Source organism: Polaribacter sp. Z014 (assembly GCF_023555435.1).
In the GTDB taxonomy this organism is placed as follows: Bacteria; Bacteroidota; Bacteroidia; order Flavobacteriales; family Flavobacteriaceae; genus Polaribacter.
Genome location: NZ_JALCZP010000003.1, coordinates 57,672 through 115,342, shown reverse-complemented (window position 1 = coordinate 115,342; position 57,671 = coordinate 57,672). Strand labels below are relative to the sequence as shown.

At 30.0% G+C, this 57,671-nt stretch carries 50 protein-coding genes (2 of these 50 cut by a window edge); 30 read left to right on the top strand and 20 right to left on the bottom strand.

Annotated features, from left to right (window positions below; translation table 11 throughout):
* The 10 genes from MPF19_RS05890 to MPF19_RS05845 form a co-directional block, all read left to right on the top strand.
* Positions 1 to 291 carry the 3' portion of a hypothetical protein gene (locus MPF19_RS05890; RefSeq protein WP_249987182.1) on the top strand. It extends 837 nt beyond the left edge of the window, so only the last 291 of its 1,128 coding nucleotides appear in the window; its start codon lies off the left edge, out of view; the stop codon is at positions 289 to 291.
* Between the two features lie 392 nt (positions 292 to 683).
* Complete coding sequence (locus MPF19_RS05885) at positions 684 to 2,963, top strand: alpha-amylase family protein (protein WP_249987181.1); 2,280 nt, start codon at positions 684 to 686, stop codon at positions 2,961 to 2,963.
* A 36-nt stretch (positions 2,964 to 2,999) separates the two neighbouring features.
* Positions 3,000 to 4,439, top strand: a complete 1,440-nt coding sequence (locus MPF19_RS05880) for a hypothetical protein (RefSeq protein ID WP_249987179.1) — start codon at positions 3,000 to 3,002, stop codon at positions 4,437 to 4,439.
* Between the two features lie 237 nt (positions 4,440 to 4,676).
* Complete coding sequence (locus MPF19_RS05875; RefSeq protein WP_203393461.1) at positions 4,677 to 7,763, top strand: SusC/RagA family TonB-linked outer membrane protein; 3,087 nt, start codon at positions 4,677 to 4,679, stop codon at positions 7,761 to 7,763.
* A gap of 21 nt (positions 7,764 to 7,784) precedes the next feature.
* The gene (locus MPF19_RS05870; protein ID WP_203393460.1) at positions 7,785 to 9,569 is read left to right on the top strand and encodes a RagB/SusD family nutrient uptake outer membrane protein; all 1,785 of its coding nucleotides are present in this window, start codon (positions 7,785 to 7,787) and stop codon (positions 9,567 to 9,569) included.
* 10 nt (positions 9,570 to 9,579) lie between these two features.
* Entirely contained in the window at positions 9,580 to 11,361 is a 1,782-nt protein-coding gene (locus MPF19_RS05865) for a SwmB domain-containing protein (protein WP_203393459.1), read from the top strand.
* An 18-nt stretch (positions 11,362 to 11,379) separates the two neighbouring features.
* Positions 11,380 to 11,781 carry a hypothetical protein gene (locus tag MPF19_RS05860; protein ID WP_249987177.1) on the top strand — a complete coding sequence of 134 codons (402 nt, stop codon included), beginning with the start codon at positions 11,380 to 11,382 and terminating at the stop codon, positions 11,779 to 11,781.
* A 223-nt stretch (positions 11,782 to 12,004) separates the two neighbouring features.
* Entirely contained in the window at positions 12,005 to 13,159 is a 1,155-nt protein-coding gene (locus MPF19_RS05855) for a mandelate racemase/muconate lactonizing enzyme family protein (RefSeq protein WP_249987175.1), read from the top strand.
* Positions 13,160 to 13,185: 26 nt separating this feature from the next.
* A complete protein-coding gene (locus MPF19_RS05850; protein WP_203393456.1) occupies positions 13,186 to 14,640 on the top strand; it encodes an NAD-dependent succinate-semialdehyde dehydrogenase in 1,455 nt (484 codons plus the stop codon).
* 3 nt (positions 14,641 to 14,643) lie between these two features.
* Positions 14,644 to 15,408: an HpcH/HpaI aldolase family protein gene (locus MPF19_RS05845; RefSeq protein WP_203393455.1), complete on the top strand. Its 765-nt coding sequence runs from the start codon at positions 14,644 to 14,646 to the stop codon at positions 15,406 to 15,408.
* Between the two features lie 457 nt (positions 15,409 to 15,865).
* On the opposite strand, the gene dgoD is transcribed toward MPF19_RS05845, so the two are convergent.
* Complete coding sequence (gene dgoD / locus MPF19_RS05840) at positions 15,866 to 17,023, bottom strand: galactonate dehydratase (RefSeq protein WP_203394733.1); 1,158 nt, start codon at positions 17,021 to 17,023, stop codon at positions 15,866 to 15,868.
* A 368-nt stretch (positions 17,024 to 17,391) separates the two neighbouring features.
* Here dgoD and MPF19_RS05835 point away from each other — a divergent pair, with 368 nt between their 5' ends.
* Positions 17,392 to 18,141 (top strand): SDR family NAD(P)-dependent oxidoreductase, encoded by a 750-nt coding sequence (locus MPF19_RS05835; protein WP_203394732.1) that lies wholly within the window; start codon positions 17,392 to 17,394, stop codon positions 18,139 to 18,141.
* A gap of 23 nt (positions 18,142 to 18,164) precedes the next feature.
* Positions 18,165 to 18,983 (top strand): SMP-30/gluconolactonase/LRE family protein, encoded by an 819-nt coding sequence (locus tag MPF19_RS05830; RefSeq protein WP_203394731.1) that lies wholly within the window; start codon positions 18,165 to 18,167, stop codon positions 18,981 to 18,983.
* A gap of 87 nt (positions 18,984 to 19,070) precedes the next feature.
* Here MPF19_RS05830 and MPF19_RS05825 read toward each other — a convergent pair whose 3' ends face one another.
* Complete coding sequence (locus MPF19_RS05825) at positions 19,071 to 20,465, bottom strand: T9SS type A sorting domain-containing protein (RefSeq protein ID WP_249987173.1); 1,395 nt, start codon at positions 20,463 to 20,465, stop codon at positions 19,071 to 19,073.
* A 741-nt stretch (positions 20,466 to 21,206) separates the two neighbouring features.
* Here MPF19_RS05825 and MPF19_RS05820 point away from each other — a divergent pair.
* From MPF19_RS05820 to ettA, 5 genes are all read left to right on the top strand, one after another.
* Complete coding sequence (locus tag MPF19_RS05820) at positions 21,207 to 23,231, top strand: NADPH-dependent 2,4-dienoyl-CoA reductase (protein WP_249987171.1); 2,025 nt, start codon at positions 21,207 to 21,209, stop codon at positions 23,229 to 23,231.
* 88 nt (positions 23,232 to 23,319) lie between these two features.
* On the top strand, positions 23,320 to 23,811 hold the full coding sequence (locus MPF19_RS05815; RefSeq protein ID WP_249987169.1) for a hypothetical protein: 492 nt from the start codon (positions 23,320 to 23,322) through the stop codon (positions 23,809 to 23,811).
* A gap of 146 nt (positions 23,812 to 23,957) precedes the next feature.
* On the top strand, positions 23,958 to 24,950 hold the full coding sequence (gene lpxD / locus MPF19_RS05810; RefSeq protein WP_249987167.1) for a UDP-3-O-(3-hydroxymyristoyl)glucosamine N-acyltransferase: 993 nt from the start codon (positions 23,958 to 23,960) through the stop codon (positions 24,948 to 24,950).
* Between the two features lie 118 nt (positions 24,951 to 25,068).
* Complete coding sequence (locus tag MPF19_RS05805; RefSeq protein ID WP_158838407.1) at positions 25,069 to 25,251, top strand: CAL67264 family membrane protein; 183 nt, start codon at positions 25,069 to 25,071, stop codon at positions 25,249 to 25,251.
* 93 nt (positions 25,252 to 25,344) lie between these two features.
* On the top strand, positions 25,345 to 27,036 hold the full coding sequence (gene ettA / locus MPF19_RS05800) for an energy-dependent translational throttle protein EttA (protein WP_249987166.1): 1,692 nt from the start codon (positions 25,345 to 25,347) through the stop codon (positions 27,034 to 27,036).
* Positions 27,037 to 27,200: 164 nt separating this feature from the next.
* Here the strand turns inward: ettA and MPF19_RS05795 are convergent, their stop codons facing one another.
* On the bottom strand, positions 27,201 to 27,947 hold the full coding sequence (locus tag MPF19_RS05795) for a hypothetical protein (RefSeq protein WP_249987165.1): 747 nt from the start codon (positions 27,945 to 27,947) through the stop codon (positions 27,201 to 27,203).
* 369 nt (positions 27,948 to 28,316) lie between these two features.
* Here MPF19_RS05795 and MPF19_RS05790 point away from each other — a divergent pair, with 369 nt between their 5' ends.
* The 3 genes from MPF19_RS05790 to MPF19_RS05780 all read left to right on the top strand — a co-directional run bounded on the left by MPF19_RS05790 (position 28,317) and on the right by MPF19_RS05780 (position 31,012).
* Entirely contained in the window at positions 28,317 to 28,469 is a 153-nt protein-coding gene (locus MPF19_RS05790; protein ID WP_249987164.1) for a hypothetical protein, read from the top strand.
* A 126-nt stretch (positions 28,470 to 28,595) separates the two neighbouring features.
* Positions 28,596 to 30,341 (top strand): sensor histidine kinase, encoded by a 1,746-nt coding sequence (locus MPF19_RS05785; protein ID WP_249987163.1) that lies wholly within the window; start codon positions 28,596 to 28,598, stop codon positions 30,339 to 30,341.
* A 2-nt stretch (positions 30,342 to 30,343) separates the two neighbouring features.
* Positions 30,344 to 31,012: a response regulator gene (locus MPF19_RS05780; RefSeq protein ID WP_249987161.1), complete on the top strand. Its 669-nt coding sequence runs from the start codon at positions 30,344 to 30,346 to the stop codon at positions 31,010 to 31,012.
* A gap of 204 nt (positions 31,013 to 31,216) precedes the next feature.
* Here MPF19_RS05780 and MPF19_RS05775 read toward each other — a convergent pair whose 3' ends face one another.
* Positions 31,217 to 32,131, bottom strand: coding sequence for a hypothetical protein (locus MPF19_RS05775; protein WP_249987160.1), 915 nt, complete (start codon positions 32,129 to 32,131; stop codon positions 31,217 to 31,219).
* Positions 32,132 to 32,369: 238 nt separating this feature from the next.
* Here MPF19_RS05775 and MPF19_RS05770 point away from each other — a divergent pair, with 238 nt between their 5' ends.
* Positions 32,370 to 32,861 carry a DinB family protein gene (locus MPF19_RS05770; protein ID WP_249987159.1) on the top strand — a complete coding sequence of 164 codons (492 nt, stop codon included), beginning with the start codon at positions 32,370 to 32,372 and terminating at the stop codon, positions 32,859 to 32,861.
* A gap of 4 nt (positions 32,862 to 32,865) precedes the next feature.
* Here MPF19_RS05770 and MPF19_RS05765 read toward each other — a convergent pair whose 3' ends face one another.
* The 8 genes from MPF19_RS05765 to trmD all read right to left on the bottom strand — a co-directional run bounded on the left by MPF19_RS05765 (position 32,866) and on the right by trmD (position 42,958).
* Positions 32,866 to 33,867, bottom strand: a complete 1,002-nt coding sequence (locus MPF19_RS05765) for a DUF6695 family protein (protein ID WP_249987158.1) — start codon at positions 33,865 to 33,867, stop codon at positions 32,866 to 32,868.
* A complete protein-coding gene (locus MPF19_RS05760) occupies positions 33,867 to 34,109 on the bottom strand; it encodes a DUF6095 family protein (RefSeq protein WP_203394716.1) in 243 nt (80 codons plus the stop codon). The genes MPF19_RS05765 and MPF19_RS05760 overlap by 1 nt, the downstream gene beginning before the upstream one ends.
* A complete protein-coding gene (gene murQ, locus MPF19_RS05755; RefSeq protein WP_249987157.1) occupies positions 34,106 to 34,918 on the bottom strand; it encodes an N-acetylmuramic acid 6-phosphate etherase in 813 nt (270 codons plus the stop codon). The genes MPF19_RS05760 and murQ overlap by 4 nt, the downstream gene beginning before the upstream one ends.
* A 269-nt stretch (positions 34,919 to 35,187) precedes the next feature.
* Positions 35,188 to 36,018, bottom strand: coding sequence for a DUF4249 family protein (locus tag MPF19_RS05750; RefSeq protein ID WP_203394714.1), 831 nt, complete (start codon positions 36,016 to 36,018; stop codon positions 35,188 to 35,190).
* A 37-nt stretch (positions 36,019 to 36,055) separates the two neighbouring features.
* Entirely contained in the window at positions 36,056 to 38,437 is a 2,382-nt protein-coding gene (locus MPF19_RS05745; RefSeq protein WP_249987156.1) for a TonB-dependent receptor, read from the bottom strand.
* Positions 38,438 to 38,820: 383 nt separating this feature from the next.
* Positions 38,821 to 41,046: an NADP-dependent isocitrate dehydrogenase gene (locus MPF19_RS05740; RefSeq protein ID WP_249987155.1), complete on the bottom strand. Its 2,226-nt coding sequence runs from the start codon at positions 41,044 to 41,046 to the stop codon at positions 38,821 to 38,823.
* A 728-nt stretch (positions 41,047 to 41,774) separates the two neighbouring features.
* On the bottom strand, positions 41,775 to 42,125 hold the full coding sequence (gene rplS, locus MPF19_RS05735) for a 50S ribosomal protein L19 (RefSeq protein ID WP_203394740.1): 351 nt from the start codon (positions 42,123 to 42,125) through the stop codon (positions 41,775 to 41,777).
* Between the two features lie 158 nt (positions 42,126 to 42,283).
* Positions 42,284 to 42,958 (bottom strand): tRNA (guanosine(37)-N1)-methyltransferase TrmD, encoded by a 675-nt coding sequence (trmD, locus tag MPF19_RS05730; protein WP_249987154.1) that lies wholly within the window; start codon positions 42,956 to 42,958, stop codon positions 42,284 to 42,286.
* A gap of 120 nt (positions 42,959 to 43,078) precedes the next feature.
* Here trmD and MPF19_RS05725 point away from each other — a divergent pair, with 120 nt between their 5' ends.
* Positions 43,079 to 43,483 carry a DUF2721 domain-containing protein gene (locus MPF19_RS05725; protein ID WP_203394710.1) on the top strand — a complete coding sequence of 135 codons (405 nt, stop codon included), beginning with the start codon at positions 43,079 to 43,081 and terminating at the stop codon, positions 43,481 to 43,483.
* Between the two features lie 64 nt (positions 43,484 to 43,547).
* Here MPF19_RS05725 and MPF19_RS05720 read toward each other — a convergent pair whose 3' ends face one another.
* Positions 43,548 to 44,396, bottom strand: a complete 849-nt coding sequence (locus MPF19_RS05720) for a DUF2911 domain-containing protein (RefSeq protein ID WP_249987153.1) — start codon at positions 44,394 to 44,396, stop codon at positions 43,548 to 43,550.
* 116 nt (positions 44,397 to 44,512) lie between these two features.
* Between MPF19_RS05720 and MPF19_RS05715 the strand changes: the two genes are divergently transcribed.
* Positions 44,513 to 45,274, top strand: coding sequence for an NAD(P)-binding domain-containing protein (locus tag MPF19_RS05715; RefSeq protein ID WP_203394708.1), 762 nt, complete (start codon positions 44,513 to 44,515; stop codon positions 45,272 to 45,274).
* 436 nt (positions 45,275 to 45,710) lie between these two features.
* Here MPF19_RS05715 and gldG read toward each other — a convergent pair whose 3' ends face one another.
* From gldG to MPF19_RS05690, 5 genes are all read right to left on the bottom strand, one after another.
* A complete protein-coding gene (gene gldG / locus MPF19_RS05710; protein WP_249987152.1) occupies positions 45,711 to 47,351 on the bottom strand; it encodes a gliding motility-associated ABC transporter substrate-binding protein GldG in 1,641 nt (546 codons plus the stop codon).
* Positions 47,344 to 48,060, bottom strand: coding sequence for a gliding motility-associated ABC transporter permease subunit GldF (gldF, locus tag MPF19_RS05705; protein ID WP_203394706.1), 717 nt, complete (start codon positions 48,058 to 48,060; stop codon positions 47,344 to 47,346). Before gldF ends, gldG begins: the two co-directional genes overlap by 8 nt.
* 283 nt (positions 48,061 to 48,343) lie before the next feature.
* Entirely contained in the window at positions 48,344 to 48,871 is a 528-nt protein-coding gene (locus MPF19_RS05700) for a GNAT family N-acetyltransferase (protein ID WP_249987151.1), read from the bottom strand.
* A 26-nt stretch (positions 48,872 to 48,897) separates the two neighbouring features.
* Positions 48,898 to 49,194 (bottom strand): putative quinol monooxygenase, encoded by a 297-nt coding sequence (locus MPF19_RS05695; RefSeq protein WP_203394704.1) that lies wholly within the window; start codon positions 49,192 to 49,194, stop codon positions 48,898 to 48,900.
* A gap of 4 nt (positions 49,195 to 49,198) precedes the next feature.
* Entirely contained in the window at positions 49,199 to 50,059 is an 861-nt protein-coding gene (locus MPF19_RS05690; RefSeq protein WP_203394703.1) for an SAM hydrolase/SAM-dependent halogenase family protein, read from the bottom strand.
* Between the two features lie 128 nt (positions 50,060 to 50,187).
* On the opposite strand from MPF19_RS05690, the gene MPF19_RS05685 reads away from it, so the two are divergent.
* The 7 genes from MPF19_RS05685 (at position 50,188) to MPF19_RS05655 (ending at position 56,451) form a co-directional block, all read left to right on the top strand.
* Entirely contained in the window at positions 50,188 to 51,141 is a 954-nt protein-coding gene (locus MPF19_RS05685) for a PhoH family protein (protein WP_249987150.1), read from the top strand.
* A gap of 449 nt (positions 51,142 to 51,590) precedes the next feature.
* The gene (locus MPF19_RS05680; RefSeq protein ID WP_249987149.1) at positions 51,591 to 52,535 is read left to right on the top strand and encodes a phosphoribosylaminoimidazolesuccinocarboxamide synthase; all 945 of its coding nucleotides are present in this window, start codon (positions 51,591 to 51,593) and stop codon (positions 52,533 to 52,535) included.
* Positions 52,536 to 52,654: 119 nt separating this feature from the next.
* Positions 52,655 to 53,842: an enoyl-ACP reductase FabV gene (fabV, locus tag MPF19_RS05675; protein ID WP_249987148.1), complete on the top strand. Its 1,188-nt coding sequence runs from the start codon at positions 52,655 to 52,657 to the stop codon at positions 53,840 to 53,842.
* Positions 53,843 to 53,952: 110 nt separating this feature from the next.
* Complete coding sequence (locus MPF19_RS05670) at positions 53,953 to 54,432, top strand: hypothetical protein (RefSeq protein ID WP_249987147.1); 480 nt, start codon at positions 53,953 to 53,955, stop codon at positions 54,430 to 54,432.
* Complete coding sequence (locus tag MPF19_RS05665) at positions 54,425 to 54,796, top strand: glyoxalase (protein WP_249987146.1); 372 nt, start codon at positions 54,425 to 54,427, stop codon at positions 54,794 to 54,796. Before MPF19_RS05670 ends, MPF19_RS05665 begins: the two co-directional genes overlap by 8 nt.
* A gap of 63 nt (positions 54,797 to 54,859) precedes the next feature.
* Positions 54,860 to 55,555, top strand: a complete 696-nt coding sequence (locus MPF19_RS05660) for a hypothetical protein (RefSeq protein WP_249987145.1) — start codon at positions 54,860 to 54,862, stop codon at positions 55,553 to 55,555.
* A 305-nt stretch (positions 55,556 to 55,860) separates the two neighbouring features.
* Positions 55,861 to 56,451 carry an LURP-one-related family protein gene (locus MPF19_RS05655; protein WP_249987144.1) on the top strand — a complete coding sequence of 197 codons (591 nt, stop codon included), beginning with the start codon at positions 55,861 to 55,863 and terminating at the stop codon, positions 56,449 to 56,451.
* A gap of 77 nt (positions 56,452 to 56,528) precedes the next feature.
* Here MPF19_RS05655 and MPF19_RS05650 read toward each other — a convergent pair whose 3' ends face one another.
* Positions 56,529 to 57,326, bottom strand: a complete 798-nt coding sequence (locus MPF19_RS05650) for a TerC family protein (protein ID WP_203394695.1) — start codon at positions 57,324 to 57,326, stop codon at positions 56,529 to 56,531.
* A gap of 189 nt (positions 57,327 to 57,515) precedes the next feature.
* A protein-coding gene (locus MPF19_RS05645) for a sulfite exporter TauE/SafE family protein (RefSeq protein ID WP_249987143.1) crosses the window boundary here: on the bottom strand, positions 57,516 to 57,671 show its 3' portion. The gene runs 612 nt beyond the window's last position; only the last 156 of its 768 coding nucleotides appear in the window; its start codon lies off the right edge, out of view — the gene reads right to left on this strand; its stop codon occupies positions 57,516 to 57,518.

The following is a 57,671-nucleotide window of genomic DNA, read 5'->3' as shown; positions in this document are numbered from 1 at the left end:
GCAATTCGGTCTTTGAAATTAATAAATTACAAGGTGTCAAGTTCTTATTTAGATCGCTTAAGCAATCAAATCCCGAAGTTAAGTTCTTATCAAGAGGTTTCTTTTTTTCTAGATGTAATACAGGCTAAAAATCCCATTTCTAAAAAAGTGGTAGAAAATGTATTACCACTTTTAAAATCAGATTTTATAACGGCAAGAAGAGCGTATTGGTTTTTAAAAAATCAGCAATTATCAGCAACTCAAAAGGAGCTTCTACAAAATTTTGAAAAAGAAAACAAATCTTCATTATAATATCATTTTTGCTTTTAAATTGTATCACTCAAACTTCTTAAGTATGGTAATTTTGAGGGGGTAAAAGGTACTATTTAGCAATTTTTCGTATCAATATTATGATAAATTGCCGATATGTATTAATTGATGTATCAAAAATTGCAATTACACCAAATATTAATGCTTTAGTAAGGAAGGTATTTGTTGTTTAATAGTGCATCTTGTTTATAGGTGATTTAGAGTCCTTCTAGGTTAGATTTAATAAAAGAAACAAGATTAGAAACTAAAAAATATTTTTAAAAATAATCTTGAAATTGTAAAACAATTACTAGAACAATTTAATCAGTTTTGGTAAAGAAATAGTGTTAAACATTAAAAAATAAAAGACTTCATTTATAAAATAAAAATAGATTATGATTCAAAAAAGTATCTTGGTAATTTTTCTTTTTCTTGGTGTAAGCCTTTTTTCTCAATCTTTAGAAAAACAAATAAAATCTAAAGTATCAGTTTTAGAAAATCTAGTGGAAAAATTAGAATTAAAAAAAATTGATAATTATAAAGAAAAATTGGCTTTAAATACAGTAGATATATTTAGAAAATTTGCAAAATGGGATGAAAATAATATTGATGAGAACACAAAACTTTATAAAAAAGTAACTATTTATAAAAAGAAAGCGGCAGAAATGGCAACTAATTTGCCAGATTTTGAAAAAAAGGACATGTTACTTCTTTTAGATGAAAGTATACAAAATGCCAATGAATTATTGACAGGTGAAATTTTTAGAAAAAAATATATAAGACCAAATTGGCATAAAATAGCTATCAAAGAAAACACTTTAGTAAATGGAAATAGACCTGTTTTTCTGTCTGATTATACATGGAAACCAGGTACAAATCAATTAGATAAATATTTTGGAGAATTAGATGTTTTTTTAATAAGTCCTTCTCAAGTAAAGAATAAAAAAGGTGAAATTACTCCTCAAACAATTAAAAAAATTAAGGAAAGTTATAGCCAAAAAGCAGGTTTTGTGTTTGTTTCTCAAAAAAATATTCCAAAATGGACTTTAACAGAGTTTGGAGAAGAGTTTGGTGAAATTCAAGGAAAACCATTTACAAAGTATGACATAGATAATCCTGGAGCAAGAATTTTAATGTCAAATTTATTTAAAGGAACTGTGCCTTTTCTAAGGGATAAAAAATTTACGCAATTAGGTTATATGTTAACGAATGAACCACGTTGGGCAAATTACACAGATGGAAAAAAGAAAGTGTGGTTTAGACAGGATGTTTCTAATTATACAATTAAAAAATTTGAAATATGGCTTCAAAAAAGACACAAAACAATTGCGCAATTAAATTCTCTTTGGAAAACGAACCTTGTTAATTTTAGTGAAATAGAAAAATTATTGCCTGTAGATTTATCAGAAAGAGGTACTCCTAAATGGTATGATTGGACTACTTTTAATGAAGAAAGAGTGATAGATTGGTTTCAATTTTTAAAAGCAGAATTATTAAAGAATGATCCAAAGGCAAAAGTACATTTAAAAATAATGCCATCAATTTTTACCGATAATAATGCAGATGCAGGTATAGATTTAGAAGCTTTAACAGAATTATCTGATATTAATGGAAACGATATTGCCGCACATTATAATAATATAAAACCCAAAAAAATACATTCTGATTGGGATAAGAAATATGTGTTTGGTTGGAGAGAACTTTTTATGGGTTATGATTTCTTAAAATCGATAAAACCAAATCAAATTAATTTTAATTCAGAAAGTCATTTGTTAAGCGGAAGCCATACAAGAGACTTAAATATGAATCCTAAATATGTTAGAGCAACTTATTGGGTTGCTCATTTGTTAGGTTTAAATGCGTCTCAAACTTGGTATTGGCCAAGACAAAATGATGGCTCTTTGCGTAGAAATTTAACAGATGGTTATGCTGGTTCTAACAATCAGCAACCAAGAGTTACATTTGAATTAGAGAATACTTTAATCGATTTAAATACTTTTTCTGAAGAGGTTACAGCTTTTCAAAATCAAAGAAAACCAATTAGAATTTTTTATTCTAAGACCGCTGCAAAACAAAAAGGAGATTATATGGATGGTATTTTTGATGTATATGAACGTTTAAATTTTGAAGGAATTTCTTTAGGGTTTGCGACTAAAAATATCATTAAAAAACAGGATAAAGCCAATTGGGATGTTATTTTAATTTACAATACGGAACACGTAACGGAAACAGAGTTTGAGGCTGTACAGCAGTATTTAGATGAAGGAGGTAGTGTTATTATGGATAAGAATAGTTTTAAAAGTAATGAATATGGCGAGCCCTTAAAAAGCTTAGAATCAAAAAGTAATAATTTATTTATTTTAAATTCTTTGGAGGAAATGCAGTTAAAAGCATTGTCTTTTTTAAGAAGTAAAAAGGCGTTACCAGAAATAGTAGTTACAGAAAAAACAGATTCAGATTTTAAAACATGTACTTGGCGTTCTATAAAAACAGCTCATGGTAGAAACTTACTTTCAATTATTAATTTAGGTAAAAATAAAGTTCAATTAGAAGTTTCGTTTTCTAATAAAGAAAGTAAACCTGTTTGCAAAGATCTTATAAATGGAATTCCTGCTTCATCAACGCCGGTTCTTAAGCCTTATGAAGTCTATTTCGTAGAGGTTTCCGAGAAATAAAAACGATATACTTTTACTTTTATAAATAACTAAAAAATGAAAAATTACTTCTTAATTTTATTCAGTATTTGTGCTTTTTCTCAAGAAAAAACAATTTCAGTAGAAAAAAACTACAACAACTGGGGATGGAGTGACGTGTACGTTGCTAAAAATAAATACATCAGTTTGGCGGTGGTACCTGAAGCTGCTGGTAGAATTTTAGAATATAATTTAGGTGATGTTCCATCTTTATGGGTAAATCCAAAATTAAAGGGTAAGTCTTTTGGGGCTTCAGAGGAAGTAAAAATGAATGAATGGCGCAACTTTGGTGGTTATCGATTAGTGCCATTGCCAATTGAAAATTCATCCATAGATAAAAATGGAAACAAATCTAAACGTTGGCCGCCGCCAGTTGTAATTGGAGATTCACCTTATAAGGTATCTATTGGAGAAAATTCCGAAGGAAAGAAAACCATTGAAGTGCAATCTGGTGTGCAAGAATTACCGGTTCCTTTTTTCTTCGGAAAAGAAAAGAAATTTTTATATCCAGATAAAATTGATGAGAAAATTCAATATGGTAGAAGTTTGTATATAGAATCCAATTCTAGCTTGGTTTACATCTACCATACATTAAAAAATGTTGGAGACAAAACAATTAAAAAAGGATTGATGATTTCTAGCCAACATGTTTCTTGGAGTGATTCAAAATTACAAGACGGACATAATTTTAGTGCTTTTATTCCTTTTTCGGAAGAATTGAAATTACCAAGCGGAGCACAATTCGAAATTTCTGCAACGCCAAAACAACGTTGGAATTTTATCAATAGAAATCGTTTTAAGATTGATAAAAATAACACAGAAGATGTAAAAAAATATTTTAATAAAGGAACCAATTGGAAAGGCGAAGTTGCACCCGGAATTTATGAAGTTGAATATGATTACAATGCAATGGCTGGTTTACATATTATATCATCCAAATCTTGGATTTGTTATGTAAATAAAATTACAAACACTGCATTTGTAAAAATTATGGAACCTTATGATGCTTCTAAAGAATATGACCATGGCATAAATATGGCTATTTTTTGTAGTGGATTAGAAACCGGATATTTAGAAACGGAAGTAAAAACACCTTTATATACGTTACAGCCAAAAGAGAGTTTTACCTATAAAGAAATTCATGGAGCTGCAAAAATTGAAACTTCGCCAGTTTTAGATGTAAATCTAGCAGGTATTATTACAGGTAAATTACAGTTAAAAAAAGATACTCAAACTTTAAAGGGGTCTTATGGGGTTTTTATGGAAGGACAAGCTTTTCTATATTTAAAAAATAAGAGAGGTAAAATAATAAAAGAGATAAAATTAGAAAAAGTGAATCCATTAAAAGTATTTATACTTCAGACTAAAATATCGATAGATAAATCAATTACTTCCATAGATTTGATAGTAAGAGTTTTAAAATCAGAGGATCATGTTTTAGATTCTTTAAAAATATAGTTTTCCAACGTTTCTAAAGTTAGACTGATATTACCTTAAAGAAGTAAAATAACATATAATAAGGATAAAATACAGTAATAAAGAGATAAATGACATATATCTAAAATTGAGATTATGCTGTTACTTTGTAATCGTAATTTTATGTTAAAAAATGTAGACTATATAATTAATAGTTGGTTTTTTTATCATAAGAGTTTACAAAAGCAAACAAATTCAATCAAATTCAAAATTAAATACATGAAAATTTTAAATTTATTATTGAGTAAAGCCAAGGCAGGTAGTTTCTTGCTTTTACTCTTTGCGCTGTTGTGTCAGTTTAGCTCCAATGCGCAGTCAATTAAGGTATCCGGAACCGTAACAAGTTCTGAAGATCAGGGGCCAATACCAGGAGTAAGTGTTGTTGTAAAAGGTACAAAAAATGGTGTTTCAACCGATTTTGATGGACTTTTCTCTATTAAAGCCAATGTTGGAGATCTTTTAGAGTTTAGTTACATTGGTATGACGCAGAAAGTTTTAAAGGTTAAAAATGCAACGATGAATGTTGTTTTAGATCCGTCTGTAGAAAGCCTACAAGAAATAGTAGTAATTGGGTATGGAGCCGTTAAAAAGAAAGAAATAACGGGTGCCGTAGTTCAAGTAAAAGCAGAAGACATACAGAGTGTTGTTAGTTCTGATTTAGGATCGGCTTTACAGGGACAAGTATCTGGTGTAAATATTGTTTCTTCTTCAGAACCAGGAGGAACATCAGAAATATTAATTAGAGGTGTTACTTCTTTGTCTGGAGATAATACTCCTTTATATGTTGTAGATGGCGTTATACAAGATGGAGATCCAGGAATTCCACCTTCAGATGTAGAAACTATTAACGTATTAAAAGATGCTGCATCAACTGCTATTTATGGAGTTCGTGGAGCTACAGGTGTAATTTTAATTACAACTAAACAAGGTAAACCAGGTTCTTTACAAGTTAGAGTAAATGCTAGTTATGCAATACAACATAGAAGAGCAGCAGTGCCTTTAATGAATTCTGTAGAGCAAACTTATTTTGATGTTGTTCAAAATAGAAATGTAAATGGAGGTTATGATGATCAAGTTAGTTTACAGATTTTACAACAACCAAGAACTTTTTTAAATGAAACTAACTTAAGCGATTTAATTTTTACTAATGATGTACCAACACAAGATTATAATGTAAATGTTTCTGGAGGTACAGAAGATATCACTTATAATGTTTCTGCAGGGTTTTTTAGTCAAGATGGACTACAGATTAATTCGGGATATAATCGTTTTAATATTAGAGCAAGTACAGTTTATGAAAAAAATAAGCTAAGAATTCAATCTAGTGTTTCTATGAATACAGATAGTAGAGATATTCCTCAAGGAAATCTTTTATCACAATCTATTGTGTATAGACCTACTCAAAATGGTGTAAATTTAGATAATTTAGATGAATTGTCTCAAGGTGGAGATGATGTAAATAGATTAGGTTGGGTTATTGAAAGTTTAAGAACTACTAATAATTATAAAACTACAAGATCTGCAGCAACACTTAATTTAAAGTATCAGGCAACAGAACATTTAAATCTTTCTAGTAATTTAGGTATTACTTCTATTAATAGTATTGGTAAAATTTACAGACCGTATCAAGAAATTTATAATAATCAAAATCCACCAGTATTACAAAGTCAGCCAGAAGATAGTTTTGTATCTAATAGAACTAGGTTTACTACCAATTTAGTAGCAGAATTTGGTGCAATCTATAATAAAGTGTTTGCCGAAGATCATGATCTTACACTTACCGCTTTTATTTCTGGAGCAAAAAACACAAGTGAAGCCTTTACTGCAACTAGAAATGGTGCTACTAATGATGATGTACAAGTGTTAAATGGAGCAACAGGAACTCAGTTTGTTTCTTCAGGAAATGATTATACTCAAACTAGAATTGGTTTAATAGGTAGACTTCAATACAGTTATAAAGGGAAATATATTTTAAGTTCTAGTTTACGTAGAGATGGATCTTCTAAATTTCCGGTAGATAATAGATGGGGTACATTTCCATCAATCGCATTAGCTTGGAATGTTTCTGATGAACCTTTTTGGGATAAATATAAAGGAACTGTAAATAACTTTAGACTTAGATTAAGTCAAGGTACAGTTGGTGTAGATAGAATTGGAGATTATTTATATTCTGCAGGGATTTCTCAAGATATTAATTACGCATCTTCTACAGGAGCAGTTAGTTTAGGAGCTACTCAAGAAAACTTTGTAAATAGAGTTTTAAAATGGGAAGAAACAACGCAGCAGAATATTGGATTCGATTTTGGATTCTTAAGAAATAGATTAACACTTTCGGCAGAATATTATCATTCAGATAAATCAAACATGTTGTTTCCTGTTTTTATTCCTAATTCAGCGGGTGGAGGTAACAATGCAACCGTAGTTTTAAATGTTGGAGATATGGTTAATTCTGGTTTAGAATTAGCATTAGGATTTAGAGGAAAAGTAGGAAATGTTAGATATAGAATGAATGGTACTTTTTCTACAAACCAAAATGAAGTTACAAAAATTAGTGGAGATACTAAATTTCAGTTAACTACAGATAATGGTCTAGTGGGTAGAGCACCACAACAATCTAGAGTTACAGCATTGGCCGTAGGGCGTGAAGCAGCAGCTTTTTTCCTATGGAGAACAGATGGTATTTTAGATACAGAAGTAAAATTAGCAGAATACCAAAGCAATATTGATAGAAATGCTAGAATGGGAGATACTAAATTTATAGACCAAAACAATGATGGCGTTTTAGATGAATCAGACAGAGTTTATAGCGGTAGTGGTTTACCTGAATATGAATTAGGATATACGTTTAATGCAAACTATAAAAATTGGGATTTCTCAATGAATTGGTATGCTGCATTAGGGCAAGAGATAATGAATGGTTTTGATGCTTGGGCATATGGTTTTGGTAGACATAAAGATCAAATTTATCAATGGTCTCCACAAAATCAAAACTCTACAGTACCTACTTACAGAAATGATGTAACAAGACATAACAACTTTTTAGGATATAGTGATCTTTGGTTAGAAGATGGTTCTTACTTAAGATTAAGACAAGTTTCTATGGGGTATAGTTTTCCTAAAAAGACTTTAGAAAAAATGGGACTTAGTAGATTACGTTTTTACGTAAGAGCTCAAAACCCATTAACCATAACTAAATATTCTGGTTATAACCCAGAAGTAGGCGGTGGTATACAAGCAAGAGGTTTAGATAAAAATACTGGACCAATATCCTCACAATATATGTTAGGGGTAAACATTAATTTTTAATTTAATATAAATTTATTTGTGATGAAACAATTAATTTTTAAATATTTCATATTCATTTTTACCTTAGGTATTTTAACCTCATGTAATTCAGATGAATTCTTAGAAGAAAAGAATCCAAACTTAATCTCTACAGATAGTTATTGGAGAAACTTAGCGGAAACAAAAACAGGGTTAAGTGCTGTTTATCAAACATTACATAAACCAGCTATTTTAAATAAGTTTGAAGAAATGTTACGTTCAGATATGGGATATCCTGGTTATGGTCGCCCAAATCCAAACAATACAGAAGATTTCTACTTACACTTATATAATGGAAGTACTTTGGCAATTTTAAATAAATGGCAAGATACTTATTTGGGTATTTTTAGAGCAAACCAAGTAATTGAAGCTTTAAATAATATAAAAGAGACAGCAACAGATCAAGCTGAATGGACTTCTCAAATGGCGCAAGCTCGTTTCTTTAGAGGATTATTTCACTTTTATTTATACACTACTTTTAATAATGGAAGTATTATAATAAGAGATGCAGTTCCTGCTACAAATGAAGATTTTTCAAAAGCATTATCTCCAGCTTCAGATGTAATTAGTTTTGTTAGAGAAGATTTAGAATATGCGTATGCAAACTTGTATAAAAGAGGAGAATACCCAGATAATGATTTGGCAAAAGTAACTTCTGGTGCAGCTGCAACAATTTTAGGAACCAGTTATTTATACGAATTAGACTACAGTAAAGCAATGGTTTATTTTGATGATGTAATTAATAATCATGGATATTCTTTAGAAACAGATTTAACAAAAATGTTTACAACCGCTGGTGAGTTTAATAGCGAATCAATTTTAGAAATTAATTTTTCTGAAGAAAATGCAAGATTAGACTTAGCTCCTTGGGATGGAGATTCTGGTACAAACTGGGTAAATGTTCGTACAGCACAAACGCGTTCTGCAGTTGGTCCAGCTTGGATTGTTAATGCGTATAAATCAGAACCTATGGATCCTTTAGATTCTAGAAACTATTATACGGACCCTAACACATCTTTAGTTAGTTTAAGAAGCGTACCATTAAGAAACTCTTCTATGATGGCGGTTGTTGATGATAATGAAACAACGTATTATTTAACAGGAACTACCAGTGAATACGGTAGATTTGGAGGAACCAATTGGGGTTTCGGTTGGTGGAAAAAATATACCAATAGTGATATTGTATCTAGTGAAAGTCTAATTCCTGGAGGACAAGCATATTCTACTAAAAACATTACGCTTAATAGATTGGCAGATGTTTTGTTGATGCAAGCAGAATGTAAAATTAAAACAGGAGATGTAGATGGAGCTATAAAATTAATAAATCAGATAAGAAAAAGATGGGGATTGGTACTTTTAGGAAGACCAAACGGAGATACCACTCGTACTTATGATAAAGACCAATCAGATCCAGAATATACGGCAGATGAACTAATGCAGCGTTTAATGAGAGTTGAAAAGCCTCTAGAAATGGGAGCAGAAGGGCATGATATTCGATTTTTAGATTTCCAGAGATGGAAAAAATCTGATAATTATGGTTTTAAAGACAGATTAAAAGAATTGTCTAATGAAGTATACTATGGTGTAGATTATACGTATACAAAAAGAAGTAATAACCAAACGGTTACAAGAGGTAATTTTCCTTCATTAGTAAACGAATTACCAACAGTAAATTCTACTGCTGTAGATTATGAATATGATACACCATATTTAAATTATGATGAAGCTAAAAATGGTACGTATCCTATTCCTTTTGCAGAGGTTAACTCAAACCCAAACATAAATTAAAATATATATCATGAAAAACATAAAAAAATATATACTTTTCTTCAGTTTACTGGCTTTACTAAGTTGTGAAGAAGATTCTTATAAAGGTTATACGGCACCAGATGATTTATCTGATGTTTCATGGCTTATTGGTTTAGATCCAAACAGACCTAATATAGATGCAAAGTTTAAAGTAAATGTAGATACCTATATTTCTTTCTTCGATTTATCTCAAGGAACAACTAGTCACGAATGGATTTTAGAAGAAGGAGATAACTTCTTAAAAGAAGGATTTACTTCAAGCGACACTTTATCAAAGTTTATTAATGAAAGTGTTAGTTTATCTAGTTCAGCAAGTAAAGCACATGTTTTATTTGGTAAAAGTGGTCTAACTAAAATTAGATTAAGAAATAAATTTGCTGAAAAAGTAACTCCTAATGTTTCGGAGGATAGAGCAGCATATGTTGTTGTAAATTCATCAACAGAAGGAGATGAACATGTAATGGATGTCGAATTCTTGTTTGACGTATATGGAAATATTTTACCTGCTTTTTCAGTTTTAAAAGACGGTGCAGAAGTATTAAATGTTACAGAAACAGATATTCCTGATATTAAAGATGAAAGTACTTGGCCAGTTATAGAAGTAGAAGCGGCAACAGGGTTAACTTTTGTAGATAAATCTACTACTGGTAGACCTAATAGAGTAACGTGGTTAATTCCAGACGGAGTACCTAATCAATCAGGTACCTTAGCGCAATTATCTCAAGAGGTTAAGTTTTACAAATTAGGTACCTATAATGCAGGTACTATAAGATCTTTAAGACAAGTACAAACTGTAAATGGTGTTGTAGATAATGCACCAGTTGCTTCTGTAGAAAAAATTATTCCATTAAAGGTAAAAGTAATACAATCTTCACAACCTTTTGTTTTTGACAATGCCTTAACAGAAAATGAAAATGAGGTAATACAGTTTAGAGTTACTGGAGAGTTAAAAGCATTTTCTGGTGAAGAATCTAATTTTACAGTAAATGTAAAAAATGCAGCAAAAGGGTTTGATCAAGATATTGCTGTACAATCTGCAAGAGTAAAAGATGGTAATGCTACTTTTATTGAGTTAATATTATCTGCTCCAATTTATAATTCGGATGTAATTACTGTTTCATATAATGGATCAACTATTCTTTCTGCAGACGAAAGAAAGCTTGCTCCTTTTGCAAATCAAAAAGTACAAATGCATTTTGATAATAACATTTTACCAGCTAATTCTTGGGGAAGTTTTGAGCCAGAAGGAGGTGGTATAAATAATGCCTTTGCAACAGGTAAGTTTTTTATACCTGGAGCAAACGGAAATGGTCAGTTTGGTGCTGGAGAAGAAATTTGGGCACGTAGCACAGATAAGTCTTATGCAGGTGGCGCTAGTATGAGATATAAGCTACCTAATGTTGCAATACCATTGGTAAACCTATTTGGTTTTGGTTTAGCAGATGGCCCAGATGGAATGCCAGCAGGATCTTATCAAGTATCTTATTGGGTTTATGTAGAGCCAGGTACAACTTTAACTACTTTTAGAATGGAATTTGGTAATCCTGTTTTAGATTATTTACATTTTGATATATCAAGTATCGCAAAAGGTAAATGGGTGCGTGTTTTTGCAGATGCGCCAGCTGTTATTCCAGTAGATTTAACAAGTAGCGATAAAGAAAGAAGAACTACACTAAGAGTTTTAGCAGAAGATAATGTTGGAATTACTACAGCAGAACAGCTAATGTATTTAGATGAGTTAACGCTTATTAAGTTAGAAGATAGACCATAATTTAAATTAGAAAAAATAATGAAAAATATAATAAAATATATAGCGGTATTTGCAATTGTTATTGCATTTGTTTCATGTGATGAAGAAAGTAATTTTGAAGAATCTACTATTGCTTTGACACCTGTATATACTATTTCAGATATTACTGGAACCAATGCAGCTTTTAAAATTAATATTTATAAAGAGAAAAGTGTAATAGTAGAATATTCTTCAAGTGTAAATCTAGAAAGTTACACATCTTCTGGTTTTACAGATGCTTCTACAGATACAACTTATGAAGTAACTGTAAATAAGTTAGATGATGAAACAACTATAAATTATGTGTTATCTGCTGATAAAACAACAGGAGATGGAACCTTAACTGTAGATGGAACTACCATTTTTAATGTAAAAGTTTCTGAAGAAGAAGTTTATAATTAACACTCTAATTCAATACTAAAAAAGAGGTTGCATCTAGGTGTAGCCTCTTTTTTGTTTTAAGGAGTTTAATTAATTTTTACTTCATAATTAAAAAGGTAATATATGATTTGTTTTAGATAAAAATGGAGACGGTAAAAAACAACTTAAGAATTACTTTTATACTTTAGCATGGTTACAGTCTTGTAATTTACAATTGCTAAATAGTCAACTAAATAACTAAACAATGACAATAGAAAAAATAGAAGCGTTCGTTCTTAAAGATACTTTATCTAAAAGTTTTTTCTTTTCACAATGGGAATATGCAGAGCGTTGTATCTGTATTGTTAAAGTAACAGCATCTAACGGTCAACACGGTTGGGGAGAAGCTTATGGTCCTGCTACAATGGTAGAAGCAGGTATAAAATTATTAGAACCAACTGTTCTTGGAGAAAATCCTTTAGAAAATGAAGTAATTTGGAACAAAATGTACCGAAAGACTTTAGATTTCTCTAGAAGAGGCGTCTATATGGCTTCAGTTAGTGCTATAGATATTGCTATTTGGGATTTAAAAGGAAAAATTTTAGGATTACCAGTTTCAACTTTATTAGGTGGTGCTCATAGAAAAAAAATTCAACCCTATGCAACAGGTTTATACTTTACAAATCACAATAATTTTTCTGATGGTTTTGTAGAAGAAGCTAAATTATACGTTTCTCAAGGTTTTAAAGCCATGAAAATGAAAGTAGGTTTAGGTATTAAAGAAGATGTTGCTAACGTAAAACTTATTAGAGAAACTATTGGACCGGATATAGATTTAATGGTAGATTCTAATCATGCGTATACTTTTAGAGAAGCTGTAGAGTTATCAAAAAAAATAGAGAAATACGATATCAAATGGTTTGAAGAACCTATCTCACCTGAGTTTTATGAACAATATAGCGAGTTAAGAGAAAAAACTACGATTCCTATTTCTGGTGGAGAATGTGAGTATTTACGGTTTGGATTTAATGAATTGATCAAAAATAAATCTGTAGATATTCTACAACCAGATATTTGTGCAAGTGGAGGTTTAACAGAAGCAAAAAGAATTGCTGCCTTAGCAAGTACAAATGGTATCGATTTAATACCTCATACTTGGGGAACTTCTATTGGTTTACATGTTGGTTTGCATTTTATAGCGAACTTAGAGGCGATTCCTGGTAGAATGTATCAAGCAAATTACCTAATGGAGTTTGATCAAACAGAAAACGGACTTAGAGATAACTTAACATTTCCAAAATTAGAAATGAAAGAGGGTATGTTAGAAGTACCAAATAGACCAGGCTTAGGTATTGACGTAGATGAAGATATGTTACGTAAGTATTGTATCAGTTCTACGACCAATGAAATAGAAGTTTAAAAAATATAAAATAAATAAACAAGCATATGAAGACTAGAAACTTCGGATATAAAAAGTTATACATCGACGGTAAATTAGTTGATGCAGAAAGTGGAGAAAGAGAAGATGTTATTTGTCCTGCAACAGGAGAGGTAATTGCTCAAGTTGCAAAAGCGGGTAAAGCAGATGCAGAAAAAGCATTGATATCTTCACAAAAAGGATTTAAATATTGGTCTAAATTATCTTTATCAGAAAGAACAGTTTGGATGCTAAAATTGCGTGATGCAATTTTAGAAAAATCGGATGAACTTAGAGATGCCATGGTGCATGAAATGGGGAAAACCTATGCAGGTTCTGAAGAAGATATTGATAGACTTACAGAAGCATTAGAATGGTATCCTAATGCAATGAAAAATTTAAGAGAAGAGCAAATTCCAGATTATGAAGGAACGCACACTCATAAAATGATTTCTAAACCAGCAGGTGTTGCTTTAGCATACTTAGCATGGAATTTTCCATTATTAAATGTTGGGTATAAAATTGGGCCAGCATTAGCTTCTGGATGCTCCTTAATCATTAAACCATCAACATTATCGCCTTTATCTGCATATATGGTTGGTGAAATTTTAGAAAGCATTAATTTCCCTGCAGGAGTGGTTACAATTTTAGCAGGTTCTAGTAGAGAGGTGGCAACACCAATGACTACAAGTACAATACCAGCTGTAATTACCATGATTGGTTCTACACAAACTGGTCAAAGAATTATTGCAGATAGTACAACATCTATCAAAAAATTAGGAATGGAATTAGGAGGAAATGCTCCTTTCATTGTTTTTGAAGATGCAGATATAGAAACAGCTTTAAACTTAGCAATTATCTTAAGGTTCCATAATACAGGTCAAATTTGTGTAGCTGCCAACAGAATATTTGTTCATAAAAATATTTATGATAAATTCTTAAAAGAATACGTAAAAAGAGCATCAGAATTAAAAATTGGTTTTGGAGTTAAAGAAAACGAAGGTGTTTTTATGGGGCCATTGGCTTCTAGTGATGCTAGAGATAGAATGTTTGAATTAGTTGAAGATGCTGTTAGTAAAGGAGCAACTTTAGAATATGGAGGTAAAATTCCTGAAGATTTACCTAAAGGTGGATATTGGATGCAACCAACCGTAGTTTCTGGTATTACAACTGAGATGAAATTGTTTAGAGAAGAGACTTTTGGGCCTGTTGCAGGTATTATGTCTTTTGATACTGACGATGAAGTTTTAGAATTAGCAAACGATACAGAATTTGGTTTAGCGTCTTATATTTTTACAAATAATAACAAAAGAATAGAAAGATTTACAGAAGACTTAGAATTTGGAGAAATTCATATAAATGGTGTAAAATATGCCATATATTTGCCACACGGAGGATTTAAGAATAGTGGAATAGGTCACGATTGTTCTCACCTTGCATTAGATGATTATTTAGTTAAAAAACGTATTACATCAGCATTATAAATTATGGCGAAAAATTTATTACAAAACAGTTTAAAAGAAGGAGAAACTTTATATGGTCCCTTCTGTAAAATACAAGATCCAGCAATTGTAGAAATTGCGGCTTTAAGTGGTTTCGATTTTGTGATCATAGATATGGAACATGGTCCTTATAGTATAGAATCTGCTCAGAATATGATTAGAGCAGCCGAAGCTAGAGGAATTACACCTGTGGTTAGAGTTACGGAAAATTCTGAAACTTTAATTTTAAGAACTTTAGATATTGGCGCAAAATGTATTCAAGTACCTCAAATATGCACAAAAGCAGACGCTGATAGATTAGTGAAATCTACTAAGTTTTATCCGAAAGGAGAAAGAGGGATGTGTCGTTATGTAAGAGCTGCAGAATATACAAATATTAGCGGTGCAGATCATTTTGGAAAAGCAAATGATAATATTACAACAATTATCCATATCGAAGGAATGGAAGGTATTAATAACCTAGAAGAAATTGTACAAGTAGATGGTATTGATGTGATCTTTTTAGGTCCTTATGATTTATCTCAATCTTGTGGAGTTCCTGGTGATGTTAATAACCCTAAAGTAGTGGATGCGATGAAAGGTGCTGTAGAAACTGCTAAAAAGTACGGTAAGTTTGTAGGTACTTTTACAGAGACTCCAGAAAAAGCAAAAATGTGGAAAGAAATAGGTGTACAATATATTTCTTATGCTGTAGATGTTGGTTTAGTAATGAATACTTTTAAAGATATTACAAAACAATTAAAAGGATAACAGTAAAACGTATCTTTTTATGAAACGATAGTTATTGTTAAAAATAATATTTAGTAAAAAAACCTTTTAGAGTTATCTAAAAGGTTTTTTTTTGTTTAATTTTTTTTTATCTCACTGATAGAATTGAATATTTTACATAATTATTTTTTTATATTCATCTAACTATTTTAAGTTGCTTTAAAATACTTTTTTAGTTTTTGACTTTTCTAATTTTAAAAAAGACATGTCTTTCCGTGCTTGTCGAAGACTTTATTTCTCCTTCGACAAGCTCAGGAAAACATTTGGGTTTTTAATTGTTTTAGCGACATCATAAAATTCATTTGGATAAATGTAAAAGTCAATAGAACGTTTATCAAAAAAAAATGAGTAAAACACAACACTAAGATTATTCTTAGCAATGCATTTTACTCATTTTATAAAATTCTTTCTTAAAAAAGAAAGTTAAATCATTAACGGTTTACCATTCAGCAAAACTTCCGTCTTCATGTCTCCAAATAGGGTTAGACCAATCATGTCCTATTTTTTGAGCTTCACGTAATTTATCTTCATCAATATCTACACCTAAACCTGGTTTTTTAAGTAAATCGATATAACCATCTTTTACATCAAATACTTCTGGATTAGACATATAATCTAAGATGTCATATCCTTTATTATAATGTATACCAATACTGCTTTCTTGAATAATTGCGTTAGAAGACACAAAATCTACATGTAAACAAGATGCTAAGGCTACAGGTCCAAGTGGACAGTGAGGGGCTAAAGTAATATCATAAGCTTCTGCCATAGTAGCAATTCGTCTTACTTCAGAAATACCACCTGCATGACTTAAATCTGGTTGAATAATATCTACAACACCTTGGTGTAATATTTCTTTAAAATCCCATCTAGAAAACATACGTTCTCCAGTAGCAATAGGAATACTTGTATATCCGTATATATGCTTTAAGGCATCATTGTTTTCTGTTAATACAGGTTCTTCAATAAACAATGGTTCATAAGGAGCCAATTCGTCTATCAATCGTTTTACCATTGGTTTGTGAACTCTACCATGAAAATCTAAACCGATATCTAAATCATATCCGAATTCTTCTCTTAAAAGTTTAATGTTATGAGCTACTTTTTTAACATCCTTCATAGAAGATACCCATTCCATTGCCCCAGTAGCATTCATTTTTACGGCTTTAAAGCCATCTTTTACTTTTTGATGTGCTTGTTCTAATACAACATCCGGATTGTCTCCACCGATCCAACAATACATTTTCATTTTATCACGAACAGCACCTCCTAAAAGTTCGTGCACTGGTACACCTAAGTGTTTTCCTTTTATATCCCATAAAGCTTGGTCTATACCAGAAATAGCACTCATTAAGATTGCACCTCCTCTATAGAATCCACCTCTATATAGAATTTGCCATATATCCTCTATTTTACTTGCGTCTTTACCAATTAAAAATTTTTCTAATTCTTTTACGCATGCAGCAACAGAATCGGCCTTACCTTCTATAACAGGTTCTCCCCAACCAATAATACCAGATTGGGTAGTTATTTTAAGAAATAACCAACGTGGTGGCACTTTAAATAATTCTATTTTAACAATTTTTAAATCGTTCATAAATTCTATTTTTAAGTTATTAAGATGTAACACTTTCAAATTTTGTTAGTGTTTACATTAGGCTAATATTTTTTTTTCTAAAATAATCCAAGACAACAAAGGTCATATATCAAAGGTAAAAAGAAGTTCTTAAGGGTTCTATTTTTGTATCTGTAAGTAAATGAAAACTTTTATTGCTTTAATCTAAATGTTTACTGTATTTATTAATTTCTGTTTTTTTAAACATTAAAAATCAATGTTTTATGATGTGATTTGATGTGGTTGTTAAAAATAGTTTTACTGAGAATAACATATAAATGACTCTTAAAGACTTTTTCTAAATAGAATATTTAGAGTTTTACGCAACAAATATAAAATTATATTTATTTATGAAAACAGTAATGATTGTTGGTGGGAATAGAGGAGTTGGTAAAGAGATTCTAAAAGCATCTTTAGATAAAGGTTATAATGTTGCCTTTTGTAGCCGCAAAGAAGAAGAAGCTAAAGAAATTATCAAATCTTTAAAGGCTGAAGATAAACTCTATTTTCATAGAATTGATTTAAATTCTATAGATGAACTTGAGAACTTTGTTATTCAAACAAAAAAGAAATTTGGTAGTATTGATGCTTTGGTTATATATTCTGGAATTACACCTGTGGCTTCATTAACCGATACAGAAGAGGATGTTTATGATAGCGTTTTTAATGTGAATCTTAAAGCTCCTTATTTTTTAATAAAACATGTTATAAAAGTAATGAAAGAACAAGGTACTGGTGGTTCTATTGTCTTTTTTGGTTCTGCTCATATGGATTATGGTCAAATTGATAGAACAGCTTATGCTCTTACTAAAGGGACGCTTTATACTCTTTCTAGACATATTGCACGTCATTATGCAGGATTTGGAATTCGATCTAATTATGTAGTAATGGGTTGGACACATACAGAAGGAGAGTTAGAGTTAAGAAAAGAAGAAGGAATAAGTGCTGAAGAATTAAAAAATAAAGCAGCAGCTATACTTCCTATGGGGCGTATGTTAACTCCTAAGGATCCTGTACCTGCAGTAATGTATCTTATTTCTGATGATTCTGCGATGACAACCGGATCTAAGATAAGAATAACAGCAGGAGAATATATATAACAAATAAAACAAAAAAATATTTTATGATTTCATCTTTAATTTTTCACTCTAATTCAGAACTTTTAGAAGGTCCTGTTTTTGATAAAGGAAATAATTTATTATACTTTGTTTCCATTTTAGATTGTTTGGTTTATTGCTATAACCCGGCAACTAAAGAGATTCTGAGCATGAAACTAGATTCACCTGTAAGTTGTATTTATTTTATAGAAAAAAAAGTAATTTTAGTTTCGTCTAAAGACGGATTTTTTAAAGTAGACTTTAATACAATAGAAAAGGAATTTGCTTTTCAAATTGATATTGACAAACTTGTTAGATATAACGATGGAATTTCTGATCCAATTGGTAGAATTATCATTGGTACTATGGGATATCCAGAAGTAAAAGAAGGTGTAGGAAATGTTTATTCTTATTATAAAGGAGAATCTAAAACCATTATAAAAAACACTACTATTTCTAATGGTTTAGCTTTTTCTACAGATAATAAGTTTTTGTACTTTATTGATACACCAACAAAGAAGGTTGCAAAATACTCTTATGATATAGAAACTGGAGAAGTAGATTTTATGTCTTTTGTAATAGAATTAAAAGAGGATAGTTTTCCTGACGGAATGTGTATTGATAAAAACGGAATGTTATGGATTGCCGAATGGGGAGGAGCATGTATCTCTAAATGGAATCCTTTAAACGGAGAAAGATTAGAAGAAGTAAAATTACCTTGTACAAACGTTACATCGTGTTGTTTTGATAATGATAATAACTTGTATATATCTACTGCCAAAGAAGAAGAAAAAGAAGATGTTTTGGGAGGTGGATTGTATTTTGTTAAATTAAATTCTTTTTAAATAAAGTTAAGTAGAGAATAAATATAAAAAAAAAGGCTAACAATTTTAAATTGTTAGCCTTTTTAAAGTATGTAATTGGGGGGATATTTAGTTTTTAACTAATTTCTTTGTAGAAATTCCTTTGTCTGAAGATATTTTAACTAAATAAACAGACTTGCTTAAAGAAGAAACATCAATAGATTTTGTATTTGTTGTAGAAAGTACTTTTTTACCTAATAAGTTAAATATTTCAACTTTATTAAGCGTTTCTTTAGAATTAATAAATAATTTATTTTCTACAGGGTTTGGATACATGTTTACATTTTCTAATTGTTGAGAACTCACACCTGCTGTTGCAGCATCTTCTATAACAGCAGTCATTTGGTCAAAGTAAACAACGTCTCCAGCTACACCGTTTAAAGCTACATTTTCTTCGTTATTTATATAACCTAGCCACATTTCTATATTACGTATTTCTGAAGCTGGATCTGTATGGTCTTGAGGAAGAGGAATTGTAAAAGTTAATTCTTCCCAAGTATCTGCTGTTCCACTAGTACTTGCAGATGCAGTTGGCCAACCACCACCAGATAACTGAGAATTTCCTCCAGCAGCATTGGTAGTTTTTAATCTTACTGAAATACTTATAGGTGTTGTTCTAGTAGATCTTACCCACATTTTTACTTTGGCTTGTTTTCCATCGGTTATAACGCCTGCAGCATAAGGCTGAGAAAAATCATTAAAATACCAAAATTGAGCATCTTGATTTTTAGCAAAAGTACATTTAAAACTTCTATCTCCATCTTTTGCATAATCATAAGATAATTCTCTTTCTAATTGAGTTGTATTACCTTTAAAAGTATAACCACCTACAGCATCATCGAAACTAGGGTTTTTAATAAATTCGGAATAGGTAGATGGAGGTACATCAGTTAAAAACTCGATTTCATCAATATATAATTTAGCTCCTGTTGGATCTGTTAAAGCACTACTAGCTCTAAATAATAAATCTAACGTGGTAATTTCACCTGTTAGTGCAGATATATCAAGGTATGCAGTTTGAAAACCACCTGGTTCTGTTGCTATTAAGACACCATTGTTGTCTTGAGTAGTAATAGCAACAGGAGTATCTGTAGTTCCTGCAGCTCTGAACTCTCCTCTAACTTGAATATTTACAGCCTCTGTTTGGTTGAATACTCTTACTTTAATGTAGTTGTAAACATCTGCATCTAAAACAATAAAAGCATCGTCACCACCTTGTCCTCTTCTAATATTGGCGTTGTTGTTTGTTGTACCATCAATAGTTCTATCAAGCGTTAAAGCACCATCAGAAGTAGGTGTAGAAGTTCCATCATCCCAACCTACGATTCCTGTACCATATCCTTTAACCCAAGATTGAGCATCGGCTGTAAATTGGTAAAGTGTAGGTCCTTGCTGTGCAGTTATTTTGATTGATGTAAAAAGCACAACAAACATCAATAAAGTTTTAAAGTAATTTTTTTTCATAATAAAAGGTTTATAGATATTAAAATATTAGTTAATTATGATTATAAAATTAAATTATATGCTAGGTTAGTTCTTACTCAATATTACCTTTTAACTACACTGGTTTACCTAAAATAGAGCGTAAAATGTTTATTTTCTTTTTTTATCGAATATATTTAAAGGTAAAAACCTTCTAGATTTTGTTGATGGATTTAGAACGTTTGAAGATTGTAAGAAATATTTGGCAGATAAAAAGTGTAAAGACGGCTTTAAATGTGTCGATTGAGGTCATAAATAAATCTCGGATAAGAAATTATTTTTCACGTACTTGTAATATTTGTTCTCACTAGAAATCTTAAATCTCAAAGACACTTTTTTATAAGGTAAAGCTTGGTGTTAGAGAATTTTTTTATCGTTTTTTAAATGAGTACAAGTACTAAAAGTCTTTCCGTTAGGTATATTGCAATTCGTTTTAGTGTGATAGAAATACTGCCCGTTTGTTTATGCTTAAAATTAGAGAAGCTATGAAAAGTAGTGCGAGCAGTGTGTACAATTCCATGACTTGTATTTTATAGATGAATGAATTTTTATTAAGAGGTCTAGAAAATAATAAAGTAGGCTATAACTAATGTTGAATTAACAAAAGAAGAAAAAGTAAAAAAATGTAAGCAATAAGAATCAAATTCTTTGGCTTTTTCTTTTCAGAAAATAAACATATCTTGCAAAGTATTATGCATGCATAGTAAATTTAATTCCAAGATTATGAAATATAAGCACATTTTTGAACCATTAGATTTAGGATTCACAACTTTAAAAAATAGAATTCTAATGGGTTCTATGCATACCGGTTTAGAAGAAGAAAAAAATGGTGTAGAAAGAATTGCGGCGTATTATGCAGAAAGAGCAAAAGGCGGAGTTGGATTAATTGTTACTGGAGGAATAGCGCCCAACATACAAGGCTGGACAGCGCCTTTTTCTGCAAGAATGTCAACTAAAAAGCATGCGAAAGAACATCAAAAGATAACAGCAGCTGTTCATAAAGAAGGAGGAAAGATTTGTATGCAAATATTACATGCAGGCCGTTATGGTTATCATCCTTTTAATGTAGCTCCATCAAAAATAAAATCACCAATATCACCATTTAAACCTTTTAAGTTAAAACAATCAGGAATTAAAAGAACCATTAGAGATTTTGTAAATTCTGCAAAATTATCTAAAGAAGCAGGTTATGATGGCGTTGAAATTATGGGATCCGAAGGGTATTTAATTAATCAATTTATTGTAAAAAGAACCAATAAAAGAACCGACAATTACGGAGGAGATTATGCAAACAGAATGCGTTTACCCATAGAATTGGTAAAACAAACAAGAGAAGCAGTTGGCGAAGAATTTATTATTATTTACCGATTATCAATGTTAGATTTGGTAGAAAATGGTTCTTCTTGGGAAGAAGTAGTTCAATTGGGTAAAGAGATAGAAAAAGCAGGAGCAACGATTATAAATACAGGTATCGGTTGGCACGAGGCAAGAATACCAACCATCGCAACATCAGTTCCTAGAGCAGCATTTACGTGGGTGACTAAAAAAATGAAAGAAGAATTATCGATTCCTTTAATCACTTCTAACAGAATAAATATGCCCGAAACGGCAGAAAAAATATTGGCAGTAGGAGATGCAGATATGATTTCTATGGCGCGTCCTTTTTTGGCGGATCCAGAATGGGTTAATAAGGCAGAAGCAGATAAAAGTGATGAAATAAATACGTGTATTGGTTGTAATCAGGCTTGTTTAGATCATGTATTTCAACAGAAAGTAGCAAGTTGTTTGGTGAATCCTAGAGCCTGTCATGAAACAGAATTGAATTATTATGAAACTGTATTCAAAAAGAAAATTGCTGTTGTAGGTGCAGGTCCTGCAGGATTAGCAGCGGCTACAATTGCGGCGCAAAGAGGGCATATCGTTACTTTATTTGATGCAGACAAAGAAATTGGTGGGCAGTTTAATATAGCAAAACAAATTCCGGGAAAAGAGGAGTTTTATGAAACGTTGCGTTATTTTAACAAACAAATAGAACTCCATAATGTAACGGTAGTTTTAAATACCAGGGTTTCTGTAGAAGGCTTAAAAGAGTCAGATTTTGATGAAATTGTGATTGCTACGGGAATTAAACCGAGAGAATTAAAAATAGAAGGCATCAATCACCCAAAAGTATTAAGTTATATTGATGTTTTGAAATTGAAAAAACCAGTAGGAAAACGTGTTGCCGTAATTGGAGCAGGTGGAATTGGTTTTGACGTTTCGGAATATTTAACTCATGAAGGAGAAGCTACATCCTTAAATATTGATGCTTGGTTAAAAGAATGGGGAATAGATAAAAGTTTAGAAGCTAGAGCAGGAATTGAAGAAGTGAAACCAGAATTTGAGCCGTCACCAAGAGAAGTCTTTATGTTTAAAAGAAGCAAAGGGAAATTTGGTGGGAATCTAGGTAAAACTACTGGTTGGATTCATAGATCTACGTTAAAGAAAAAGAAAGTCCAATTTATTGGTGAGGTTTCCTACACCAAAATAGATGACGAAGGTTTGCATTATGTTCAGAATGAAGAAGCAAAAATTTTAAAAGTAGACAACATTGTTATTTGTGCGGGGCAAGTTCCTTTTAAAGAATTATATCAACCTTTATTAGACATTAACAAAAAAGTGCATGTAATTGGTGGTGCAGATTTTGCAAGTGAACTAGACGCAAAAAGAGCTATAAATCAAGGAGTAAGATTAGCTGCAAAACTTTAAATAAATGTTAAAGTAGATTGAGTAGATCGATTAAAACAAGTTTTTTTCAATATTTGCATATAATTATAATAATTATAAAATATTATTTATGAAAAATCTATTATTTGTTGCGATGTTGTTAGTAAGTGTTCAGTTTAGTGCTCAACATTCAGGAGGAAGAAGAGGAGGAGCATCAGGACAAGGACAAGGACAAAACCCAGAATTGAATCAAACAAAAGAGGTTAAAAAACTGAGTGCAAAAGAAATTGCGGGTATTTTTTATTATGATGTTGATGAGGTGATAAAGAAAGTTAAGATTAAAGATGATGACAAAAAATATTCAGTAACCAAAGCATTAAGAAATTATAATTTTAAAGTAAAAGAAATTTTATTCTTAAATGCTACCAAATTTACAGACTTAGATCTTTTAATGAACTCAATGTCTAAAGAAAGAGATAGTGAAAGTAGTAAAAACATAAGAGAAAAAGTTAAGGAAGTCACTGGACCAATAAAAGTTAAGGTGCACGAACATGAAAAAGAGCTCAATGAAATTCTAAGAGGTGTTTTATCAGAAAAACAAAATAAAAAGTCTACAACCTAAAAGGCCTCAGAATAATAATAGAGAAGAAAGACCGAGTAGAGGTGGCGGAATGAGAAGACAATAAGTTTATAAAATCCTATGTTATCATAGGATTTTCTTGTTTTAACAAATATTATAGTACATTTAGAAAAAATTTAAAATTATCTATGAAATCATTCACTGTTGAAGAAATAACATCACTTGTAAAGGGTGAACAAATTGGAAATTGTAAAGATAGTATTCACGCTCCAGAGCAAATAGAGAATGCTATAAAAGGGAATGTTACTTTTATAGGGAATTCTAAATATGCACGTTTGTGGGAAAACTCAAACGCCAGTATTGCAATTGTGTATGAAGGAATAAAAATACAACCAGAAGAAGGAAAAGCATTTATAAAAGTGAAGAGTCCAGATTTGGCAATGGCCATTTTATTAGAAGCTTTTGAACCAGAATCTCCTTATTTTGAAACAGATATTCATCCATCGGCGGTGATAGATAAAACGGTAAAATTAGGAAAAGGTTGTAAAATAGGTGCAAATTCTTATATCGGTAAAAATGTAGTTTTAGGAGATAATGTAACAGTATATCCTAATGTTTCAATTTTTGATGATACCACAATTGGCAACGAGACTGTAATTTGGTCTGGAACCGTTATAAGAGAACGCAGTAAAATAGGTAGTCATTGTATTTTTCATATAAATGTGAGTATTGGAGCAGACGGCTTTGGTTATAGACCAAGTCCGGATGGTAGAGGTTTGGTGAAAGTTATTCATATAGGTAATGTTGTAATCGGAAATGCCGTAGAAATTGGTGCGAACTCTTGTGTAGATCGTGGTAAATTTAGTTCTACTATTTTAGGTGATGGTTGTAAGATTGATAACTTAGTGCAAATAGGTCATAATTCTGTTTTAGGAAGATGTTGTATTATGGCAGGACACAGTGGTTTAGCGGGTTCTGTAACTTTAGGAGATGGTGTAATTATTGGCGGAAGTGCTTCTATAAAAGATCATGTTACCATACATTCTGGCGCAAAAGTAGGTGCTGGTTCTGGTGTTATTGCAGATGTTCCTGCTGGTAAATCAGTTGTTGGTTATCCTGCATGTGATTCTAGAGAAAAAATGAAACAATGGGTAGCAGTGCGTAAACTTGGAAGAAACTAAGTCTTTATTCCGAGTTACTTTATTACTTACTAATTTTAAAGGTTTTTACTAAAGCCTTTAATTGGGCAATATCAAATAAATACCGATATTTGCCAATCAAACTAACGAATTACGAATTATGGGAATGAATAAAAATACGGTATTAGGATGGGCAACCATGTTAATGCTATTGATGGGAATTATTCTAATTTTAATGGGAGCTTATAGATACGAGGATGTAGCAGGATGGGGTTTTGCCACTGTAGGTATTGGTTTCTTTTGTATTGCATGGGTTTTTAATGCTTTAAAAGGAAGAGTATAAAAAAGTAAACAGTCTTAGTTTACAATAGTAGTTTTAGTTTTTAGGCAATTGCTTAAAAACCTTTAATTTTCAATTTTTTAATATATTATACAAATGAGCGACGATAAGAAAGTAATCTTTTCGATGAATAAGTTGTCTAAAACTTATAAATCAACAGGTAAACAAGTTTTAAAAGATATTTATTTAAGCTTCTTCTATGGAGCAAAAATTGGTATTCTTGGTTTAAATGGATCAGGAAAATCAACTTTATTAAAAATTATTGCAGGTGTAGAAAAGAATTTTCAAGGAGATGTTACTTTTGCACCAGGTTATAAGGTTGGGTATTTAGAACAAGAGCCACAATTAGATCCAGAGAAAACAGTTTTAGAAGTTGTAAAAGAAGGAGTTGCAGAAACGGTTGCAATTTTAGAGGAATACAATAAAATAAATGACATGTTTGGTTTGGAAGAAGTCTATTCTGATGCAGATAAGATGGATAAACTAATGGCACAACAAGCAGTTTTGCAAGATAAAATTGATGCAGCTAATGCTTGGGAGTTAGATACCAAATTAGAAATAGCAATGGATGCTTTAAGAACTCCAGATTCTGATAAGAAAATCGGAGTGCTTTCTGGTGGTGAAAAAAGACGTGTTGCCTTATGTAGATTGTTATTACAAGAACCAGAAATTTTGTTATTAGATGAGCCTACCAACCACTTGGATGCTGAATCTGTACACTGGTTAGAGCACCATTTAGCACAATATAAAGGAACTGTAATTGCGGTAACGCACGATAGATATTTCTTAGATAATGTTGCAGGTTGGATTCTTGAATTAGATAGAGGAGAAGGGATTCCTTGGAAAGGAAATTATGCTGAGTGGTTAGATCAAAAATCTAAGCGAATGGCACAAGAGAGCAAAACTGCCTCTAAACATCAAAAAACATTAGAAAGAGAATTAGATTGGGTTCGTCAAGGAGCAAAAGGTCGTCAAACAAAGCAAAAAGCACGTTTGAAAAATTATGACAAATTAATGAGTCAAGACCAAAAACAAACGGACGAAAAATTAGAAATATATATTCCTAATGGACCACGTTTAGGAACAAATGTTATTGAAGCAACAGGTGTTTCTAAAGCATTTGGAGATAAGTTGTTATATGATAATTTAGAGTTTAATCTTCCGCAAGCAGGAATTGTAGGTATTATTGGTCCCAATGGAGCAGGTAAGACTACTATTTTTAAAATGATTATGGGAGAAGAAACTCCGGATGCAGGAAGCTTTAATGTAGGTGAAACTGCTAAAATAGCTTATGTAGATCAAGCACATTCAGACATCGACCCAGAAAAAACAATTTGGGAAAACTTTTCTGACGGTCAAGATTTAGTAATGATGGGCGGTAAGCAAGTAAATTCTCGTGCTTATTTAAGTCGTTTTAATTTCTCTGGTAGTGAGCAAAATAAAAAAGTAAGTGCGCTTTCTGGTGGAGAGCGTAACCGTTTGCATTTAGCTATGACTTTAAAAGAAGAAGGAAACGTTTTACTGTTAGATGAGCCAACAAACGACTTGGATGTAAATACACTAAGAGCATTAGAAGAAGGTCTAGAAAATTTTGCTGGTTGTGGTGTAGTTATTAGTCACGATAGATGGTTTTTAGATAGAGTTTGTACACATATTTTAGCTTTTGAAGGGAATAGTGAAGTCTATTTCTTTGAAGGTGGTTTCTCTGAATATGAAGAAAACAAAAAGAAACGTTTGGGTGGAGATTTAATGCCAAAACGAATTAAATATAGAAAGTTAATTCGATAATTTTTCGAAATTATATTTTACAAAAGGCAGCTAATTTTATTAGCTGCTTTTTTTTTTGTTAACCTATTTTTTTTTAGGTTCTAATAGTACTTGATTATCATTGTATTGAGATGCTAAAATATGTTCAGTATGACAAGGTTTATTGTTTTTTAGATGCCCTCTTTCTAGTTTGTAATCGTTTTAGCACTTTTTTCAGTGAGAACATATTTATCGATAATATATTTTGTAATAGGATCTAATTCTTTCAAAGTCTCTGGATGAATACCTCTTTGTGTAAAATACTCCATTTTTCTGTTGGATGATTTTCCATACCAAATTAATGGCTTTCCATTTTTAAAAAACGGCGTTTTATTGGTGACTTTAATTTTTTTAAAATTTTCGATATTGATATTATAAAAAGAATTATCTATGGTGTTTTTTAGTCTGCAATTACTCTTTTCAAAATGAGTTTCATTCCACATAATACACATTTCAGTATTGTTTGTATTGTACTTATTAAAAATAAATAATACAGGAAAAAGGATTAAAATAGAACTTCCAATAATTTTTTTCTTGTGTTTTTTTAGCACTGATTCCTTTTTAATAACTTTAGAAATAATATTTCCATTTTCTTCAGTAATCTCAGTTGGTGATTCTTTTTTAGATTGATATGCTTCAAAGTCTGTCCAACCTAAATACTGAGCCATAAAGTCTAAAATGTATTTATTTGGCTCTTTAACAATTACCTGCTCTCTTTCTTCAATGTACTTATTATATAATCGTGTAGCTTTTCTTACACTGATATAATTTTTATCATTAGAACCAACCTCTTGTAGTTCTTCTACCCAAAAAGTGGCCTGTGCATTTTTATTTTTCTTTAGTTCTTTTTTTTCAATTTCATTGAAAAATTCAGTCACAAGAGCTTTAATCATCGTTGGTTATTTGGTTGTCCAAAAATAGACATTTTAGACAGAATATGATTAAAACTGTCTAAAAATGGACAATTTTGGACTGGTTATAAATTGTCTAAACCTTGGTTATAACAAGCTTTAAAACACTTCAGATATTTGCAGTAGTAATAGTTTTTTAAAAGATGAAAGAAAATTATTACTAAAAATAAGAATGACATAGTGGTGTTTTTTTGATTGGGAAAACAAAATTATAACGCTATTTCATGCTACAACTTCCCGTTAAAGAGGCGCGCGACTCTTTTAAATTTTAATGTGTTGTGAATAACAAATAAGCCGAATTCTAAAAATTCGGAGAGCAACACTATTGTTTAATTTTTAAAAGAAAGTAACATGAAAAAAGTGTTTTTAGTAGTTGTAATAATATTTGCAAACAGTGTATTTACATCTTGTACAGATTTAGATGAAAACTTAGAAAAGCAACCTTTAAAGGTAGAGGTTTCTGCCACAGGAGGTGAAGAAGATCAACTACCTGCAGGAGAATAAAATGAGGGAAATTCGTTAATTAAATTCCTATTTTATAATTAAAAAAGTATTGAATAGTATTATTTTAGAGGAATGAAATTAAAAATTTTATTCCTCTTATTTTTTATCTTTTTTTTAAATAATAACTTGTTTTGTTTTCAAGAAAAATCTAATAATAGTACGTATGATAGCTTATCTAAAAAAGCAAGTGAGTTAGGAAGGTTAAAGGAAAATAAAAAAGCAGTTTTACTTGTTAAAAAATTGCTTCATTTAGCAAAATTAAATAATAATAACACTCAAATAGCTACATCACATTATAGGTTAGGGCTGTATTATGGCAGAAGTAATTTAAAAGATAGCTCTTATTATAGCTATAATAATGCTATAAAATTTTATTTATTAGAAAAAGATAGTATTGGCTTAGCAAAAGCTTTATTAAACAAAGCGATATTGGAATCTGATTTTGGAGATTATACAAATAGTGATATAAGTGGTATTAAAGGTTTAAAATATCTAAATGGTACGAGCAAATTATTAATGACTTCTATATATAATTGTTTGGCCATAAATTCTAAAAAACAAAAACTATTTACAGAGGCAATATATAATTATAAAAAAGCTTTATTTTATAATACTTCTCATCGATTTGAAATATCAATAAAAAATAATATTTCTATTGTATATAAAGAACTAAAGGACTATTCTAAGTCAATTTTAATGCTAGAAAATTTATTAAAAGACTCCATAACAAATCAAAAAACCAAAGCCAAAGTTATTGATAATTTAGCATATTCTAAATGGTTATATAATTCTAAGGATACTGTTTTAAAAGATTTTTTATTAGCAGAATTCATTAGAAATAAAGAAAAAGATAGTTATGGATTGATAGCAAGTTACAGTCATTTGTCGGAATTCTATTTTCAAAAGAATAAGGTTAAAGCATTATTTTATGCGAATAAGATGTACAAAATGTCTAAAACAGAAAAAAACCCACAAGATCAAATAGATGCTATAGATATAATTACAACACTTCAAACTCCTCAAAAATCTATTAAGTACTATAAAGAAAGTATTCGGTTAAGAGATAGTTTAAAAGAAGTAGAAACCCAAAAAAAATATAAATTTGCTAAAATTAAATACAATTATGAAGAAGAGGAAAAGGAAAAACTGAAATTTAAAACACTTGCCATAGAAAATAAGTTAGTTGCAGAACAAGAAGAAAGTCAGAAAAAAAACATTTTAATTTCTGGAGTATTTTTAACTTCTGGTTTATTGTTTTTAATTTATAGAAGAAAAGAACAACACAAAAAACGAATTTTACAAGAAAGTTATAATACAGAAATAAGGATCGCAAAAAAATTACATGATGAATTAGGGAACGATATTTATAATACACTTACAAAAGTTCAAAATCCTGAAATTAATTCCGAAGAAATTATAAATGATTTAGATAAAATATATCTTCAAACTCGGGCAATTTCTCATGAAAATGACTCTATTGAAACGGGGGCTAATTTTGAAAAATATTTTAGAAATCTAGTAGCAAGTTATAATTCTGATAGTTGTAAAATTATATTAAAAGACTTGTCTTGTTTAGATTTAAATAATTTAAAGAAAGGCAAACAGATTGTTATGTATCGAGTTTTTAATGAGCTTTTTGTAAACATGAAAAAGCATAGCAAAGCAAGTTTAGTAGTTTTGGCTTGCAAGAAAACAAACCATAATGTAGAAATTAGCTATGCAGATAATGGAGTAGGATTTAAAGAAGATGTAATTATTTTTAAAAATGGACTTAAAAATATGGAAACCCGTATAAAAACTATTAATGGAATCATTAACTTTGAAAATAAGCCTAACAAAGGTTTAAAAGTAAATATTCATTTTAAAAATTAAGAATGTTTAAAAAAGTTTTAGTTGTAGAAGATTTTGATGTTATTAATAGCGGAATTAAAATGGCGTTAGAAGGGCTTAACATAAAAGAGGTAGATTATATCTCTTATTGCGATGAAGCTTTTTTAAAAATTAAAAATGCTTTTTTAATGGGTACTCCTTACCAATTAATTATTTCTGATTTATCTTTTGAGAATGATGGAACTCCTCAAGAATTAAAATCGGGCGATGAACTTATAGAAAAAATAAGGCAAGAATTTCCTAAATTAAAAATCATTGTTTTTTCTGTGGAAGATAAATCATATCGAATTCAGAATTTATATAAGAATTTAAAAATTCAAGCCTATATTTGGAAGAATCGTAATGGATTAAAAGAATTAAAAAAAGCGATAGACTTCGTTTCTAGCTCAGATCAATTTTATATTTCTCCCGAATTAAATACAACTATTCACCCTAAAAAAACCATTGAAATTACTGATGCTGATATTTTTTTAATAGAATTTTTATCTAAAGGTTTGCTTCAAGAAGCTATCAGTAAAAAATTAAAAGAAAAAGGAATTAAACCCTCTAGCATTAGTGCTATTGAAAAAAGGTTAAAGCTTTTAAAAGAACATTTTAATGCTAATAACCCAGCGCATTTAGTAGCTATTGCCAAAGACCTTGGGCTTATTTAGACCAAAAGGGCTTAAGTTTTTACAACGTTTTTGGTTAAATAATGCTATTCAATCTAAAAATATAAATACAATAAAAAACCTCATTTCTGTTTGGAAATGAGGTTTTAACTACAGCTTTTTCTTATTCAATATGTTGATATTTAAATAATTAAATTACAATTTTATAAAAATATTCGGAATGTAATTTACGCGTAAATACCATATTTAATTTCTTCTACTGCTAGCGGTTCTTTCCGTGTTTTTTGTGCTTCTTTTAACGGTAGTAGGTTTTCTACTAGTGCTGGTGCTATTTCGTTTTTCTGAAGTTGTATTTCCTCTAGTTACGTTAGTAGGTCTTCTAGAGGTACTTGTACTACTTCTTCTGTCTATACTTTTTTTCGTATTTACAGTAGAGGGTCTTCTGGTGGTAGTATTAGTACTTCTTCTTGTGTCTATTGTACTAGGTTTTCTATAAGTAGTATTACTTCTTCTAGTAATGGTATTTGGCCTTTTATTTGATATTGATGAAGCTGGTTTTCTTCGTCTTAAAATTTGACTTCTGTTACCAATTTTAGCATTTGTATTTGCTCTGTAATAAAAGTAGTGATTGTCTTCTCTTATTCTAGAATAATTTCTAGAAAAATCTCTGTGATAAAAATAAGAATTGTTGTAATCAAATATGTCTCCAATACTCAAGTTAAATCTTACACCATTATAGTTATAGTAATTATCCTTTACGTTTCCGTAAAACCTAGGGGTTCCCCAATGGTCATATCTCACTTTTAAATTACCAACATCGGTTAGTTTTCCTCTATAATACCTCATAAAAACGTTTCCTATTCTGGTTACATTTCCGTAGCTATCATAGTTTATAAAAGAGTTTCCAATTCTTTCAATTCTTCCCCTGTAATCTCTAGCTATTTGTATACCCCTTTGGTTTTCATAAGAATTATAGTGTGTATTAAAATCAAATTCACCATTGGTAAAGATGAAGAATTCAACACCTCGTTCTTCAAAATTTACAGAATTGTTATATGAGTAATTAAACCCAATTGTGTTAGGTATTTCTTTGTTGTTTTCCGCTTTAATAGTTGTAACAATTAAGAACATTCCTATTAATATAAGTACACCTTTTTTCATAATGTATGGTTTTAGGGTTTTGCTTACTCTAATATACTTTTCAGCATCCGTATTTGATTATAATATATTCAAACAACGTGCCATAAAATTATAGTACTATTATAATTATTTGTAATTTGGTGAATAATTAATTTTATAAAGTTGATATATAGGTATTTATGATTATTTTAGTAATAATATTTTAGAACGCGTAAATTTGGTGTTATTTTAACGACTTAAAACACTTAACAAGTAATTTATGATTAAAGCGATTGAGCAAAATTTACAAAAAGGGATTCAATTATTAAAAAATATTTCAGACGAACAATATTCAAACAACTCTGTGGCTCCCTATAATGCTAGTATTGGTTGCCATATGCGTCATATTTTAGATGTTTTTTCTTGTCTAATAAAAGGGTTAGATACTAAGTTTATAGATTTGTCTGTGAGAGAACGAAATGGATGTGCAGAAAAAGAAACCAGTTTAGGAATCGAATATTTTGAAACTGTAATTCATCAACTTAAAAAAATATCAGAAGAAGATTATAATACAGTAATTAAGGTTTCTGATGATATGGGCTTGGGCAAAGTAACTGCTAATTATACAATTGCAGCAATGTTAATGCAGGCACAAAGCCATACAACTCATCATTTTGCAAGTATTGGTTATATCGTTTACCAATTAGGAATTGAGTTGCCAAATACAGATTTTGGTTACAACCCTACAACACCTAAAAAGGTACATGCATAAAGAGTTAAATATTTTTTTTAAAATAGTACTTTTTATCTTTTTGTTGAATAAAAACCTCTTTACAATTGGTAGGATGCATAAAATTATGAGCAATTGATGGGTTAAAGCAGGTTTTGTTTATAGAAAATAAAGCCTCAAAATCTTTCTTTCCTTTGGCTGTATATCTGGCTATTTTATATATTTCAAGATTTACTTGTTGTTCAATTTTAAACCATGCACCACTTCCAATTCCACCTAGCCAAGTTCCTTTTTTTAATTCAAAAACTTTTATATTCGGGTGTTCTGTGCCAATTAAATTAGGTTCATTATTAAATTTCTTAAAAAAAGAAGCTTTGTATTCTTTTAGAATGGATCTATTTTTATAAACCTTAATTTCTTGTTTATAAATGGTATAAATTATGTTGTTTGTATTTCCTTTAATAACATTTCCAATAGGACTCGGTGTTAATAGATTCGACTTTTTTAGTTGTTGACCAATTTTTTTATTTGAAGAAGAAGCAATAATAGCATCCGTTACAAATCTGGCACAATTGGTTCCTTTTTTTATAAAAGCACCATAAGGAATTTCTTTTTCATCAATTAATTGATGAATAAATTGATGCGCTTTGCTAAAGTCAATTTCATTATGAACACTAGCTACTAATCTGCCGTCACCATGCGTTTTTTCTGGATGCTTTTCTATCCAAAGTAAAATATCTTTTAAGTTGGTTAAGGTTCCATTTTTAAATTTAGCATTTATAGAAACTTCAAGTTCCGGATCTGTTTTTTTACATCTAACCCGTCCGTTACTATAGGTGGTAATATATCTACCAAAATCGAAATAACTAATTTCAGGTTCTTCTTTTTTAATCAATAATAAGGCTGCGTGTCCAGCCTGTACAGCATGTTTGCCTCCAATACCAATTAGAGGCCAAATTTTACTTGAAGGCTCCCAATAAGCAGGTCTCACAACCGTGTCAGGATAAGAGAGAATTATTATAATTCCGTCAGTCTTTTGATTGCTCATTAATTATTAAAAATGGCTTTAAGTAGAATATTAAACGTTTTAAAAGCAAAGTAAATAGTAAAAACAACTAAGATAGCTGCTGCCAATAAAATAAGATAAGCAAGATATTCTTTAGGTGTATTATCAAACTTTTTTAAAGCTTTAAACCCCATAGTAAGTGTTATGGGAGAAGCTATAAAAAGGAAAAGTAAAATACTTAAATACTTTAAACCTTTTCCTAATAAGTCATAGTTAGTACTCATTTTTTATAATTTTTAATAGCGTTTCTAACATTACCAAATTTAATTAACAACTCACTTGCTTTCTGTTGGTCGATATTTAATTCTTTAGCTAACATTATTTGGCCTCTTTCTACCAGTTTATTGTTAGAAAGCTGCATGTCTACCATTTTATTCCCTTTAATTTTTCCTAATTGAATCATGGTAGCGGTAGACAACATGTTTAGAACTAATTTTTGTGCAGTTCCGGCTTTCATTCTAGAACTTCCAGTAACAAACTCTGGTCCCACAATAACTTCTATAGGAAACTTTGCAACTTGCCCTAAAGGACTATTTTTATTACAAGCAATACAACCCGTTATAATATTGTTTTTATTACATTCTTCTAAAGCAGAAATTACATAAGGCGTTGTACCCGAAGCCGCAATACCAACAACAGCATCTTTATTAGTAATGTTGTGCGCTTGTAAATCTAACCAACCTTGGTTCGTAGAATCTTCGGCAAACTCAACTGCGTTTCTAATAGCAATATCTCCGCCGGCTATAATACCAACAACCAATTGAGGAGAAACACCAAAAGTAGGTGGACATTCAGAGGCATCTACAACACCTAATCTGCCAGAAGTACCTGCTCCTAAATAAAAAAGTCTCCCTCCGTTTTGTAATTTATTTACAATTTGTACGGTTAAAGCTTCAATTTGTGGTAATGCTTTTTCTACAGCTAAAGGTACCGTTTTGTCTTCGTTATTTATGTTGCTTAAAAGTTCTGTTACAGACATCTTTTCTAGATGATTGTACTTAGAATCTTGTTCGGTTGTTTTAATAAATGTCATTGGCCAAAAATACTGAATTCTTAGCTATATTTTTAATTATTTTTTGGGCGTTTTAACGGGCTTTCCACTATATCTTTTTTTTGGGTTACATTTATTTTAACATTTCCCTAATCAATTTCTAGGTATTATTTATAGGAAATACAGAAATCTAAATAATAAAAAAAAAGGATAGAGCTTGTCTTGAGCGAAGTCGAAAGGTTTCAATCCCTAACGCAAACGGACTTTGTGATATTTTAACTAGGGGGTTAAATCCCTTAATTTTTTAATAACTATTCTTTATCTATTAAATTTATAGTAAAAGTATCTGTTTCAGAAATATGAAAATAGCCTAAAGGAAAATTAGTTTCGTTTGTGGTGTTAATTATGTTTCCTAACAAAGAGGTTGGAGCAGATTGAAACGGACCACCACCACTTTCTCCACTTTGATTTAATAAAATGGAAAAATAGGTGTTATATTCTTTAGATATTCCAGATAATTTGACCTCTATTTCTTTAGGTAATTCAATATTTTCGTCTTCATAAAAATAAGAAAAATTATATTTAGATCCATTAAAATAGGTGTCTTCAATATTAACAAAATTATAGGTATCAATATTAAAAAGATAGTAATTATCTTCTTCTATATTGTCCGAAAATAAAATTTTCAACTCTATTTCGTCATCAGAAAAAAGGGTATCATCTCCTTGTGTAATAGTATTAATAACGGTAGATTTTATTTTTGTAGCTTTTCCTTTATAAGTTTCGTTTTCATAAATAACAGTCAATTCATACGTTATATCATCCGCAGGAATAAAAGGATTTATAGGTTTAAAATTCCCATCAGCATTTGTGTCTACAAAAGGAATTATAGTATTATCAGATAAGTTAGTTAAAGTAACGGTAGCATTTGTAACAGGGGGAATTTCATCTTCAAAATAATCTGCAGATAAACTTAGTTTTACAGTGGTATTTGCTGTTACCGGGTTTTCATCAAAGAATACTTCAAAACTAGCATCAATTACTAATTTTGGTTCAATAGAAGGAACATCAACCTCTATTACTTTTTCACAATTAGAAAAAAGTAATATAAATAAAAAAGGAAGTATAAATTGTTTTTTCATTTTATATATTTTATTTTCAAGGAGTTTAAACCCCTCGTTAGAATTTAAAATTATAGGTTACAGAAGGCACTAAACCAAAAATAGAAGTTTGTATCGCTTCGTTTCTGTAGGTTTCATCATTCTGTGTAAAGTTTATAGATGCTGCATTTTGACGGCCATATAAATTATAAATTCCAAAAACCCATTCTCCTTGCCACTTTCTGTTTTTATTCTTTTCAGGAGTTAAGGTTGCAGAAACATCTAATCGATGATAAGCAGGTAATCTATCTGCATTTCTTCTATTATCATCATAAATTGGTACATTTAAACTTTGTATTTCATATTGACCTACAGGGTAATTTGTAGGTTGTCCTGTTTGAAAAACAAAATTAGTATTGAATTTCCATTTCTCATTCAACTCGTAACTTGCATTTATAGAGAAATCATGTGTTTTATCATACGGAGTATTATACCATTCTCCACTGTTAATTCCGGGTTCGGTGGCCGTTCTTCCTTGTGTTAATTGTTCTGACTTAGATAATGTATAAGCAAACCAACCTTTAAACTTTCCGGCGTTCTTTTTAAGTAAGAATTCTAAGCCATAAGCTCTTGCTTTTCCGTTTAAAATTACGGTTTCAATTTCATTATTAGCAATTAAATTGGCCCCATTTATGTAATCTATTCTATTTTGAATGTCTTTATAAAATACTTCTGTTTCTATGGAATAATCACCATTTTTTAAGGATTTAAAATACCCAACGGCATATTGATCTAAAAGTTGAGGTTTTATATATTTTCCACTTGGCGTCCAAACATCTAATGGAGTAGGAGATGAGGTGTTAGATAATAAATGTAAATACTGTGCCATTCTATTGTAACTTGCTTTTATAGACGTATGATTATCTAAAATGTAAGACATAGAAATTCTAGGCTCAAAGTTGTTAAAACTTCTAATAACATTACTTCTATTAAAAGATTCTGTATCTATTGCCTCTGCAGATTCATATTTTTTAAATTCTTCATTATAAATTACAGCTTCATCATTGGCGTATACATTTAATTCATCTTGTCCTAATCTTGTAAAGTTGCTAAAACGAATTCCGTATTGCAATCTTAATTTGTCGCTAATTTTGTGTTCAGCATCTATATAGGCAGCAAATTCATTGGCGTATTTGTCCATTAATTTTTCAGGAACAATTCCAGAATCTTCTCTATTTGGCAAAATCTCTCCTGGATTAAATTTTGTATAGATATTGTTTATTCCATAACTCAATTTAAATTTATTATTAATGTAATGATTAAAATCGTATTTCAGATTGTAGTTTGTAATACCAGAATCCCACTCGAAACCAACAAAATCTAGCGTTAATCCATAGAAATAATCAGAATAAATTAAAGATAAATTAGAGAATAATTTATCAGAAAAAAGATGATTCCAACGCAGGTTTCCTACTTTATTTCCATATTCATTTACAAAGCTATCACTAATTCCAAAAACATCCTTTCCAAAATAACCAGAAAAGAAAATACTATTTCTGTCATTTATTCGGTAGTTTACCTTTGTGTTTAAATCATAAAAATAAGCGGTGTTATCATTATCAAAAAGCGGTAAGAATAAATGAGCGTAAGAAGATCTTCCGCCAACTAAGAAAGATACTTTTTCTTTTTTTATAGGACCTTCAATTAATAATCTAGAAGAAACCAAACCAATTCCTCCGGTTGCTTTAAACTCTTTACTGTTTCCTTCTTTTTGATAAATATCTAAAACAGACGATAATCTTCCGCCATATTTTGCAGGAATTCCTCCTTTATATAGTTTAACATCTTTGATTACATCTGGATTAAAAACAGAGAAAAATCCAAATAAATGAGACGAATTAAAAACAATTGCTTCGTCTAATAAAATTAAATTCTGATCTGCAGCACCACCTCTTACATTAAAACCAGAAGCGCCTTCTCCCGCACTTGTAACTCCAGGTAATAAGATTAAAGATTTAATAATATCTGCTTCTCCCAATACAACGGGTATTTGTTTTATAGTTGCAGATGTAAGTCTGTTAACACTCATTTGAGGTGTTCTCACATTCAAGTTTTCTACATTACCTTCTATAATAATTTCATCTAAATTTTCAGATTCTTCTTTTAAGTAGAAGTTTTTAGATGTTTTTTCTTTTAGGTTGATCGTTTCCATTATAGTACTAAAACCAATATAACTTACCTGTATTTTGTATATTTCTTTTGGTAGGGTTATAGAAAAGAACCCATATTGATTGGTTGTGGTTCCAGAGTTTAATTCAGGAAAGTATATGGAAACTCCAATTAAAGTTTCATTATTACTATCGTCATAAACAGTACCACTAATTGTATATCTTTCTTGAGAAAAAGCAGTAATGCTTAATAATAATAGTGTTACGAAAAGTAGTTTTTTCAAATAAAACATTTTGTTTAATGATTTAAAATAAATAATAAACAAAAATACAATACTAATTTTTAATATAATGTAAAAAAATAAATATTTTATAGTTTTAGTGTCCGATTATTTTTTTTTAGATTATTAATCCCTTTTAAAATAAGGGGCTTCACGTATTTTATAAATGATACCCTTGCTTTTTTGAAATAATTTTATTGAGAAAAGGTAGACTAATTTTAGTTTAAGTTAGATTGGTTTTTCAGGTGGTTAGAGTAAAGTCTTGGTTCTTGATTCTAAAAGCGAAGAGGTCTTATATTTTTTATAGGACACTAATGATTTTATATAAGATTTATAAACAACAAAAGCCGATGTTTATACATCGGCTTTTATTTAAAATATTTGTATTTAGAAATCTAAATAGCGTTTAAAATAATATTTAAAGTAGAATTTGGTCTCATTGCAGCATCAGCTAAATTTTCGTTTGGTAAATAATAACCTCCCATATCTACAGCATTTCCTTGAATTTCATTTAATTCAGCTACAATTTTAGCTTCGTTATTTTTTAATTCAGTTGCAACTTTAGAAAAAGCAGCTTTTAATTCTGCATCTTTATCTTGTGCAGCCAATCCTTCTGCCCAGTAGGTTGCTAAGTAGAAATGACTTCCTCTGTTATCTAATTCACCAACTTTTCTTGAAGGAGATTTATCATTTTCTAAGAATTTATCTGTAGCTTCATCTAACGTTTCAGCTAAAATTAAGGCTTTAGAGTTATCATTAGAAGTACCTAAGTGCTCTAAAGAAACGGCTAGTGCTAAAAACTCACCTAAAGAATCCCAACGTAAGTGATCTTCTTCTAAAAATTGTTGAACATGTTTTGGAGCAGAACCACCAGCACCAGTTTCAAACAATCCACCACCACTCATTAAAGGAACAATAGATAACATTTTAGCAGAAGTACCAACTTCTAATATTGGAAATAAATCTGTTAAATAATCACGTAAAACGTTTCCAGAAACAGAGATAGTATCTTCTCCTTTTACAATTCTTTCTAAAGTGAATTCAGTTGCTTTTATTGGAGATAAAATTCTAATATCCAATCCAGAAGTATCATGTTCTGGTAAATATTTTTTTACTTTTTTAATAATTTCAGCATCATGAGCTCTATCTTTATCTAACCAAAATACGGCAGGAGTACTAGAAACTCTCGCTCTTGTAACCGCCAATTTAATCCAATCTTGAATTGGTAAATCTTTCGCTTGGCACATTCTCCAGATATCTCCTTCTTCAACAGTATGTTGTAAAAGTGTTTTTCCAGAAGCGTCTATAACAACTACTTTTCCGTCAGCTGCTATTTCAAAAGTTTTATCATGAGAACCATATTCTTCTGCTTTTTGAGCCATTAAACCAACATTAGGAACAGTTCCCATAGTTGTAGGATCTAAAGCACCATGTTTTTTACAGAAATTGATAGTTGCAGAATAAATACCTGCATAAGCACTATCAGGTATAATAGCTTTGGTGTCTTGTAATTTTCCATCTGCATTCCACATGCGTCCAGAAGTTCTAATCATAGCAGGCATAGAAGCATCTATAATAACATCAGACGGTACATGTAAATTAGTAATTCCTTTTTCAGAATTTACCATAGCTAATTCAGGACCATGATCTATAGCATATCTTATTTCTTGTCTAATTTCATCACGTTTTTCTTTTGGTAATTCGCTTAGTTTAGAAAGTAGGTTTCCTAAACCATTGTTTACATCTACACCAATTTTCTTAAAAGTTTTTCCGTGTTTCTTAAATAAATCTGCAAAATATACACGAACAGCATGACCAAAAATTATTGGATCACTCACTTTCATCATCGTTGCTTTCATGTGTAAAGAAAACAACACATTTTTATCTAAAGAATCTTCATATTGTTCTTCTAAGAAAGCAATTAATGCTTTTTTACTCATTATAGTAGCATCTATAATTTCTCCGTCTAGTAGATCTAATTTTTCTTTTAAAATGGTTTTAGTTCCATTTTCTGCTATATGAACAATACTTATTGATGTTGCATTTTTTACAGTTACAGATTTTTCATTATTGTTAAAATCTCCTTCTGTCATTGTTGCAACATGTGTTTTAGAATCTGCAGACCAAGCACCCATAGAGTGTGGGTTTTTACGCGCATAATTCTTTATTGCTTTTGGTGCTCTTCTGTCAGAATTACCTTCACGTAAAACTGGGTTTACAGCAGAACCTTTTACTTTATTATAAAGTGCTAATACAGCTTTGTCTTCATCTGTTTTTATTTCATCCGGATAATTTGGAAGTGCATATCCTTTTTCTTGTAATTCTAAGACTGCTTCTTTTAACTGAGGAACAGAAGCACTAATATTAGGTAATTTAATAATGTTAGCTTCTGGCTTATTAACAAAATCACTCAAAAAAGCCAAAGCATCTTCTACTTTTTGTTCTGGAGTTAAATATTCTGAGAAATTAGCAAGTATCCTTGAAGATAAAGAGATATCTTTTACTTCAATTTCTATGTTAGAAGATTTTGTAAAAGCTTTTACTATAGGTAAGAAAGAACGTGTTGCTAAAGCCGGAGCTTCATCAGTTTTTGTGTATATAATTTTAGCTATTTTACTCATTTTGAGATATTTTTTTATAAGTTATTTGTTTTTTAACGAAATGCTTTTCGTAAAAAAGTCGAACAAATTTATGAATTAATAACGACACTTTTGTTGATTAATTACCATTAATTATATCATTTTTATGAGTATTTAATAATAAAGTTACGTTATTGTTAAGAATGTGAGTTTAAAACAAAATAAAAGCCATATCATACAATTTCTTGCAGTGATATGGCTTTTTCGAAATAGTATTTTTGTACTGTTTGTATTGCTACAAGGTTAAATAAAAGTTTCCTTTTATATTTCTTTTTTTAGAAAGAAATTACTTATTACTATTTCAGTTTTGAAACATCCTTAATTTTAAGAAAGCATGCTGCTATTTTTAAAATTTTTATGAATGTTTCGATTGTAATCATTAAAAATTAAACTTGCCTCGATTTAGTTACTATTTACACAATGCGTAAATCTTGCTTTGATTTTCTATGTTATTTTTTCAAATAAGAAGAAATTCTTGTTTATTTTTTTCTGATAACAATAGTATATAAAGAACGTTGCTTTATGTATTTACATACAATTTTCAATTACTTTGTAAATTCTGATATAAATATACAAATAATCTACAGTTCTATTTGGTTTTTAACATTTTGATTATTAACATTTTATTAACCGTAGTTATAAACATTTGTGAACTAAAAAAAGCGTTGTGATTTCTCACAACGCTTTTTAATACTTTTATGTAAAAGAAATTATCTTCTTTTTTCAGTAATTCTAGCTTTCTTACCAGTAAGACCTCTAAAGTAGAAAATACGAGCTCTACGTACTTTACCTCTTTTGTTTACTTCAATTTTTTGAATAGAAGGTAAGTTTACAGGGAAAATTCTTTCTACACCTACAGTACCAGACATTTTTCTGATTGTAAATGTTTCTGAAGCTGCAACTCCTTTTCTTTGAATAACTACACCTCTAAAAAACTGAGTACGTACTTTATCTCCCTCTTTAATTTCGTAATAAACAGTGATTGTATCTCCTGCTGCAAATTCTGCAAATTCTTTTCTAGTTACAAATTCGTCTTGTACAAACTTTACTAAAGCTTCCATAATATTATAATTTAATTGATTTTGTAAAGCAACATTCACGATTTTTTCGTCAGAGGTTAATTTAGCGGTTGCAAAAGTAGTCATTATTTTTTGTTGATAAAACTAATAACCATTATTTTTTATTGTTTTTAAAAAGTGCTTTTTCTTATATATTACAACTACTTTAATAAGTCTGGTCTTATTTTTTCAGTTCTTTCATAAGCTTGGTCGCTTCTCCAATCATCTATTTTAGGGAAATTACCAGACAATAATACATCAGGAACTTTCATCCCTTCAAATTCTGAAGGTCTTGTATATACTGGTGGCGATAACAAATTGTCTTGAAAAGAGTCTGTAAGTGCAGATTGTTCGTCTCCAATAACCCCTGGAATTAAACGTACAACTGCGTCTACTAAAACTGCAGCAGCTAATTCTCCGCCAGTTAAAACATAATCTCCAATAGAAATTTCTTTAGTAATGTATTTATCACGAATTCTTTGATCTACACCTTTATAATGTCCTGTTAAAATAAGGATATTCTCTTTTAAAGAAAGTGTGTTTGCTGTTCTTTGATTTAATGTTTTTGCATCTGGAGTCATATAGATAACTTCATCATACGTTCTTTCTAATTGCAATTTCTTAATACAATTAGCAATCGGTTCTATCATCATTACCATACCAGCGCCACCACCAAATTGAGTGTCGTCTATTTGTTTGTAATTCCCTAAGCCGTATTCACGTAAATCGTGAATAATAATCTCTGCTAAACCTTTGTCTTTTGCGCGTTTAATTATAGAATGATTAAACGGACTTTCTAATAAATTTGGGGCAACTGAAATAATATCTATTCGCATGTGGCAAATGTACTATTTTTGTTGGGTTTAGAAATACTAGATTTTTAGTTATCTAAATGATAAAAATTAAAATTTTATTCTTTTACTGGATGTTGATTATTTCTTAAATTTGATCTTTATATGGAAGAATTAACATTAACAACACCAGCACTTTTATTTTCTGCAATATCTTTAATTATGTTGGCATATACGAACCGTTTTTTGGCGTATGCAGCAGTGATTAGAAATTTACATGATATTTATTTAGAAAAGCAAGATCATTCTTTACTAAGACAAATTAAAAATTTAAAATTGCGTTTAAACTTAACCAGGTGGATGCAAATTTTCGGGATTTCTAGTTTGTTATTTTGTGTGGTAACCATGTTTTTAATTTATGTACATTTAAAGATATTGGCAGCTTGGGTATTTGGTTTTGCATTAATTTTATTAATGATTTCTCTTGGATTATTGATAAAGGAATTACAGATTTCCATACGAGCATTGCAACATCATATTGAAGATATTGAGGAGCATTTAGAAAAATAGACCATAAAAAAAATCTCAAGTGATAACTTGAGATTTTTAAAATTTATTAAAATAGGAAATCAATTTACATCGCTCCCCATTCTATTAAAGATGCTTTGTTCATTTTTACATAACCAGCATTTCCCGCTTTTTCTGAGTATTTTAAAGATTCTTTAGCCGCTTTAATTGCTCCTTTTTTATCTCCTGCTTTTGCATGAATTAATGCTTGTTTGCGTAAAAAATAGAATTTTGGTGCATCAGCAGTCATTTCAATAGCTTTGTCAATCCACGTTTGTGCTTTTTTAATATCTTTATCAGCTTCTAAATAATAAGATGCAGATGCATAATAATCGTTTGCAGAAGGCCCGTTCATAACAGCGGTAATTTGTTTAGAAACTAAAGATTCTGTTGGTGTTTCAAACTTTAAACCTACATATGTGTTTTCCCATAAAATACCTAAAACAGCAGAACTATTTGTAATGTTATCAAATGTCATCGTAAAAGTTTCTATTTTCATAGGCATTGTTTGTGGAGTCGCTTTTGCTTGTGCAGCTACTTTAGCATCATCCCATTTTGCAGGATTCCCCCAATTGGTTGTATCCGCATAAAAATATACGTTCCAAGAATCCTTTCCTGGTTTTGTGTATAGTGCATACGTTCCTTTCTTTAAATCTTTACCATTAACGGTTACATCTGTAGAAAAAGTAATTTTAGTGTTTTCATTTGCGCCAGTTCTCCATACTTCATTAAAAGGAACTAAATCTCCAAAAATAGTTCTCCCTTTTATTCCAGGTCTAGAGTATTCTAAAGTTACCTCTGTCAATCCTACTTTTTGTTCTATTTTTTGAGAAGGACTAGGTGCTGGTGTTTTTATTTGTGCATTTACGGTAAAAGTAAAAATGGCTACAAATAATGATAGTATAATTTTATTCATAATTATAGGTTATTTAGGTTTTAATTGATTTTCAAAATTACAATTTCAAAATACTGTAAACGTTAACAAAACCTTAAAATAAACGGATGTATCTTTGTGTTTATTGATACAGTTTTATGAGGAGAATAAGTGTTTTAGGTTGTGGTTGGTTAGGTAAGTCTTTAGCAATTTCATTGTTAGATGAAGGTTATTTTGTAAAAGGGTCTACTACTACAGAAGAGAAATTAGAACTTTTAGAAATGAATAATATTGAACCTTATCTTGTTAATATTTCCGAATTTGAAGAGTTTGATGATTTCTTGCATACAGATATTTTAATTATTGCTATTACGTCTAAAGATGTGGATGGTTTTGAGAATTTAATTTCACAAATTGAAAATTCTGAAATTCAAAAAGTAATCTTTATCAGTTCTACTGGTGTCTATGGACGATTGAATAGAGTAATGACAGAAGAAGATGAAGTTTTAAAAACTCCGTTAACAGAAATTGAAAATTTATTTAGAGAAAATACTTTTTTCGAAACTACAATTATTCGTTTTGCTGGTTTGTTTGGTGATGTAAGACAACCTTGTAATTGGTTTAAAAACGGACGAAAAATTCCGCAACCAAAAGGATTTGTAAATATGATTCATAAAGAAGATTGTATTGAAATTATTCATGAAATCATCGCTCAAGATTGTTGGAATGAAACTTTTAATGCGTGTTCTAATCACCATCCAACAAGGAGAGAATTTTATACAATAGCAAAATTAAGTAACGATTTTGAAGTACCCGAATTTGAAGAGAATGAAGTGTACGAATGGAAAATTATCAGCTCTAAAAAAGTCCAGGAGGTTTTAGAGTATGAATTTATTCATGATGATTTGTTGAGTATTTAAGTATCAAATGTTCATTGTAAAAGGATATTGACGATGTATATGAGGTTTCTCAATCGCAAAAAAGCTCATTTCGAAATAACAAAACGTTTGTCTCTTTTTAGTTTGTAAATTGCTATGAGACTTCTCCTCATTCTTCGTTTGAAATAACAGTGAGCTGTGATGTGAGTTTGAGTATTTTTTTTGATAAACTAAATTGAAAAATTTTTAGAGTAACCAGAAATAAGTATAAATTGTCACTTCGACTTTTGGAGAAGTCTCATAGAGTAGATAACACAATACGTTGCACTTTTGTAAATTTTCGCGTGAGTTTATCTTGAGCGAAGTCGGAAAGCTAAAAAGCGCTCATTTTGAAATGATAAAAGGAGTGTGTTTTCTGTTTTTTTATGGATGAAGATAATTGTATCGAGTAGTTTTTATTTTTGCTAACTGCTAACTGCTAACTATATTTCCTCTTTCTCAAGTAATTAAAAACAAATCCGAAGGCAAATAAAAGTATTAGCGGAAGTACAACATTAAAAAACTGCCAAAAAGTACGTTCTTTAAATGCTTTTTGTTTGTCTAAAGTTCTTATCTGTAATGTTTTGTTTCTAAGTTGAATTAAGCCCGCATCATCTAATAAATAATCAACAGTGTTTAATAGGAAATCTTTATTTCCAAATTGTTGATTTGTCCATTTATCTCTATTTAAATCGAAAGGTTTTTCTTTTAAAATTTGGTTTTTGCCAATATCACCATCAGAAATTATTACCATTTTATTGTTGGTTGCATGGTCTTTAAATAAAGGTGTTTCAAAAGGTTTTACTCTATTTTTATAAGCCGATTTAAAATCACCTTCTAATAAAACAGCAAACAATTGATTTCCGCCTTTGTACTCATCTTCAATTACTTCATCTGCAATAGATTGGAGTTCAATAAAACTAGGAGTACCTACTTTTTTTGTTAATGTAGAACTTAGTAATAAAGGTGTTTTTTTTATGTTATTTTTTAAAGTATCAATCTGATTTGCAAATTGTAAACGAACAGGAGAAATGTTTTTTGTAATGGCATGATTTGGGTTTCCTCCAACCAAGGGGTGATAAAACCAGTCTAAATTTTTAAACTGCGTTTGATTGCCAACTTTACCAGTGGCTAATGGAATTTGAGCAGCATATAAATCTTTAATCAACGTAGTGTTAATTCTAATTCCGTAAGAAAATAACAGATCTGTTAAGTTTAAATCTCTTGGATATGCCAACATTTTACCGGAAGTAAACAAACTGTCTTGATCTGCTTGCACATTATCCAACATCCACAATGTTTTTCCACCATTGGCAATAAATTGATCTAAAGTTAGTTTTTCTTTCTCTGTAAATTTTTGAGTAGGTTTAGCAATAATAGCCAAATCTAAAGAGGTTAAATCTTTTAATGTTTGCTGCGGATTGGTTGTTACAGAATCTAAGGTAAACTTTGCTAGCTTATATTTCTTAGCAACTTCACTTAAAAAACTATATTGATAAATGTCTGGTAATTCTCCATTTCCGGTAATTACGGCAATACTTTTTTGTTTTTTTTGAGTAACGGAATTAATAGCATTAGAAAAACTATATTCTAAATTTTCAATGGCTTTTTGCAGCTGTTCGTCTTGAGACGCCACAATTGCATTTGGAAGCAAAGATACAATGGTGGCTTTTTTGCCGTAAGTTATTTCTGCCCAAGGAAAAATAATAGCTTCAGATAATTTTCCTTGCTCTTCTACTGTTAGTTGACTTGGCAGCATACCTCGTTTAATTAGGTTTTCTCGCTGGTTATCTGGAGCTTCAAAATTTATTTTTATGTTTGGGTTTTTAATGGCTAACTCTTCTAAATACTGACGAGTTTCTACCTGAAGTCTTTTAAATTCTGAAGGAAAATCACCTTCTAAATAAACAGAGATAAATAGTGGTTTATCAACTTTAGAAATAATTTTTTCTGTAGTTTTAGAAAGAGTGTAACGTTTATCTGCAGTTAAATCAAAACGTTTATAAAATGATTGATTGATAATATTTAAAAAAATCAATCCAATAATTAATATTGCTATATTTTTTAGTTTCTTATTCATTGTCTAGACGTATTTTAGTAATGAATAAAAAGAAAATAGTAACACTTAAAAAGTATACAATATCTCTTGAGTCTATAATACCTCTAGAAATACTTTTAAAATGTTCGTTTATTCCCATTTTTTTAATGGTTAAGTCATTACCAAGAGAATTGGAAATGGCATCGAAACCATAATACAAAAAGAAGGTAATAAAAACACCTAAAATAAAAGCGACTATTTGGTTTTTAGAAAGTGTAGATGTAAATAAACCAATAGCAGTATAGGTTGCTGCTAAAAATAATAAGCCAAGATAAGAGCCAATTGTGCTACCGAAATCTAGGTTTCCAATAGGGTTTCCTAATTGGTATATTGTATAAACGTAGGTTAGGGTTGGTATTAAAGCCACTACAACCAATAGGAGTGAAGCCAAGAATTTTCCCAACACAATTTGCCAGTCGGAAATTGGTTTTGTTTTTAAGAGCTCTATGGTGCCGCTGTTTAATTCGTCTGCAAAACTTTTCATGGTTATTGCCGGAATTAAAAATAGAAATACCCAAGGAGCAAAAAAGAAAAACGAATTTAAATCTGCAAAACCAGCGTTTAATATATTAAAGTCTCCTTTAAAAACCCATAAAAACAAACCGTTCATCAACAAGAAAACACCAATAACTAAATAGGCAATAGTACTTGAGAAAAATGAGTTGAATTCTTTTTTAAGGATTGATATCAATGTAAAATAGTTTATACGTTTACTTGGTTCTTTTTATTTCTAATTTTGTTGATAGAAATACGATTATGTTCATTTTAAATGATAATGAATTTATAAAATGTCATTCGAGGCTTGTCTAAGACTAATTTTCTTCATCAAAAGCACTTCGACAGGCTCAGTGTGACATTGTTTTTTTTAATTGTTCTTAGCTTTTAAGATGTTACTAAATTAATTTCAATAACCAATTAATAATTCTGATGTCAGTCTGAGTTTGTCGAAGACCTTTTATTTTAATCTCTTGGTTCTATTTTTCTAACTTATAGATTCTATTATCTTCAAAACCTTCGTCTGTTCTTTCTATTTGCAAGTCAAAATCTAGTTTATGTAATAACGTAATAGAAGCAAGATTATTTTTGTGTGTAAAAGCTTCAATAGTTTTTAATTCCATTTTTTCAAAAGCATACTCTAATATTTCTTCAAAAGCTTCCGTCATGTAACCTCTTTCTTGATAATCAGGATGAATTTCATACCCAATTTCTGCATAATTATCTGCAACATCAAAATTTCGTAAACCAATTGTACCTAATAATTCAGCACTGTTTTTAGATTCTAGAACCCAGAATATACCTTGGTTATCAGTAATTAAATTAGAAATTTCATCGATAAAAGCTCTAGATTCTGAAAGATTTTTTGGTGGTACTCTTTGTATATATTCATTTACCTCTTTATTTGCTCTTAAACCAAAAATTGCTTTTGCATCATCTAAGTTTAACGCTCTTAATGTTAATCTGTCTGTTTCTAAAACAGGGAATGTAGTAAAATCGAAATCCATTATTTATTATTATTTGTCTTTATTGTTTATTGTAAGCTAACTTTTTTATCCACACTCCAAGCAAGAGGTTTCTCATTGAAAAATAATTTTGTTTTTGCCCAAACATCTTTAAAAAGTAGCGAGTTTTTGTAATTTTCTAAATCTTTTTCTTGTTCCCAATAAGAATAGGTAAAAAAGATTTCTGGGTTCTTTTTATCTTGATATAATTCTAATAAATTACATCCTTTACTAGCTCTAATCAAAGCTTTTTTTTCTTCAAACAGTATTAAAAACTCTTTAATGTTCTTTGTATGAAAACTCATTTTTACTATTCGTACAAACATTCTATTATGTTAAAGGTGTAAAATCAGGTTGAGAATCATTAATAAAATCAATGGTAATCGAATCCCTATAATTTAATCCTAATAAGGTAGATGCCCCACCAACCGTTTCTAAATTACTTCTGTATACCGCAATTTCTAAATAGCCAGCAGAATTAAAAATGGCTAATCTACTTCCATCATATTTTATGTTGTCATGAGCACTATCGCCTGTTACTTCATTATATTTTGTAAATATTTTGGTAAAATGATAACGACTAGCACTTACTTTAAAACGGCGTCCTTTGCCTATTTCACTAAACATTTTTGTGCTAATATTACTAATTACGTTTCCATAATTATCTATATAAACAACGCCACCAATAATTTTATTTTTATCTTGATTTACTTTTGGCTGAATTTCAACTAACTTTTTGTATTCTTTAATTTCTTTGCCAATAACCGTTAAATTTCCGCCTCTGGCGATAAAACAAGCAACTTGTACAAAAACATCTAATACAGGAAAACTACTTTCTACTCTGTCATGAATATTAATTTCAACAATTCTTGTTGGATTGATTTCAGAAGCAATCATAGAGATTAATCCGTTATCCGGACACACAAAATAATGATTGTCTAATTCAATAGCAATATGTTTGTTATCATCACTTAATTCTGAATCTACACCAACAATGTGTATGGTTCCTTCAGGAAAACTTTTATAAGAATTTTTTAAAATATACGCGGTTTCGGTAATATTAAAAGGAGTAACCTCATGTGTAATGTCTACAATTTTAGCATCGGGTAGCTCAGAATAAATAGCTCCTTTTACAGCGCCTACAAAGTGGTCTTTTGTTCCAAAATCTGTTGTTAAGGTGATTATAGGCATTAAAAAAGGGCTGTTAATTAAATGTGTAAAAGTTGTTAATTATTTTACGCAAATCTAATCATTTTAGAAAATTTATTAGCTATTTTTAGTTGAAATAAAAATGTAATTTATTAATAAAAATTAATCATTTGAACGAACGCACTATAGAGCTTACAGAAATTAGTCCTAAAGATTTTTTCGGAGCACAAAACAGTACTATTGAACAGTTAAAAAGATACTTTCCAAAAATTAAAATCGTTGCTAGAGGGTCTAAATTAAAAATTTATGGAGACCCAGGAATTTTAGATGAGTTTGAAACTCGGTTAGAACGTTTGATAAAGTATTTTAATAAATACAATAAGTTAGATGAAAACAGTATAGAACAAATTTTAACATCTAACGGAAACGAAGAAAAAACAGCTGCTGCTAAAAATGCCAAAGAAGTTTTGGTACATGGTGTTAGCGGCAGGTTAATTAAAGCTCAAACTGAAAACCAGCGTAAAATGGTTACTTTAATGGCAAAGAATGATATGTTGTTTGCCGTTGGTCCTGCCGGTACAGGAAAAACCTATACAGCGGTTGCTTTGGCGGTAAAAGCTTTAAAAGAGAAAGAAGTTAGAAGAATAATTTTAACAAGACCCGCAGTAGAGTCTGGTGAAAATTTAGGATTTCTTCCAGGAGATTTAAAAGAAAAATTAGATCCCTACATGCAACCTTTATATGATGCTTTAAGAGATATGATTACGCATGAACGTTTAGAATCTTATTTAGAAAAAGGGGTGATACAAATTGCACCTTTGGCATTTATGCGTGGTAGAACTTTAGACAATGCATTTGTAATTTTAGACGAGGCGCAGAATACGACTCACAATCAAATGAAAATGTTTTTAACAAGAATGGGTAAAAGTGCAAAGTTTATTATTACGGGAGATCCTGGTCAGATAGATTTGCCAAGAAAACAAGTTTCTGGATTAAAAGAATCTTTATTAGCATTAAAAGATATAGAAGGTATTGCACAAGTTTATCTAGATGATAAAGACGTGGTAAGACACAGATTGGTTAGAAAAATTATTAGTGCTTATAAAAGTATAGAAACAGAATAGTTTTTATATGATATGGAGTATAGAAATGATTTTTTAGAAAGAGAAATACAGAAAATAACCCTATTTTAAGAAAAACACTCTCTAAAATAGCAAAAGATGATGATGACGTTTTTTCATTACAATCTTTTAATGAGGATTTAAAAGAGAAATTAGATTTTGGCTTTTATGAATTATTAGATTTAAGTAAAGATGATTTAAAAACGAAAATAGAAGGATTAAATGTGTTCGTTTTAGAAGAATTATTAAAAGTTTTTTATCAAATTAGTAAAAACGAAATGATAATTTCAGATAATTCTAATTTAAAAACAGCAGCATTAATTATCCTTGAAGAGATTGAAAATAATACCAAAGTTTATTCTTTAGAAAGACAACAGATAAAAAACTACTTCAAATCAGAAAAAAAAAGAAATTGAAAGCCTATTTTTGCGCCCACAACAACATAACATATAATGAATACAATTAACAATACTAATTTTAAATTTCCGAACCAAAAGTCTGTATATATAGGTAAAGTAAGAGAAGTTTATAATATAAATGATGCTCTTTTGGTAATGATTGCAACAGATAGATTGTCTGCTTTCGACGTTGTTTTACCACGTCAAATTCCATTTAAAGGTCAGATTTTAAATCAGATTGCCACAAAAATGATGAATGATACCGCAGATATTGTTCCTAATTGGTTAATTGCAAACCCAGATGAAAACGTTGCCGTTGGTCATTTATGTGAGCCTTTTAAAGTAGAAATGGTAATTCGTGGTTATATGTCTGGTCATGCAGCTCGTGAATACAAATTAGGTAAAAGAACTTTGTGTGGAGTTGAAATGGCAGAAGGATTAAAGGAAAACGATAAATTTCCGGAAGCTTTAATTACACCATCTACTAAAGCAGATAATGGTGAGCATGATGAAGATATTTCTAGAGAAGACATTTTATCCAAAGGAATTATTTCTGAAGAAGATTATATTGTATTAGAAAACTATACCAGAGCTTTATTTGCAAGAGGAACTGAAATTGCAGCAAAAAGAGGATTGATTTTAGTAGACACTAAATACGAATTCGGGAAAACAAAAGAAGGTAAAATTGTATTGATTGATGAAATTCATACACCAGATTCTTCTCGTTATTTTTATGCTGATGGGTATCAAGAAAGACAAGATAAAGGAGAAGCTCAAAAACAATTGTCTAAAGAATTTGTACGTCAGTGGTTAATTGAAAACGGTTTTCAAGGAAAAGACGGACAACAAATTCCGGCAATGACAGATGATAAAGTCATCGAAATTTCTAACAGGTATATAGAATTATACGAACAAATTACTGGAGAAGCTTTTGTAAAAGCGACTACAGATAATGTATTAAATAGAATTGAAGAGAATGTACTTCAATTTTTAAAATAACACATAAATTTACGTTATTGCGAGGAGGAACGACGTGGCAATCTGATTATTTTAATTATAAATAAAAGATTACTTCGTCATGCTTCCTCGTAATGACGAATTTTTTAAAACTAACAACCATGATTATAGAACCAAGAACAAGAGGATTTATCTGTTTAACATCGCACCCAACAGGTTGTGAGCAAAACGTGATCAATCAAATAGAATATGTAAAATCCAAAGGAAAAATAGACGGAGCAAAAAAAGTATTAGTAATAGGTGCTTCTACAGGATTTGGATTGGCTTCAAGAATATCTAGCGCATTTGGTTCTGATGCTGCTACAATTGGTGTTTTCTTTGACAAACCAGCAACAGAAGGAAGACCAGGTTCACCAGGTTTTTACAATACAGCTGCTTTTGAAAAACAAGCAATTGCTGCAGGTTTATATGCAAAAAGTATTAACGGAGATGCATTTTCTAATGAAATAAAAGAACAAGTTGTAAACTTAATCAAAGAAGATTTAGGTCAGATTGATTTAGTGATTTACAGTTTAGCATCACCAGTAAGAACACATCCAGTAACAGGAAAAAGATACAAATCGGTTTTAAAACCAATCGGAGGAGATTTTTCTAACAAAACAGTAGATTTCCATACAGGTAAAGTTTCAGAAATTTCTATAAAACCTGCAGAAGGAGACGATGTAGAAAATACTATAAACGTAATGGGTGGTGAAGATTGGAAAATGTGGATGGATGCATTACAATCTGAAAACTTATTAGCAGAAGGAGCAACAACAGTAGCTTACTCATACATTGGCCCAGAAGTTACAAAACCAGTATATAGAAACGGAACAATTGGTGCAGCAAAAGATCATTTAGAAGCAACTGCTTTTACAATTACAGACGATTTAAAATCGATTGGAGGAAAAGCGTATGTTTCTGTAAATAAAGCATTAGTTACACAAGCAAGTTCTGCAATTCCTGTAATTCCTTTATATATTTCTTTATTGTATAAAGTGATGAAAGCAAAAGGAATTCACGAAGGTTGTATCGAACAAATTCAGCGTTTGTATAGCGAGCGTTTATTTGGAGGTGATTTGGCTTTGGATGAAAAAGGAAGAATTAGAGTTGACGATTGGGAAATGAGAGAAGATGTCCAAGCAGAAGTTAACAAGCTTTGGGAAACTGCAACTACAGAAAACTTATCTGAAATTGGAGATTTAGAAGGCTATAGCAACGATTTTTACAACCTTTTCGGTTTTAAAGTTGCTGATGTAGATTATGATGCTGATGTAAATGAAGTAGTAAACGTACCAAGTATTCAGTAAGATTATTATCCTGCGATAGCGGAAACTTAAATACAAACCTCACAGTTAATGCTGCATTTATTTCGGCAACTATTGTGAGGTTTTTTTTATCTTGTAAAAAATTAAAGTTGATGAAAGCAGTTACCTTAAAACAATTAAAAGACGAACTTTCTCATAAGTCTGCCAATGAGCTGAAAGAGTTGTGTTTGCATTTATCAAAATTTAAAAAAGAGAATAAAGAATTACTAACGTATTTGTTATTCGAATCTCATGACGAAGAGCAATATATACAAAGTGTAAAAGATCAAATGGATGTGCTTTTTTCTGAGATTAATACCAAGAGTTATTTCTATATTAGAAAAAGTGTAAGAAAGATTTTAACCCTTACTAAAAAGTTTATTCGGTATTCTAAGAAGAAGGAAACCGAGGTAGCTTTATTACTTTATTTTTGTGTAAAATTAAAGGCATTTAAACCTTCTATAAAAAAGAGTCCAAGATTAACAAATACTTTTGATAGGCAAGTGGTTTTAATTAAAAAAATAATTGCAACGTTACACGAAGATTTACAATACGATTATCAACTAGAACTAGACGAATTATTAGATGAATAAAAAAGAGAGACCAGTATTAACGGATTTAGTGAATGAAGGAACTTCTGAAATGGAAAAATTTCAGAATGAAGTTTTAAGACCTGTTATAAAAATGCAACATAACTTGTTGATTAGTTTATTTAAGCACCATCTTATAAAAAGAAAAGTAGATTTTACAGATTTAACGGATAAGAAAAGAAGAAGTAAAATTACTGCTGTTTTTAAAACGGATAATAATTATAAGAACTTTACTTTAGGGATAATTATTGGTCATTTTTCTTCGGATGAATTTACTTTTTATGCTGATAATGCATCAGAAATTAATAGAAGAATTTTACAAATTGTTACGCAAAGATTAAAGGATTGTATTTTGGAGATTGTGTAAAAAGATTATAGTGACTAATTACCTTTTTATCATAATATTAATTAGTAATAATGAGAGAAAATCGTGAATAATGACGAAAAAAGAGCAAACTCATATTTATTGAGTTTAGGATTTGAAAAATTAGAATTTGAGCCAAATGGAAATATTCCACCAGATTTTTCGATCAATAAAAAAATTGGAATTGAAGTTAGAAGGTTAAATAAACATTATAATAACGAGCCTTTAGAAAAATTAGAATTTGGAGAAATAAGAAAAATTGAAAACTTTATTTTAAATTTTAGCTCAAATAAAACTTTTACAAATACACATTCTGTTTGCATTAATTATTCAAGACCATTAAAGTTTACTAAAATTAAGAAGAGAATTGAACAATCTTTGAATCATTATGTTCAGAATCTAAATCAAAATTTAGAATATAGCATCAATGAAAATTTCAAAATGAGTTTTATAGAATGTGAAGAAAGATTTGAAAGCGATTTTGAAGTGATGTTATGGGTAGATGCGAATAAAGGAGGCGTTGTGGTTAGTGACTTGAAAGAAAATATTATTATCGGATTAAAAGAAAAAGAAGAAAAGATAGCTGAATATTTTAATGAATTTGAAGAATGGTGGCTAATATTAATTAATCATATTTCTTCAGATATACGTAATCAAGAGTTAGAAATATTAAAAAAAGAAATTCCAAAATCAAAATTATTTAAAAAAATAATAATACTAGAACTTAGTAATCTAAAAGAGAAAACAATACACTGCTGCTAATATTGAGTATTAAGAATTGCTTATTTTTTGTCTAGTAAAAAAAACCATTCACATAAACCACAACTTTGTAGAACTATAAACCGTTATCTACATTTAAATAAAAATGACAGAATTTCTAGTTATAGCTTCTACAATTTCTTAAAAGAACTGACTAATTTTATTACAAATACGTTATATCTTGCATTCTGTTTATAAATAAAACATGCTTAACGTTAGAGCAAAATGAGATTACCTCAAAAACAAAACAACGAATAAAAATAAGCATTGGGTAAAAAACATTATTCCGATTATTAAAAATAAAATAAATGAATTCAAATTTTTTTGATTTAAAAACATACTTTATAGACGAAAAAGTCAATATTTTTAAGTTTAAAAATTGTTATAAAGTATTTAACGATAAAGGAAATGAGGTTGGTTCTGTAAATCAAACACTAACTTCAGGAGAAAAAGCGCTTAGGTTATTATTAAACAAGAGTATGTTGCCTTTTCTGCTAGAAATAAAAGATGTAAAAGGAAATATACTAGCATCTATATCTAGAGGTTGGACTTTCTATATGTCTACAATTCGTATTGATGATCCTAAAGGCAATACTATTGGTACAATCAAACAAAAATTTAAATTATTAAAACCAACTTTTAAAATTTATAATAGATCAGAAGAGCTTTTAGCTGTAATAACTGGAGATATGAAAGCGTGGAACTTTCAAATAAATGATTCTTCCGATAAACAAATAGGAACAATAAGCAAAAAATGGAATGGACCTCTGAAAGAAGTTTTTACTACAGCAGATAAATATAAAGTAGATTTAAATACTGATTTTGCTAATGATTCAAATAAGATTGTAATACTATCAAGTGCAATTACAATAGACATGGTTTGGAGGCAAAGTAGATAGTTATTCAGGTAAAATCAAACATAAAAAAAGCCGTTGTATTTAACTACAACGGCTTTTTTTTATGTTTTAATTTGGTGTTATTTCTTTGCTTTTGCTAATAAGTTCTTTTGATATTTTCCTTGCACAACATCTACAATAATTAAAATAGCTAAAACAAAATAGAATGTTGTTTTACTCATTGGTACAATTTCTTCACCAAATATTTTAATATGAGCTAAATGTCCGCCTTCTGTTACTAGCATTATTCCTACAATAAAAAGAATAAACAAACCAAGTACTTCGTACATTCTGTTTTTAGACAAAAAGGTAGAAATTTTATCAGCCATTACAAGCATTAATAAACCACTTATAACAATAGCAATGGCCATTACAATAAAAGCAGTTGTAGCGCTTTCTATTTCGCTAGTTAGACCAATTGCAGCTAAAATAGAATCGAAAGAGAAAACTAGATTCATAATAACGATACTTGTAATAACGGCATTTGCAGATTTGGTGCTTTTGCCTGTAGCCATATCAGAAACTTCAAGGCCTTTGGTAGAAATCATGTGCCAAATCTCTTTAATAGCTGTATAGATAATAAATCCTCCACCTAATAAAACAATGATACTATGTCCGTTAAAAGCAAAATGAATAACATCTTTTATTCCTCCGGATAAAAAAGAAAAAGGATCCTGAAAAAAATCGATAATAGAAACTAACACAAAAAGTAAAATAATTCTTAATACAATAGCGATTAAAATACCGACCTTTCTTACTCTTTTTTGATCTGCTTCTGGTGCTTTTTTAGATTCTAAGGATATGTAAAGTAAATTATCGAAACCAAGAACGGCTTGTAATAAAACCAACATTAATAATGTGAAAAGAATTCCTAACATTTTTTATTTTTTATAATTGATGAATCCAAAGATATTTTGATTGTTGATAATACACAATTTTTATTGGGTTTAGTTTTTAAAGTTTTAGAAACAAGAAACATGAAAAAGAGACTAAATCTTATGATGTAGCGAATGAAAGTTTTTCTCTTTGGTACTCTGCTCTAATTATTCGAGCACTCTGCGGTTATTTTAAAAAAGGTATTTCCAAAGAATACGCAAGCTCACAAAAGCAATTAAAATAGCAGTAGCTTTTTTAAGTTGAATAGGTGTAAAATAGTTATTGCTCATTCTGCTACCTATTTGTCCTCCAATAAAAACCGTAACTAATAAAATGGAAGTTAAGTT

Coding starts and splice junctions, on each gene's coding strand:
- fabV (WP_249987148.1), top strand. CDS start 52,655: ATGATTATAGAACCAAGAACAAGAGGATTTATCTGTTTAACATCGCAC.
- MPF19_RS05865 (WP_203393459.1), top strand. CDS start 9,580: ATGAAAAACATAAAAAAATATATACTTTTCTTCAGTTTACTGGCTTTA.
- MPF19_RS05750 (WP_203394714.1), bottom strand. CDS start 36,018: ATGAAAAAACAATTTATACTTCCTTTTTTATTTATATTACTTTTTTCT.
- MPF19_RS05885 (WP_249987181.1), top strand. CDS start 684: ATGATTCAAAAAAGTATCTTGGTAATTTTTCTTTTTCTTGGTGTAAGC.
- MPF19_RS05665 (WP_249987146.1), top strand. CDS start 54,425: ATGAATAAAAAAGAGAGACCAGTATTAACGGATTTAGTGAATGAAGGA.
- lpxD (WP_249987167.1), top strand. CDS start 23,958: ATGAAATCATTCACTGTTGAAGAAATAACATCACTTGTAAAGGGTGAA.
- MPF19_RS05795 (WP_249987165.1), bottom strand. CDS start 27,947: ATGATTAAAGCTCTTGTGACTGAATTTTTCAATGAAATTGAAAAAAAA.
- MPF19_RS05830 (WP_203394731.1), top strand. CDS start 18,165: ATGATTTCATCTTTAATTTTTCACTCTAATTCAGAACTTTTAGAAGGT.
- MPF19_RS05740 (WP_249987155.1), bottom strand. CDS start 41,046: ATGAGTAAAATAGCTAAAATTATATACACAAAAACTGATGAAGCTCCG.
- MPF19_RS05655 (WP_249987144.1), top strand. CDS start 55,861: ATGAATTCAAATTTTTTTGATTTAAAAACATACTTTATAGACGAAAAA.
- dgoD (WP_203394733.1), bottom strand. CDS start 17,023: ATGAACGATTTAAAAATTGTTAAAATAGAATTATTTAAAGTGCCACCA.
- MPF19_RS05745 (WP_249987156.1), bottom strand. CDS start 38,437: ATGTTTTATTTGAAAAAACTACTTTTCGTAACACTATTATTATTAAGC.
- MPF19_RS05670 (WP_249987147.1), top strand. CDS start 53,953: ATGAAAGCAGTTACCTTAAAACAATTAAAAGACGAACTTTCTCATAAG.
- MPF19_RS05765 (WP_249987158.1), bottom strand. CDS start 33,867: ATGAGCAATCAAAAGACTGACGGAATTATAATAATTCTCTCTTATCCT.
- MPF19_RS05855 (WP_249987175.1), top strand. CDS start 12,005: ATGACAATAGAAAAAATAGAAGCGTTCGTTCTTAAAGATACTTTATCT.
- MPF19_RS05690 (WP_203394703.1), bottom strand. CDS start 50,059: ATGCCTATAATCACCTTAACAACAGATTTTGGAACAAAAGACCACTTT.
- murQ (WP_249987157.1), bottom strand. CDS start 34,918: ATGACATTTATTAAAACAACCGAACAAGATTCTAAGTACAATCATCTA.
- MPF19_RS05790 (WP_249987164.1), top strand. CDS start 28,317: ATGAAAAAAGTGTTTTTAGTAGTTGTAATAATATTTGCAAACAGTGTA.
- MPF19_RS05720 (WP_249987153.1), bottom strand. CDS start 44,396: ATGAATAAAATTATACTATCATTATTTGTAGCCATTTTTACTTTTACC.
- MPF19_RS05850 (WP_203393456.1), top strand. CDS start 13,186: ATGAAGACTAGAAACTTCGGATATAAAAAGTTATACATCGACGGTAAA.
- MPF19_RS05815 (WP_249987169.1), top strand. CDS start 23,320: ATGAAAAATCTATTATTTGTTGCGATGTTGTTAGTAAGTGTTCAGTTT.
- MPF19_RS05775 (WP_249987160.1), bottom strand. CDS start 32,131: ATGAAAAAAGGTGTACTTATATTAATAGGAATGTTCTTAATTGTTACA.
- MPF19_RS05760 (WP_203394716.1), bottom strand. CDS start 34,109: ATGAGTACTAACTATGACTTATTAGGAAAAGGTTTAAAGTATTTAAGT.
- MPF19_RS05695 (WP_203394704.1), bottom strand. CDS start 49,194: ATGTTTGTACGAATAGTAAAAATGAGTTTTCATACAAAGAACATTAAA.
- MPF19_RS05770 (WP_249987159.1), top strand. CDS start 32,370: ATGATTAAAGCGATTGAGCAAAATTTACAAAAAGGGATTCAATTATTA.
- MPF19_RS05700 (WP_249987151.1), bottom strand. CDS start 48,871: ATGGATTTCGATTTTACTACATTCCCTGTTTTAGAAACAGACAGATTA.
- MPF19_RS05845 (WP_203393455.1), top strand. CDS start 14,644: ATGGCGAAAAATTTATTACAAAACAGTTTAAAAGAAGGAGAAACTTTA.
- ettA (WP_249987166.1), top strand. CDS start 25,345: ATGAGCGACGATAAGAAAGTAATCTTTTCGATGAATAAGTTGTCTAAA.
- MPF19_RS05680 (WP_249987149.1), top strand. CDS start 51,591: ATGAATACAATTAACAATACTAATTTTAAATTTCCGAACCAAAAGTCT.
- MPF19_RS05875 (WP_203393461.1), top strand. CDS start 4,677: ATGAAAATTTTAAATTTATTATTGAGTAAAGCCAAGGCAGGTAGTTTC.
- MPF19_RS05880 (WP_249987179.1), top strand. CDS start 3,000: ATGAAAAATTACTTCTTAATTTTATTCAGTATTTGTGCTTTTTCTCAA.
- MPF19_RS05650 (WP_203394695.1), bottom strand. CDS start 57,326: ATGTTAGGAATTCTTTTCACATTATTAATGTTGGTTTTATTACAAGCC.
- rplS (WP_203394740.1), bottom strand. CDS start 42,125: ATGGAAGCTTTAGTAAAGTTTGTACAAGACGAATTTGTAACTAGAAAA.
- MPF19_RS05860 (WP_249987177.1), top strand. CDS start 11,380: ATGAAAAATATAATAAAATATATAGCGGTATTTGCAATTGTTATTGCA.
- MPF19_RS05780 (WP_249987161.1), top strand. CDS start 30,344: ATGTTTAAAAAAGTTTTAGTTGTAGAAGATTTTGATGTTATTAATAGC.
- MPF19_RS05725 (WP_203394710.1), top strand. CDS start 43,079: ATGGAAGAATTAACATTAACAACACCAGCACTTTTATTTTCTGCAATA.
- gldG (WP_249987152.1), bottom strand. CDS start 47,351: ATGAATAAGAAACTAAAAAATATAGCAATATTAATTATTGGATTGATT.
- MPF19_RS05820 (WP_249987171.1), top strand. CDS start 21,207: ATGAAATATAAGCACATTTTTGAACCATTAGATTTAGGATTCACAACT.
- MPF19_RS05825 (WP_249987173.1), bottom strand. CDS start 20,465: ATGAAAAAAAATTACTTTAAAACTTTATTGATGTTTGTTGTGCTTTTT.
- trmD (WP_249987154.1), bottom strand. CDS start 42,958: ATGCGAATAGATATTATTTCAGTTGCCCCAAATTTATTAGAAAGTCCG.
- MPF19_RS05835 (WP_203394732.1), top strand. CDS start 17,392: ATGAAAACAGTAATGATTGTTGGTGGGAATAGAGGAGTTGGTAAAGAG.
- MPF19_RS05715 (WP_203394708.1), top strand. CDS start 44,513: ATGAGGAGAATAAGTGTTTTAGGTTGTGGTTGGTTAGGTAAGTCTTTA.
- MPF19_RS05870 (WP_203393460.1), top strand. CDS start 7,785: ATGAAACAATTAATTTTTAAATATTTCATATTCATTTTTACCTTAGGT.
- MPF19_RS05805 (WP_158838407.1), top strand. CDS start 25,069: ATGGGAATGAATAAAAATACGGTATTAGGATGGGCAACCATGTTAATG.